Origin of the sequence: Streptomyces sp. NPDC057137 (genome assembly GCF_042670825.1) — a bacterium.
GTDB lineage: Bacteria > Actinomycetota > Actinomycetes > Streptomycetales > Streptomycetaceae > Streptomyces.
The window spans coordinates 1-55,391 of sequence record NZ_JBHUUW010000041.1; the positions used below are offsets into that span (position 1 = coordinate 1).

The window sequence follows — 55,391 nt, forward strand, 5'->3', positions numbered from 1 at the left end:
CCCCCGAGGGGGCACGGGAGGTGCCCCCTCCGTTGTCGTCGGTCGGCATGGCTCCGCCATGCCTCCCTCCTCCGCCTTGCGATCGCACGCACCAATGTGACATCAGCCGCTGCCGCGGCGGGCGCTCCCTGATCCGGCCTGATCCAAAAGACACCCCCTAGTCAGGTCCCACGGACGGCGACGGGGAGCGGCGCGAGGCCGACCCCTTCACGGCGCCCCGCGCGTCGCAGCCGTACGGCCGCCGCTCTCCAGCGCGGCGAACAGCTCCGTCGCGTCCGCCCCGGCCGGCAGACCGCTCACCTGACCGTCACCCACCTCGACCACCCGCCACACCCCGTCGTCCCGCAGCGCCATGTCGGTGGTGACGAAACGGCAGCCGAGCGCGCTCACCGCCGCGCCCACGGCGGCGAGTTCGGGCAACGGCGCCCTGCCCGGTGTGTCGGGGTGGGCCGTGACCAGCACGGGATCGCCGTCCAGCCACCACACCCGCGCCTCGCCGCCGGGGACGAAAGCCTCGTACGTACGCAGCACCACCCCGCCCGTCAGGGACTCCTCCTGGAGCGCGAAGAGACGCCCCACCGTGGCGGCGAGCCGCGCGCGGTCCGTCAGTTCCGGCACGTAACAGGCCTCGTGCCACTCGTGCTTGCGCGACTTGACGTAGTCCTTCACCACGGCCGGGCCGTCGCCCAGCGGGGCGGCGAGCCGCGCCAGCTCGTCGGCCGACGGCGGTTCGCCGGGCGGGCAGGCGCGCCAGACGCTTCGCGGGGTGAGCTGGGCGAACGCCTCGTACCAGCCCGGCAGTTCATGGGCGCGCCGATACGCGTCGGCGCCGGTGAGCAGCGCGCAGCCGCGCTCGCGCAGGCCGCGCTCCAGTGCCGCGTAACGCTCGGCGGGGATCATCCAGCCCCGGTACCAGTACGCCCCCGAGTCCCGCCCCACCCGGGCCAGGGCACCGGCCGTCTCCCCGGCGAGCAGGGCGTCGTGGTCCAGCAGCGCGGTCCGGGTGCCCAGGGAGCGGCCGAGAGCGGCCTCGGCCGCGAACGCCGGGTCCGTCCTGGTGGGCCGCAACGGGTCGGCGCAGAGCAGAAGACCCACCGAGTTCGTCCCGCCCATCGGAGTTCCTGTCACGCGGAGTTGCGCGGATTTGTGCTGGGTTGCATGGAGTCGTACGGAGTCACGCGGATTCGTACGGAGCAGGCGCCCGGCACCGTCGCGCCGGGCGCCCCTGCTCAGAGCTTGGACAGCTCGTCCACCAGATCGTCCAGCCCCAGCGAGCCCTGCGACAGCGCCGCCATGTGCCACGCCTTCGCGTCGAACGCGTCGCCGTGCCGCTCGCGCGCGTTCGCGCGGCCCAGCAGCCACGCCCGCTCGCCCAGCTTGTAGCCGATCGCCTGGCCCGGCATCGACAGATAGCGGGTCAGCTCGCTCTCCACGAAGTCCGCCGGCCTGCCGCTGTGGTTGCCGAAGAACTCCTCCGCCAGCTCGGGCGTCCAGCGCTCACCGGGATGGAACGGCGAGTCCGCCGGGATCTCCAGCTCCAGATGCATACCGATGTCCACGATGACCCGGCAGGCACGCATCATCTGCGCGTCCAGATAGCCGAGCCTGCGCTCCGCGTCCGGCAGGAAGCCCAACTCGTCCATCAGCCGCTCCGCGTACAGCGCCCAGCCCTCGGCGTTCGCGCTGACACCGCCCACGGACGCCTGGTACCGGGAGAGCTGGTCGGCGACGTGGGTCCACTGCGCGATCTGGAGGTGATGGCCGGGAACACCCTCGTGGTACCAGGTCGACACCAGGTCGTACACCGGGAAACGGGTCTCGCCCATCGTCGGCAGCCAGGTGGTGCCGGGACGGGAGAAGTCCTCCGAGGGGCCGGTGTAGTACGGCGCCGCCGCGCCGCCCGGCGGGGCGATGCGGGACTCCACCTTCCGTACCCGGTCGGCGAGTTCGAAGTGCGTGCCGTCCAGTGCCTCGATGGCCTCGTCCATCAGGGCCTGGAGCCACTTGCGTACCTCCTCCACCCCCTCGATGTGCTCCCCGTGCTTGTCGAGATGCGCCAGCGCCTCCCAGGGGGTCGCGCCCGGCAGGATCTTCGCCGCCTCGGTGGTCATCTCGGCGTGCAGCCGGTGGTACTCGGACCAGCCGTAGGTGTACGCCTCGTCGAGATCGAGATCCGTGCCGTTGAAGAAGCGCGACCAGCGGGCGTAGCGCTCGCGGCCCACGGTGTCGGGCGCGTCCTCGACGGCCGGCGCGTACACGTCGCGCATCCAGTCGCGCAGCGCGGTGACGGCGCCGGTGGCGGCGCCCGCCGCCGCGTCCAGCTCCTCACGGAGCGAGTCGGGCCCGGCCGCCGCGAACTCCTCGAACCAGCCGCGGCCGTCGCCCGCCCACTCCGTGAGCTGGCCGATGAACGTCGCGGTCGGCCGCGGCCCGCCGGGCAGCTTCCGCTCCAGACCGAGGGCCAGCGACTCGCGGAACCCGCTCAGCGCGTCCGGTACGGCGCGCAGGCGCTGGGCCACAGCCGCCCAGTCCTCGTCCGTCTCGGTCGGCGTCACGGCGAAGATGTCGCGGACGGCGTGGGCGGGGGAGTGGATGTTGCTGACGGCGCGCAGGTGCTCGTCGGTGTCGTGGACGGCGAGTTCGGCCGTCAGCCGCTCGTGGAGCAGCCTGGCGCAGCGTCGCTCCTGATCGCTGTCGGCACCCGGCAGCTTCGTCGCGACGTCGAGCTTGGCGAGGGTCTCGCGGGCGAGGTCGGCGAGCGCCTTCGCTCCGGCCGGTGAGAAGTCGGGCAGGCGACCGGAACTGGCCGCGACGCCCAGGAAGGTACCGGTGATCGGATCGAGTTCGATGAGTGCGTCGACATAGGCGTCGGCGACCTGGCGGGGCAGCGCGCTGCTGGAAGTGTCTGGCATGGCGACATCCTCGCCGAGTGAGGACCGCGCGTCACCCTCCTTCAGGGCCGGGTCGTCGACGGAATGGCTGATGAAGGGGGCATAAGGGGGCCGCAGTCCCACTGCTGGAAGACCAACCGTGTCTCGACACGGGCCACTTCGGGCCGTGAGGTGAACTCGTCCACCACGAGCCGCTGCAGGTCCGCGGTGTCCGCCACCGCCACATGGACCAGATAGTCGTCGGGCCCGGTCAGATGGAACAGCGCGCGGGACTCGGGCAGGCCCCGGATGCGCTCCACGAACGGCTTGATCAGTTCGCGTCGGTGCGGCCGGACCTGCACGGAGAGCAACGCCTGCAGCCCACGGCCGAGTTTGGCCGGATCGAGGCGGAGCTGGTGTCCTAGAATCACCCCGGATCGCCGCAGTCTGGACACCCGGTCCAGACAGGTCGAGGCGGCCACGCCGACCTCGGCGGCGATGTCCCGGTAGGTGGTCCGCGCGTCGTTCTGCAGCAGGCGCAATATGTGCAGATCGACCGGATCCAGTACGACTGACTCGCTCATCCGGCGAACGTAACACGGAGGATCACCCGTGATTCCCGCCGGATGTTCAGAGTGCGTGCATGGACTCCATCGATGCCGCCGGCACGAACGCACCCGTACCCGCAGCCGCAGCCGAACCCGCATCCGTACCCGTACCCCGCGCGCTCGCGACCGAGGCCGTGCACGCGGGCCGGGAGGATCTGGCACGGCTCGGCGTGCACGCGGCACCGATCGATCTGTCGACGACCTACCCCTCGTACGACACCCGTGCCGAGGCCGCGCGGATCGACGAGTTCGCCGCCACCGGCGCCCGACCCGAAGGACCGCCCGTCTACGCGCGCCTCGACAACCCGACGACGGCCCGCTTCGAGACGGCGCTCGCGCGGCTGGAGGGCACCGCGAGCGCGGTGGCCTTCGCCAGCGGCATGGCGGCGCTGACGGCCGTCCTGCTCGTACGGTCGGGAATGGGGCTGCGCCATGTCGTCGCCGTACGTCCTCTGTACGGATGCAGCGACCACCTCCTGACCGCCGGGCTCCTCGGTACGGAGGTCACCTGGACCGATCCGGCGGGCATCGCCGACGCGATCCGCCCCGACACCGGTCTCGTGATGGTCGAGACCCCCGCGAACCCGACCCTCGCGGAGGTCGACATCGCCGCCGTCGCGTACTCCTGCGGCTCGATACCGCTGCTGGTCGACAACACGTTCGCGACGCCCGTCCTGCAACGGCCCGTCGAGCACGGCGCGCGGCTCGTCCTGCACAGCGCGACGAAGTATCTCGGCGGGCACGGCGACGTCCTCGGCGGAGTCGTGGCCTGCGACGAGGAGTTCGCGCGCAAGCTGCGCCAGGTGCGGTTCGCGACCGGCGGCGTCCTGCACCCGATGGCGGGCTATCTGCTGCTGCGGGGGCTGTCCACGCTGCCGGTACGCGTACGGGCCGCCTCGGCCACCGCCGCCGACCTGGCCCGCAGGCTGGCCACCGACCCGCGCGTCGCCCGGGTGCACTACCCGAGCATCGGCGGGGCGATGGTCTCCTTCGAGGTGCACGGGGACCCGCACGAGGTGATCGCCGGGGTCCGGCTGATCACCCCGGCGGTGAGCCTCGGCAGCGTGGACTCGCTCATCCAGCACCCGGCCTCCATCAGCCACCGCGTCGTGGCCGAGTCGGACCGGCGATCGGCCGGGGTGAGCGACCGGCTGCTGCGGATGTCGGTCGGGCTGGAGGACGTCGAGGACCTGTGGCGGGATCTGACCGAGGCGCTCAGCGCCCGGCCTGGTCGCGCAGCGCGATCTCCGGAGACCCGTACATCGTCCGCTGTTCGTCCGTCCGCCGATCTTCCGTCCGCTGTTCGTCCGTCAGCTGTTCCGTCCCCTTGAGACGGGCGGTGACGACCAGCGTGCCACCCTCTATCTGGTAGTCGAGCGGCAGACCGAGACCACGCATGGCGGCGACCATGCCGGTGTTGGACGCCTGGGTGACGGCGTACACGCTCGTGCAGCCGGCCTCGACGGCGAGGGCGACGAGCCTGCCGAGCAGTTCGGCGCCGATACCGCGCCGCTGCCAGGTGTCCTCGACGATCAGCGCGACCTCGGTCTCGTCGCCGTCCCACAGGAGATGGCCGAGCGCGACGAGGCGCCCCGACGCCGTCTGGACCTTGAGGGTCCGCCCGTGGCGCGGGCTCAGCAGATGGTCGAGATAGCGGTCCGCGTCGCCGACGGGGCCGTGGTAGCGCAGTCCCAGGGTGTGTTCCGAGCAGCGTTCGTGCATCGCCGACGCCGCGTCGACGTCGCTCTGGTCGGCGCGGCGCACGGTGATCTTGCCTTCGGGCAGGGTCAGGACGTCCCGGCTGCGCGGGACGCGCGGGCCGAGGCGCGCGTCGAGTTCGACCAGGGCGCGGGCCCTGGCGAACTCGGTGGGCGTGAACGGCAGATAGTGGCGCTCGACGCTGATCACGCCGCCGTTCGGGTCGCGCATCCGCATCGTGGTGCCCTCCAGGATGCCCTCGACGGGGGCGTTCGCGCCGGTCGGGCCGCCCGTGGGGGAGACCGCGGGCAGTGAGTGGATCGTGCAGCGGCCCAGCAACTGGCGCAGGGCGAGGGGCAGTTCGGCCGCGTCCAGAGCGGTACGGGTGGCCAGGCCGAGGATCCTGGTCGGCGCGTCCACGAGATCGTGCGTGTCGGCGCGCTCGATCCAGATATCACTGCCGCCCGCCAGGGAGATCTCACGGGTGAGCTGCCGCGCGGGCAGCGAGGCGGGCGCGCGCAGCAGGAACTCGTCGACGGTGCCGGTGGCCAGGGGGTGGGTCTGGAGGGTGAGGATGTCCACCCGGCGGCCGGCGAGGACGGTGCACAGCGCGGCCAGTGAGCCGGGGGCGTCGCGCACGGTGGCGCGCATCCGCCACAGGGCGGTGGCGCTGTCGGCGTCGGCATCGACGGGGGAGGGGGCGGGGACGTCCCGGGAATCGTCCGACGGGGCGTCAGCCCGCGTCGCCTCAACAGGTGGTGCGTGGCCGTGGTGCCGTGACCACCATGTGTGGAATCCGGCCGTGATGATCAGGGCGATCGCGGAGGCGACGAGCAGGAACGGTCCGTCCGGCCCGTGCGCCACCATGTTCGCGACAGCGTCGGCGACCGCAACCGCGGTGAACAGGGCGGCCAGTTCGACGAGATCCCGGCGCCAGTGGTGGGGGCGGCGGGCACTCTTCGATGAAGTCACATCGGTCATGACCTCACTGTGACCCAACGGTGTTGCGCGATCACGAACGTACTGTGACTGATGGGTAAAAGATGCTTCAGTTCGCCTATCAACTACTTTTGGTTGATTTATGGCGCGACTTGTCCATTCCACGGGAAGTCTTTGGCTGAGTCCCAGGAGGCGTGACCGACGGTGGTCCGGGACGGGGGCGGTTCACCCGTTCACCACCGGCGAGGTTACCCGCTCCCGGCCGGGCGGGCACCTCGCGGTACCCGCCCTTCCGTTGGGATTCTTCCTACTGGCCCACCCGTCCCGGCTTCAGGACCTTGCTGAACAGCACCTTGTTCCCCTCGGCCCGCAGCCGCACCGTCAACTCGCCGCTCTCCCCGTCGATGGCGACCTCACCGAAGTACTGGGACGACTCCATCGGCGAGACGTTCGCCCGGTCCGGCGCCTGGACGAAGACGCGGTTCGGCCCGAAGGTCGAGTCCAGCGCGTTCGCCTGGAAACCGCCCGCCGCCAGCGGACCCGACACGAACTCCCAGAACGGGGCGAAGTCCTTGAACGCCGCCCGCTCCGGCTCGTAGTGCTGCGCCGACGTGTAGTGCACGTCCGCCGTCAGCCACACCGTGCCGGTGATCCGGCGGTGCTTGATGTACCGCAGCAGGTCGGCGATCTGGAGTTCCCGGCCCAGCGGCGCGCCCGGGTCGCCCTGCGCGATCGCCTCGATGTTCGCCGTGCCGTCCGGCACGACCAGACCGATCGGCATGTCGGCCGCGATCACCTTCCACACCGCGCGCGAGCGTGACAACTCGCGCTTTAGCCAGTCGAGTTGCTCGGCGCCGAGGATGCCCGTCGTGTCGTCCGCCTGCCGGCCGGGGGAGTTGGCGTTCCGGAACGAGCGCATGTCCAGCACGAACACGTCCAGCAGCGGCCCGTACCGCACCACCCGGTGCACCCGCCGGTCCTCGCCGAGCGCCCGGAGCGTCCCCACCGGGAAGTACTCGCCGAACGCCTGGATCGAGCGCGCCGCCAGCACGTCGACGTTCTTCTCCTGATACCGGACGTCGTCCAGGATCTGGCCGGGGTACCAGTTGTTGCGCACCTCGTGGTCGTCCCACTGCACGATCGTCGGCACCTGCCCGTTGAACCGGCGGACTTTGTGGTCGAGCAGGTTGTAGCGGAACTGGCCCCGGTACTCGTCCAGCGTCTCGGCGACCTTCGCCTTCTCCTCCGTGACGATGTTGCGCCAGATCCGCCCGTCCGGCAGCGTGACCGACGGCAGCAGCGGCCCGTCCGCGTAGACGGTGTCGCCGCTGCACAGGAAGAAGTCCGGATCGAGCCGCCGCATGTCGTCGTACGCGCGGTAGCCGCCGATGTCCGGGTTGATGCCCCAGCCCTGGCCCGCGATGTCGCCCGACCACAGGAACCGCACGTCCTGCCGGCGCCGCTCCGGGGCCGTACGGAACGAGCCGTACACCGGCTCGCCCGTACGCCGCGGGTCGTCGGGATCCGCGAGCGTCACCCGGTAGTGCACCTGCTCACCGGCGGGCAGTCCGTGCAGCGGCGTCGTCCCGGTGAAGTCGGTGCCGGGGCCCAGCAGCGGGCCGTGCCATCTGCGCGTACGGCGGAAGGAACTGGTCGCCGAGGTCTCCACCAGCATCCGCGCGGGCCGGTCGGAGCGGATCCACACCAGGCCGGACGACGAGGTGACGTCGCCCGTCTGGACACCCCAGTCGGCGCTCGGCCGGCCGGAGAGCGCCTGGGCGGGCGCGGCGCCCGCGACGGTCCCGGCGACGGCCGCGGCGGTCGCGGGCAGGGCCAGCGCGGCGGAGGCGGCGACGGAGCCGCGCAGTACGGTGCGGCGGTCCGTGGCGGGATTCGGGGAACCGGGGGAACTGTTCGTCATCGAGGTGCCTCCTGCGGCGGGTCCGGTGTGCCTGGTGTGCCGTGCCATACGTAGCGCCCGGCGGCGGCCGGCACACGAACCCGGGGTGAACAACCCGCCCCCACGCCCGGATCAGCCGCGCCCGACCGCCTCCGCCAGCAGCCGCACCCCGCGCGTGATGTCGGACGGCGACTGGTGCGCGTACCCCATGACGAGCCGGACCCGGCCGTCGTCCGGCCGCGCCGTGCCGTGGTACGCCAGCGCGCGCAGCGCCACACCGGCCGCCGCCGCCCGCTCCAGGAACCGCGCCTCGGGACCGTAACGCCCCGGCAGGACCGCGATGATGTGCAGGCCCGCCGCGATACCGCTGACCTCGGTGCCGGGGAAGTGCTCGTCCAGAGCCGCGATCAGCGTGTCCCTGCGCCGCTGGTAGGCCAGTCGGCAGCGGCGCAAGTGGCGGTCGTAGCCGCCCTGTTCGACGAAGTCCGCGAGCAGTGCCTGCTCCAGCACGGGATTGCCGAGGTCCATGGTGCGCTTGCGCTCGGTCAGCTCCTCGGTCAGCTCCTCCGGCGCCAGCAGCCAGCCGATCCGCAGACCCGGTGCCATCGACTTGCTGACCGAGCCCATGTACGCGACACGCTCCGGGTCCAGTCCCTGCAACGCGCCCACCGGGGCCCGGTCGTAGCGGAAGTCCCCGTCGTAGTCGTCCTCCAGGACGAAACCGTCCACCGACCGCGCCCAGTCGAGGAGTTCGGTCCGGCGCGCCGCCGAGTACGCGATACCGGACGGGTACTGATGGGCCGGGGTCGTCACCACGGCGCGTACGCCCGACCGCTCCAGCGCGCCCGGCACCAGACCGTCGGAGTCCAGCGGCAGCAGGACCGAACGCAGCCCGGCCGAGCCGAGCACCGCCTTGTTCTCCGGGCTGCCGGGATCCTCCAGACCCACGGTCCGCACCCCGCGCCCGTGCAGCGCGAACCCGAGCAGTGTCATCGCCTGCGCCACCCCGGAACAGACCAGCAGCCGCTCCGGGTCGGCCGCCACCCCGCGCCGCCGGGTGAGCAGCGCCGCCAGCGCCGTACGCAGCTCCGGCATGCCCCGTGGATCCGGATAGCCGAGCGCCCGGTGCGGCAACCGCGCCAGCACGGTCCGGTGGGTGGCACCCCACGCGGCGCGCGGGAAGAGCGAGAGGTCCGGCGTGCCGGGCACGAAGTCGGCGCGCGCGCCCGGCGGATGGGGCGCCCGGTCACGCGTCCCCCGGGCCGCCGCGCGTACGGCGTCGCCGACCCATGTCCCGGAACCCTGTCCGCTGCGCAGATACCCCTCGGCCGTGAGCTGTTCGTACGCGTCCGTGACCAGGCCCCGCGAGACCCCGAGATCGGCCGCGAGTTCACGGCTCGACGGCAGCCGGGTGCCCGCCGCGAGCCGCCCCGACCGCACCGCCTCACGCAGCGCGGACTGGAGCACCCGCCCACGCCGCCGGGCGGGCGCGGAGGCGAGCTTCACGTCCCACGCGTCGGTCCACGCAGTCCCCGACCCGGCGACCTCGCCAACAGCCGTTTCACCCGAAGTGGTCCTCGATACCGTCATGGGAGTGGACCTTAAACCGGACCACCTCTCTCCGTAGCGTCGCCGTCATGAAAGCCACCTCCCCGGGCGTCTCGGGCCCTGCCGGGATGCTCCTCGCCGCCTTCGCCTGCACCCTCGTCGGCGCCTCCTTCACCGCGAACAGCGTTCTCGGCTACTACCCCTACGCCGGCGGCCAGGCCCTCCGCTACGCCGTCGCCTGCCTGCTCCTCCTCCCGCTCGTCGCCAGGGGCGCCGCCGCGCCCCTGCGCGCCCTCACCGGCAGGCAGTGGGGCAGGCTCGCCGCCGTCGCCGGCGTCGGCATGGTCGGCTTCAACCTCTCCGTCATCGCCGCCGAACGCACCGCCGAGCCCGCCGTCCCCGGTGTGTTCGTCGGCTGCGCGCCGGTCGTCGTCGCCGTCCTCTTCCCCCTGCTGAGCCGGCGCCGTCCCGCGCGCCCCGTCGTGTACGGCGCGCTGCTCGTCGCCGTCGGCGCGTTCACCGTCCAGGGCTGGGGCCGGACGGACGCGGCCGGTCTCGGCTGGTCCGTCGCCGCGCTCGTCGGCGAGGTCGGCTTCGCCGTACTGGCCGTCCCCGTACTGCGCCCGCTCGGACCCAAACTGCTCTCCGCGACCGTGGCCGGCCTCGCCGCGATCGAGTCCACGATCGCCGGACTCGTCCTGGACGGCGCCGACTTCGTCCGCGTACCCACCGGGGAGGAGGCGCTCGCGCTCGGCTGGCAGGCGGCCGTCGTGACCGTGGTCGGCTTCATCTGCTGGTACATGGGCATGCAGCGCATCGGCGCCGAGCGGGCCACGCTCTTTTCCGGCCTCATCCCGGTGGCCGCGGCACTCACCGCGCCCCTCGTGGGCACGGGGGCGTACGGCCCCGCCCAGGCCGCCGGCAGCCTGCTGGTGGGCGCCGGAGTGGCGCTCGGCTCCGGGGCGTTCCGGGCACGGCGAGCGACCCGGCGAGCGACCCGGCGGATCGCGGAGGGCGAGCCGGCCGGCACCCCCTGACATGCCTGTATGTGTCTGTCCCGACACGTCAGGTCCGCACCCCCGGCGCTCCCACCTGCTGATGCCGTCGTTTCACGCCAAACCTGCGAACTCTGCGTGAACGATCTGTGGCAGAGTGCGATTCCGCCGGTCGGTACCCGCAGGATTGGTCTTGACCAACGCGATCGGCCGTCCTACTCTCGGAGAGTTAGTGCAGGAACCTTTAATAAACAAGTGCATGGAAAAGCCGCCGGGGACACGGCGATTGCGGAGGATCACGGTGGGGACCACGCAGCTCGAAACGGTGCCGGAGCCGAAGTACTGGCACCTCAAGACCGTGCTGGGCGAGGCACTCGACTCCGATTTCGCGGTCGGGGAGGTCCTGCCCAACGAACGCGACCTCGCCGCCCGCTTCGGAGTCGCGCGCGCCACGCTCCGCCAGGCGCTCGAACAGCTCGAACTCGAAGGCCGGTTGCAGCGCCGCCGCGGCGTCGGCACGACCGTCGCGCCGCCCCGTGTGGGTGTCGACGTGTCGACCACCCAGCAGGAGTGGCCGGGCGCCGACCCGGACGCGTGGCAGCCCGTCGACTCGGTGATGGCCGTGGCGCCCGCGGCGGTGGCCAAGATGCTCGGCACGGACGCGGCCGATGAGGTCCACACGGTCCGCAGGACCCGGGTGACCCACGGCCAGACCGTGGCGGCCGAGCTTCTGTACGTGCCGTCGGCGTCCGTGCCGGAGCTGCCCGCCATAGACATTCCCTCGGGCCCCGCCCGCGCGCGCAGCGTGCTGCGCGAGCTTCAGCGGCTCGGCATGGAGGGCCAGGACCGCGCCGTCGAGCTGGGCTCGGCCCGCGTGGACGACGCCAAGGAACTGGACCGGCTGCCCGGCGCGCCCGTGCTCGTCGTCACCACGCGCTATCTCGCCGGAGGCCGTACGGCCGCCGTCTCGGTGGCGACCTACCGGGCCGACACCTGCCGGCTCACCTTCGGGGACACCGGTGACGTGCAGATAAGCCACCACGCCGCCGAGCGCAAGGCTTCCTGACCGGTTCCCTGCCCGGCTTCTCGACGGCTCCTGACCGCGCTTCGCGCGATTCGGCGCTTCCTACGATTCGACCCCGGCCCGTCGCCTTGTCTCAGCGGCGGGCCGTCACCGTCCCGTCGACGGCGAACAGTTGCTCCTCGACATGGTCCAGCGCCAGGCGCAGCGCGCCCGTGGCCACCGCCGCCTCGCCCAGCAGCGACAGCGTCACCCTGGGCGGGCGCAGACAGTACCGGGACAGCTCGTCCCGCAGCGGATCGAGTACGCCGTCGAGACCGGCCGCCCAGCCGCCGACGACCACCAGCTCCGGGTCGAGTGCCAGGACCAGCGCGGCCACGTCGTGGACCAGGCGCTGGATGAACCGCTCCATCGCCTGCTTCGCCCCGAAGTCGCCCTGCTTCGCCAGGGCGAACACGCGGGCCACGGCCCGCTCGTCGAGCGGATGCAGGGGCTCGTCGGTCGTCGACAGCAGCTTCTCCGGAGTCACCTCGCGGCCCAGCAGATGCAGCGCCCCGATCTCACCGGCCGCGCCGTGGAAGCCGCGGTGCAGCCGCCCGCCGATCAGCGAGCCGGCCCCCGGGCTGAGTCCCGCCAGCACGAAGACGATGTCGTCCGAATCGGTGGCCGCGCCCTTCCAATGCTCGGCGACGGCCGCCGCGTTGGCGTCGTTCTCCACCAGCACCGGACATCGGAACGAGCGCCGCAGCCGTTCGCCGAGCGCCAGGCCCGTCCAGCCGGGCAGCGCCGTACCGAGCCGTACCGTCCCGTCGGCCTCCACGATGCCGGGGCTGCCGACACCGACGGCCCGCAGCGAACTGCGCGCCACCCCCGCGCGGCGCAGCACGTCGCTGACGACGACCCGTACCCGGTCGAGCCGCTCGTCCGCCGACGCGGTCTCCGTGGCGTCGCGCGAACTGGCGCCGATGATCCGGCCGTCGAGCCCCGACAGCAGCGCGGCGACACGGTGCGGCCCGATCTCGATACCCAGGAGATGCCCGGCCTCGGCCCGGAACCGGAACCTGCGCGCGGGACGGCCCTGCCGGCGGGCCTCACCCTCGCCCGGCGCCGACTCGACGACCAGGCCGTTCTCCATCAGTCCCTCGACGACGCCTTCGACCGTGGGGCGCGACAGACCGGTGATCCGGGTCAGATCGGTGAAGGTGGGGCAGTCGGCACCCCGCAGGGCGTGCAGCACCACGGCGGAGTTGATCCGCCGCAACAAGGAAGGGTCCCCGCCGGTCAGCCGCCCCACGGTCAGTCCTCCCAGCTCGTGCGCGTGTCTGCCGGATGGTACTCGGTGGTCGCCGAGGCGGCTAACGGACGACGACACGGGACCCGGGCCGTGCCGGAAAGCTCCCTTCGACGGCCGGAAGCGACCGGTCGTGGGGGCGCGGTACGGGGAAGTCCCGGGGCGATCTCGGGGGGCGACTGACGGCCTGCCAATTGTCAGTGCCGGGCGCTTTACTGGACTCATGAGCACCGCACGGCACCTCACCACCATCGATCTGCTGTGTGCCCGGCCCTTCCCCGCCGAGCACGCCGGGTCCGAGGTGGGGACGAGCGGGCCGGGGTATCACCTGGCGGGGTTGGCGATCGGCGAGAGCTTCCAGGAGGCCGACGGGTCGCGCCGCGCGGAGGAGGCGGAGCAGTACGAGGCGGAGTGCGACGCCCTCGTATCGGTGCTGGCGGCGCGGTGGGGGGAGCCGCAGCCGGTCAGCCTCTGGAGCACCCGGGTGCGCGCCGCGGAGGGCGAGGAGATACCGGAGCCGTGGCGCGCCCTGTCGGACGGCATCGGCAGTGCGCACCTGTGGCGGACCGGGGGCCGGTGGGTGGTGCTGGGCGTGTACTGGCAGGGCGACGAGCACCCGTTGCGACTGCTGGTGGCGGTGACGGAGATCGACCCGCCGTAGGCCGGCTCCGACAATGTCGGCGGACCGTCGACTCCTGCGACACCACGAGTTCAGCCTCGGCAGCCGTTGTGCGGGGCTCGTAGACGATGATTTGGGCCCCGTCGATTTGTATGGTGAGTTTCTTGGTGAAATCCTCCGCCAGCACCCTCTCCTTCATCCGCTCCGTCCCGTTGCTTTCGACGTGAATTCCTTCGGGTTCCGTGACGACGAGAATGCGTGCGCTGCCGCGCATGCGCGCGCGAATCTGAGGGGAAGGCAGTTCGGTGCCGTACAGGTCGTGCGATGCTGCCGGAGTGAGCGCCTGGGAAAGGTCGAACATCTCTCTGTTCACCGAAGGGTAGGCCAGCGACCACGCGCGCCTCTTCACGGACAGGTAGAGAATTCCGTCGCCAGGACTGTATTCCCTGGACAGGATTTTTGCCAGAGCGGTGACGTTGTCCGATCGGCTTTCGGGTGCCCGCAGCTTAAGAGACTCGGGTATGAGCAGTGCGATTGCCAACACGACGACAATCACCGCGGTTATTCGCAGGTTGCGCCCCAGTTCGGGCACACGATCCAGCGCGGCCCCCAGAAGGAGCGCGAGGCCGACGAGGCCGTAGAGCACGTACCTCTCCACATAGAAAGGCTTGTAGAGAGAGATGAGCATGAGAAGTGCGGTGGGCAGGATGAACAGCGGCAGGGCAATCGCCCGTAGGCTGAAAGGCACTTCAGGAGAGACTTGGCCGGCGCTCCCCGGCGAAACGAAGTGGGCCAGCATCGCCGCGAAGGAAGCCAGTATCGCGAAGCGCAGGTATTCACCACCGGTGACACCGTCGATCCAGGCGACTTGACCGGATTGCGCCATGCCCAGGGCCGCAAGGGGTGCGAATCCCGCCGTAACCAGAAGGGCGGTGTACGCCCAAGGGCGCCGCGCGTGATCTGGCAGGACGAAGGCATGTACCACCAGGGCAAGGGCGGCAAACTGATGCAGAATGCACGCTGCCAGCATGAGAGCGCCATATACGACCCACGGCACCATCGAACTTCTGCGCCTCATCATCACCGGGGTTCGGCAGCTGAGTACCGCACTAGCAAGAAAATATGTGGCCCAGACCACAAGTGCGCAGACCAGTGAGTACGAGCGCCCCTCCTGTGAATATCTTTGAACATCCGGGAGTACGGCGAAGGAAAGACCAGCCAGCATTCCAACTCGCGTCCCCGACAACCGGACCCCGAGCGCCGTGACTCCCGCCGCTGCCAGCGCACCGGCGAGAACAGAGGGAAGACGCAGCACCAGGAGATCGGTCCCGAACAAGCCGAACAGGCCATGCATGAGAAGGTAATAAGCTCCATGCACGGCGTCCACGTTACCCAGCGTCTGCCACAGGTCCGGCAGGCTACGGGAAGCAAATTCGAGAGTCACGGCCTCGTCATGCCACAGGGCCTCATCTCTGCGAATCCCCCATACACCGAGAAGGGCGGACAGCGAAACGGGCAAGAGGAAGGGACTGAGGAATCTCCGACGCGAGAGCAAGGAAACCCTCCGAGGAGCATTCTCCGTATCGTCGACAAGGTCGAACTCAGCACAGGACATCGGCGACAGGGCCTTTCAGCAGCGGCGAAGATACTCCGCCAGCGTGCCCGGACCTCGTTGACCGGCTGCTGACCCAACCTGACCGGCCGATCAGGAAAGCGGGCCGGCGCTGTGCGAGGCTGCACCGCATGCGCATCCTCGTGGTCGAAGACGAGATCGACCTTGCCCACACACTGCACACCGGTCTGACCGCCGAGGGCTACAGCGTCGACCTCGCCCATGACGGCCGACAGGGACTGTGGATGGCCCGGACCGGCGAATACGCCCTTGTCGTACTGGACTTGATGCTGCCCGGACTCAACGGCTACAAGGTCTGCGCCCAACTGCGCCGGGAGAACAACGCGACCCCCATCCTGGTACTCACCGCCAAGGACGGGGACTGGGACCAGGCAGAGGCCCTGGACACGGGGGCAGACGACTACCTGGCCAAACCCTTCTCCTACATGGTGCTCGTCGCACGGCTGCGGGCCCTGGTCAGACGAGCCGCCACGGTCGCACCGCCCGTACTCGCCGTGGGCGACCTCTCGTTGGACGTCGCCGGCCGGGTCTGCCGCCGGGCCGGGGCCCGAGTGGAACTCACACCACGGGAGTTCGCCGTGCTGGAGCTGCTGGCCCGCCGGGCGGGCCAGGCGGTCTCCAAAACGGATCTGCTCTATCACGCGTGGCCCGACGAAGCCCTGGATCCCAACCTGGTGGAGGCGCGCGTCAGCGCACTGCGCAAGAAGGTGGACTCCGCGTTCGGCCGACGGTCACTGCAGACCGTACGGGGTACCGGCTACCGGCTGGTGGACGACCGTGAACGCGACTGACCGGCGGCCGCGTTGGTGGCCGCGTTCGGTACGGGCCCGCACGGCCCTGGCCGCCGCCTCGGCCACCGCCGTCATCCTGGTCGGCATCGGCTGGTGGCTGCACCACGACGTCCAACACCGGAGCAAGCAGATCGCCGAGGACCAGGCCAAGCAGCAACTCTGGTCACTCGCCGACCAGGTGGGGCAGGGCGTCATTCCCAACTCCGGAGGCGTCGTACCCTACGAGGTCGTCGCGACCGGCCGGCGCACCGCTGTCGCTTCCGGCGGCGCCCTGGCCGACGCCTATCCCGGCACCCACCACGTGATGCCCACCCCGCCGAAACCCGGAGAGCCCGGGGAACTGCTGCCCACCACCGTCCGCCTGCCCGTGAACCCCGACTACGACTCCAAGGACATATTCGACATCGCCGGCGGGACCCAGCAGGTTTTCACCTCCGACATCCATGATCTCGACAGCGACAAAGCCGCCGCTCTGGGCGTCACCGCCGACGCCACGCTGCGGGTCTATGTGGTGGTGCTCCCGCACACGACCGAGCAGATCACCGGGACCACCGACCGCCTGCTGCTCCGGGCCGGGCTCGTCAGCCTCGTACTGATCGCCGCCGTCGCCTACTTCGCCGTCCGGAACGCGCTGCGGCCGGTCGAAGCCATCCGCGTCCTCACCGCCTCGGTCACCGCGAGCGACCCCCGCGAACGCGTCACCGTCCCCGCCACAGGACACGAGCTGACCGCCCTGGCCACCACCATCAACACCACCCTCCAACGCCTCGACGACGCCGCCGCCCGGCAACGCCGCTTCGTCGCGGACGCCGCCCACGAACTGCGCAGCCCCCTCACCACACTGCTCGCCAGCCTGGAAATCGCGCTCGCCTACCCTGAACGCACCGACTGGCCCGCCGCGGCCACCACCGCCGCACGGCAGACCCGCCGCCTCCAAGCCCTCGCCGAGGACCTGCTGCTCCTCGCCCGCCTCGACACCCGCGCCCCCACAGCCGCGCCCGAGACCGTCGACCTGACAGCCCTCGCCTCCCGGCTGACCGAGCAATACCCCCTCAACGACCGACCGTTGACCCTCACCTGCGACAGCACCGCCCCCGCACACACACGCGGAAACCCCGACGAACTCGAACGGCTGCTGCGCAACCTCATCGACAACGCCGCCCGCCACGCCGCGCACCGCATCCAGATCACCGTCCGGAACCAGGACGCCTGGGTCGTCCTCACGGTGCACGACGACGGACCGGGCGTGCCCACCGAGGACGCCGAGCGCATATTCGAACGCTTTGTCCGGCTCGACGATGCCCGCTCCCGCGACCACGGCGGCACCGGCCTGGGCCTCGCCATAGCCCGCGACCTGGCGCACCGCCACCAAGGCACCCTCGCCCTCACCCCCCGGACGCTCGGAGCGTGCTTCCGGCTACGCCTCCCGCAAGCCCCAGCCCAGCAGGCCCTTGAGGCAGGCGCACCCAAGGCAGGCACTTGAGGCAGGCCCTCAAGGCCGGGTCCGGTCCGGCATCTCCGCCGCCGTACGCAGCCTGCCGAACTCCTCCGCCATCGTCTGCGCCGTCCAATGCGCGTTCAGACCTCTCAACATTTCAATAACTACCCATTTGTATTAAAATTGATCTTGTGAATAGGATTAATTCAGAAACAAATTCAGCGTTAAGAGTCAGCCCTTATGCTCGCATCTCTGATACAGATGAAGAGCGGGCTCCTGGCATAGATCGTCAGTTCCGGACAGTGCACCCCTTCATTGCGTCACGGGATGCCGTCCTTACGCGCGACTACATCGACAACGACAAGTCGGCTTTTAAGCCGGAAGTCTTTCGTGACGACTTCGAAGCGTGGCTCCGGGACTTCATCGACAACAAGAGCGACGGCCTAGCCGGTTGGGATCTCGACCGCATCTTTCGCCAGAACACAGACCTTGAGCGGGTCATCAAGGCGTACTGCGATGCCTACTTTAAAAAGGGTCGTCCTAAGCCCGTGCTGTGGACACCCTCGATGACCATTGATCTTACCGATCCTGATGGTCAGACCGTCGCACGTATGTTGGTCGCCGTTGCCAACAACTCCAGCGCCAAGACCGTAAAGCGCGTCACTGACTTCTATCGTGACGAAGCGCTAAAGGGAAACATCTACAGCAACTACCCTGCCTTCTATCGCAACAAGGATGGTTCCATCAACGAAGAGAAAGGAGCTATTACACTCAAGGCGATAGAGGACGTGTTCGCAGGCGTACGGCCAACGGCGCTCGCCGATGAATGGCGTACGAAAGGCATCACGACGGCGCGCGGTGGTCGCGTGACTGGGGAAACCGTGCGCCGAATCCTAATCCACCCCGGCATTGCTGGCCTTGCTGTTTACCGCAAAGAGCTGCTGATCGGTGAAGATGGGAAGCCGATCAAGCGCGTCGACGGTGGCCTGATAGACGAGACGACGTGGCGGGCACTTTGCAAGGAGTTGGCAACCAAGCCCGGACAACGACGGAAGCCAACCAAAGCGCTCCTCAGCAAATTTCTCCGCTGCGGTTTGTGTGGCTCACGCATGGTGCGCACTCGCAAGACTGAGACTTTCTTCATGTACAACTGCCAGTCGGTTGATGCTGGCGGCTGCGCCAGGGTGGCAATCTCCGGCCCCAGGCTTGACAAGCAGATTACTGCCTTGGTGCTGGCGTACCTCAGCCAACCGATCGACGCGGTTGAAGAGAAGGTCTTCGAGGGTCAAGCGCGGCTCGATGAGGTGACCGTCAAGATTGCCGAATTGATGACCGCTTACCGCACAGGCGCGATGTCGGGTTCGCTCGTGTTCCCCTCCATCAAAGAGCTAGAGGATGAACAAAAGGTCCTTCAGGTGCAGGCGGCCAAGCACGTCCGAACGAAGCGTAAGGTTACGACCGCTGCGGATGAATGGGACAACATTGGGCTTGAGCGCCAACAAGCAATCATCGGTGAAATCTTTGAAGCCATCGTCATCATGCCTGCCAGCAATCCTAAGAGCGGCGTGTATGAAGCGGAACGGGCCAAGCCAGTGTGGCGTTCACCCGAGCAGTAATCGTGTAACTTTCTTTCGGCGCTCCTCTGTAAGAGGAGGTGCCTTGGCCAGTTCACGTTGAATCCAGTCCTGCATCGTAATGGTGGCGGGGCTGGATTTTTTTGTGCCCACATCATCTTTGACAGCCTCGACCTTTGAGGCTAGGCGCTGGGTTGGTGCTGGTGTGCTTTCTTTCTTGGCTGTCATGGGTATTTCTCTACGTTCAATTATATATCAAAGGCGCAAAATAGCCTCGCTTCCGATCGTCACGCTTCTCCTTGACACCTGTTCGCACCGGTGTTGTGGTTCCGTCAAACTCTATGGAAACCCCTGGCGGGTAATGCGTAAATGGATGTAGGGCCAGGAACAATCCAGCCCGGAACCTACAAAACCAGTGGAGCAGAAATGGCCATCGTGAGCCAAAAGGTCTCTGACCTTTCCGGTAAGCAGGGCGACGACAAGCAGTTCGCTGCTGTGGTTGTCCGGCAACACCCGGACATCGACCAGCCCAAGGCACTCGACGTGCTCGTACCGGAACTCAAGCAGTTCGCGGACATCAGCACGGACCTCGTGATTCTCGAAGTCACGATGCCGAACGGCAACAAGCAAGACGTGTACGTCCCGCTGGAGGAGTTCAACAAGGCCGCGCCGAACATGGCTGAGGTCTTGAAGAACGCTCGTGGCACCCGTGGCCGCGTTCCTGGTACCCGTGTCGGCAACGGCAACGGGTAGCACCCCTACTCCGCCTCCCGCCACCGCTCCCGGCGGTTGAGGCGGAACCCCCGTCCTGGTGATCCGCAAGGGTCATCGGGGCGGGGCTCATCTCCTTAACAAATCACTCGCTCTTGAGCTGCCCACTGGGGCGCAATCCGGCGCCCCAGTGAATCAGTCCCACGAGTGAGAAAGTACGTGGTCGCATGATTACTGGCATCCTCTTTCCTGCCGACGAAGACACCCCGATCGTAAAAGTCGAGGTTGACGCGGAAAATCTGGAAGTCATGCAGGGCATCGTGGAAGGCAAGTTCGAGGCGCATAACCTCGACAGCCCGCCGGCCTCGATCTTCTCGAATGACGGCGCGATGCTTTGGTCGCTGCCCTTCAACGAGCGAGCCACGTTGCTGTTGTGGCAGCACGCCAAGGAACTCCGCGGGCAGGTCTACATCAGTGGGGACGCGCTGCTCACTGGTATGCCGGATAGGCGCGGCTTCACCAAGTCGGTTCCGTCGGAGCTGGTAACGCTCCTTCTGGAAACCGAGACGTACCACGTTGAGTTCTTGCACCGGCCTGACGGACCGTGGTCAAAGAGCCGAACCGTCTTCACGAATTGGCTTGAGGCGTACAACTTCGCCATCATCCATGAACAGACGTTCGCGACGGTCCGGAACGCTCGGGTCGTTAGCGCGTAGCGGCCACAGACGACCGTGAGGACTGCCCGCCACCTGCTAGGTGGCGGGCTTTCTCGTTACCCCCGTAATCGGATGTTGTAAATTCTACTCTTTGCGTAATTCGTTGAATCTGTCATAACTAAGTGCAGGTTAAGGGAATCTTTGGCCTTACTCGTTGATCGAGTACCGATCCAACCTCGCTTAGCAATATGCGAGAAGGGACACCCGAAGTGGGTAACAGGGGCTACAAGCTCATCAATCCGTACGGGAATGTCGAATACCTCGACGACCTGGAGATCGCGAAGATCTACGTCGAGCGGGACGGCTGGCGCTGGCCGGGCGGCAAGGAGCCGCGTTCACCGCGTCGCGGTGGTGCGGGTCGGATCGCTCGCGGTGTCGCAGCGGCCGGGATCGCCGGAACCGTCGCCAGTGCTCCGATCAATCCGGAGCAGTCGAGCACCACAACCCAGCGGAACTACGGCCAGTCACAGCTGAACTCCGAGGGCACCCGTCAGGGGAGCACCAACCGTGGCGCCACCCGAGACAAGGGCCGCCGTACCGGTGGCTCAGGTCAGCAGAGCTAGTACCTGCACCCAGGTTGCCCGCCGACTCTTCGTGAGTCGGCGGGCAACCGCAGCACAACTATCAATGAATGGAAATTATGAAGAAATTATCAAGAATCATCTTTAGTGTCATCTTGACCGCCTGCGGTGTAGGCGTCATGCTGTTTGCCGCCACGTTCTTGCCTCAAGTATCAGACTGGATCACGGGTTGTTTCATTGTCGCGCTGTTCCTTATCGGGGTGACTATGGCCTGGGGCGGCATCGCTATAGCGAGAGGCGCCAATGTGAGGGATATTATTGGCGCGATATTGATTAACTTGCGGTGAGCTTTCGGCGCGGTGAATCGCCCATATCTTCCAAGCGAGAAACTGCGGGAGAGGCTCCAGCCCTACGGCTGGAATTTTTATTGGCAGCCTAAATAGTTGAACTCATCAACCATTAAGCTCGCTATGCCAAAATGCTTCATTGGGGTTTGCGTACCCAACAGTCCTTGGCCTGCTTTACGTCTCATTGCGCCCAACCCCACTCCTACCAGGGGTTGCCGGTTGTTCGCGTAGATGTTGTAGCTTGCACCAAAGTCGTTGAACCACCCCGTTAGATTCCCCATAGTGGAATATGAGAGCGAGCGCTGACGAGCAGAAACGCCGACAGCCGCCGCTCAACTTCCACGACAAGTCGCGTGCGCCCAAAAGCACAAGTCCCCACGGTAGTCACCGTGAGGACTGTTTTGTGGTGCCTGACTACTGGAAGCAAGTAATGCTGAAAGGAGGAGTCTATGAAACATCAAGCTACCAACCCTAAGCCGAGAGGCCATCCGCCCTCGGGTCTGCATTGGTTCGAGGTGCACTTCCCGCACGAGCTGACTGCCGCCGAGGTGGTCAAGACGCTCCAACCACTCGCCACCCGGCCACTGGTCGGCTGGCGCAAGCGAACGCCCACCACCGTCTTTGAACTCCGCGCCAAGATGGGCAGTGTCCGCTACCTGCTCGGTGTCGACCACCGGATCAGCAAGGAGCTGCCCGCGCAGTTACGCGCCCAACTGCCCAGCCTGGTGTTCACCCCGTTAGATCGTCCGGGGCGGCCGTCCCCTCACCTCGTCATGGATGTGTGGCCATCCAGTTCCACTCAGCCGCTTCGTACAGAGGTGGCACCAGCCGTCACCGCCGGGCTCCTGGAGGTCGTGAGCGGCCTCGGCAAAGGTGAGTCGGCCGTTGTCCAGTGGGTCATCGGGCCGGTGCAGCAGCGAAGGACGAGGACGGAACCGTTCAGCGTCGCTCGTGCTTTGGGTCTCGTCGCCGCCGCTCACGAGACCACAGAAGACAAGCGTCGCTGGAAGCAGAAGGCCGCCGAACCGCTGTTCGCGGTACACGGGCGGCTCGGTGCTCGTTCCGCTAATCCCGAACGAGCCCGCGCCGCCACGCGCATGTTGAGCGACGCGCTCCGTCTGACCAACGCCGCTCACGCAGAACTCAGAATATCCCGACCAACCACCCACACCATTCGCCAGCTCGACCACGCCACCACGGCGCGTTGGGCTGGCGTTTTGAATGTCGCCGAACTGGCAACCGTCCTTGGCTGGCCGGTAGATGGCAGCGGTTCACTCGGTGCCGCCCACGGTCGTCAGTACCCGGCACCTCCGTCACTGCTGCTACCGGTGAAGGCGCAGCACCAACCGACAGAGCGCGTGCTCGGGGCCGGCCTGCATCCAGGTCAGACCGACCAATTGGTGAGGCTGCCGACAGAGAGCGCGCTGCACCATACGCACGTCATTGGACCGACAGGGAGTGGTAAGTCAACGCTGCTGGAGCAGTGGACGCTTGCCGACATCCGCGCAGGCCGAAGTGTCTTCGTTCTTGAGCCGCGCGGCGACCTGGTAGAAGCCATCCTGGCCGGCGTGCCTGCGGAGCGACGTAAGGACGTCGTGGTCATCGAACCGGGTTCGGCCGACGAGGTCGTCGGCTTCAACCCGCTGGCCGGCCCGGTCGGTGGTGCGGAGCAACGAGCCGACCACCTGCTACACCTATTCCACGAGCTGTACGGGGGCAGCATCGGGCCGCGAAGCAGTGACGTGCTTCTGCACGCCTTCGTCGCACTGGCACGCAGCGATCACGGAACACTGGCCGACCTGCCTGTCCTGCTGACCAACGCGGCGTTCCGGCGTCGCACGCTCGCAGCGGTGAGCGATCCGCTCGTCCTGGCGCCGTTCTTCGGTTGGTACGACAGCCTCTCGGAAGCGGAGCGGCAACAGGTGGTCGCGCCAGTCCTCAACAAGACCCGCGCCTTCCTGACGCGGACGCCAATCAGAAGACTGCTCGGTCAAGCCCACCCGCGGTTCGACCTTGACGAGCTGTTCCAACGACCGCGCATCGTGCTGGTGAACCTGAACACTGGCGTCATCGGGACGGAGACGGCACAGCTCGTCGGCGCGCTGCTGGTGACACAGCTCTACCAGGCGATGCAGCGACGCGCCTTGATGCCTGCGACCAAGCGGCAGCCGGCCATGGTCGTCATCGACGAGGTGCAAAACTACCTACGGCTGCCAGTGGACCTCGGCGACATGTTTGCCCAGGCGCGCGGCCTTGGCGTCGGGCTCACGGTGGCGCACCAGCACCTCGCACAGCTCACCGCCAAGATGCGCGCCGGATTCACGGCGAACGCCCGTAACCGTGTCGCCTTCCGTCCCAGCACCGAGGACGCCGCACCGCTTGCGGCGGTGCTTGGCGGCGGCTTGGTGGCCGCTGATCTAACCCGGCTGGGCGCACACGAGGCGTATGCCGAAGTCCTGGTCAACCAGAGCCCGAGCGACCCCTTCATAGTCCGTACGCGTCGCGGTGACGGCTCGGCTGTCAGTGATCCGGCCGACCTTCGACGCGAGAGCGCGGGGCGGTACGGGGTCGACGGCCAGGGCCTCGACAAGCAACTCCTCCAGCGCTGGCAAGGCCAACCCTCGACACCCAACACACCCATAGGGCAGGTGCCACGGAGGCAGCCATGATGATGGTTCGTTTCCCTGGTTCGCCTCGACCTTCTTGTCGTGTTGTTCGCGGTCGTCGGTACTTCCCTGTTGTTGGGCTACCGGCACCAAAGAAACTCTCATCGAGAGAAGGTCTCCGATGAGGCCGTCTCCATCTACCGGCGCGCGGGTGGCTCGTCTGCGTCAGCGTCTCAGTGAGCGTGACCTTGCCGTGCTCGGCGCACTGCAACGCGTCCGACTGCTGAGTCTGCGACAGATACAACGGCTGTTCTTTGCGGATGGGTCACCCGGTGCCAGGACGCGCCGCGCACAGTTCCTGATGAAGCGCCTTCACCGGCATGGTGTCGTCGTGCGGCTGTCCCGCACCATCGGCGGCATCCGCGCTGGGTCGTCGGGGTTCGTTTACGGGCTGAGCGGTCTTGGACAAGCCGTCGTCGACACGGGCGGCCCGGTCGGCGGCAAGCGTCGCCGGGTCTGGGAGACGAAGCCGTACTTCCAAGACCACATGCTCGGAGTGTCAGAACTCTACGTTCAACTGGTCGAGCAGCACTGGGGTGGTCGCGGCGACCTCCTGGCCTTCGACGCCGAGCCGAACGCGTGGCGTCACCACACCGGCCCCGGCGGCGAGCTGGTCGTCGTCAAGCCCGACGCGTACATCCGGATCGGCACGGCCGCCCTTGAACGTAGCGTCTTCGTGGAAGTCGACCTGAGCACGGAGACGCTGCCGACCATCCAGCGCAAGTCACAGCGGTACATCGAGTATTGGCGCTCCGGTGTCGAGCAGCAGTGGCGCGGCGTCTTCCCCAAGGTGGTGTGGCTCGTGAAAGACGACCACCGACGCGACCGCATCCAGTCCGTGATCCGAAAGCTTGCCCACGACGCACACGAGCTGTTTGAAGTCGGGCTTCTCCACACGGGCGGGCCGCTCATAAGCGACGCACCCCAGGGAAGCGCCGCATGATGCAGAAACCACAATGCCGAAGTCCACCGAACCCATTAACAAACACAGCCAAGTAAGTTACAACTAAAGGAGGTACTTAATATGAGAGAAGAAAATACTCCAACCAACGACGCCCGCAGCCTGGCCGACTCGATTCAGCTTCTCACGACCCGTGAGGCCCGTATGAAGCTGCGGATCAGCCAGTGGAAGCTGTACGACCTATTTCGGTCGCGACGACTTGACTCGGTGCGTATCGGGCGGCGACGCTTTGTTCCGGCCGAAGCACTCCGCGCCTACATTCAGCGGATTTCGCGGGAGTCATTTGCCTGATGGCTCGCCGTAACGCCAACGGCGAGGGCACGATCTACCGTCGCAAGGATGGGAGATATGAGGGTGCTGTTTACGTCCTTACGACCAGCGGGACACAGAAGCGGGTGCGCGTCTATGGCGCCACCCGCGCCGAGGTTCACGGCAAGCTGACTGAGGCAAAAGCGAAGGATCAACAGGGCATCCCTGCCGCAGATAAGGCGTGGAAACTTGGAGACTACTTAGACTACTGGCTTGCAGAGGTAATCAAGCCGAACCGACGTCCAACGACATACGAGCTGTACGAAATTAATGTCCGCCTCTACATCAAGCCCGCACTCGGCACGGTGCCGTTGACTCGGCTTACCGTTCCGCTGGTTCAACGCTTCTTGAACCAGCGGTTAGCCGACGGTCTGTCCGTACGTAAAGTGCAGATGCTGCGGGAAACGTTAAGCCCGGCACTTACGCGAGCAATGCGTGAAGAGATCGTATCCCGTAATGTGGCGATGCTCGTAGAGCTGCCCGGTAAACAGGAAACAGATATTGTTCCGTGGACGCCCCAAGAAATCATCCGCTTCGTCACGGCTGCCGAGAGCCACAAATGGTTTCCAGCGTTCTTGCTCGTAGCGCTCTACGGACTGCGTCGCGGAGAAGCAATCGGTTTGAGATGGCAGGATATCGACTTCGCCAACAAGGTTATCCACGTCCGTCAGCAAGTCTTCCGCGCCAATGGCGAAGTGCAACAGGGGCCTGTAAAAACCCATGCAGGGCGACGGGATTTACCGCTGCTAGATGCCATCTCTGCACGACTCATCAAGCACCAGGAAGAGTACGGCCACCTGTCACAAGATACGGGCCTCGTATTCACCACCTCGACAGGGCGAATGATCGAGCCCTACAACTTCACTCGCGCCTTTCAGACCATCCTGTTGCGTCACGGTATCCGACGCATCAAACTGCACCACGTCCGGCACACGGCGGCAACGATCCTCAAGAACCTCGGTATTCCAGCTCGTGATGTACAGCTCATCCTCGGTCATAGCGACATTGCCATTACACAGCAGATCTATCAGCACGACACCATGGACTCACGCCGTGAGGCTTTGAAACTGATGGAGGGTGTCGTCGTAGAGACGCAGCAAACGGATAAGAGCGAAAGCCTTGAGGCGGTGGTGGCTGTGGTTGACGGCAACGGTAGCCGTCAAGTTAGCCGTCAAACCCAAAAAATGGCCGCCTTGAGCGACCAGTTCTCTGAAGAACCAAAAAAGTCACCGAGGTTACGCGGTGACTTTTCGTGGCTGGGATGGAGGGATTCGAACCCCCGAATGCTGGTACCAGAACTAGGCGCGAAGCATCAGGACAGTCTCTACAGCAGTCGCGTGACGGAGGTGAGACACGCTATGGGTGTGCAGGCGCGCGCGTGGGTACTTGGTGTCGTTGCCGTCGCTTTAGCCGTCAAAAAAATCGGAGGCAACGAACCGACTCTCGCGGCTCAGGTTGAGCTCACCACCCCAGTGCCGGCCGTGCGACATAGAACATCGGAACCCACTACGCACGGCGCTAGTGATTGCTCCCTTCCGTCCCATTATGAGAGGTAATGTCTCACTCGTTTAGATGCTTGTAAAAATCATTCACTAAGCGCATAATGCGAGTAAATGCGAACGGGGAGAAAACGTGACCGCACTAGAAGAAAAGCTGGCCCGCTACAAGGCGCGGTCGAGCAGCACAGAACAGGAAAAGCAAGAGCGAGCAGAGCGTATGGTTCGTACTGCTGTTAGCGCATGGAGCGGCTTCGATGACGTCTCATTGGGTTTCCTACCCAAAGGCTCCTATAAGAACAACACCAACGTGCGGGCTGACAGTGATGTCGATATCGCAGTCGTCCACGGCGGATTCCACAAATTCAACGACGGTGCCTTGCACGATGGTGACAAAGTCATTCGCCGCCCTGTCACTTGCAAGCGATACGACAATGCCAGTTTGCGGACCGAGCTCGAAAAGGCAATGCGCTCTGCCTACGGCACTGACTGTGACACCTCGGGCTCGACAGCCATTGAGATTGCCGAGAACGGTGGCCGCGTGAAGGCAGATGTCGTACCGTCCTTTCAACACCGCAGATATTACTACGATGCGCAAGGAAAGGTGCGCTACTTCGAAGGCACCACCACACGTCGTACGGATGGCGAGTGGGTTATCAATTACCCCGACCAACAGTATTCGAATGGCGTTGCTAAGAACAACCGCACTGGCAAGCGCTATAAACAGATGGTGCGCATTCTAAAGCGTGTTGAGAACGATCTCGTTGCCGCAGGTCAAATCGGGGCACTGCCGAGCTACTTCATGGAGTGTCTCGTGTACTGCGCTCCTGATACACTATTTAATCACCAGGGCAGCACCCCACTTACCGAGGACTTCTCGGCAGTAGTCAGGCACATTTGGAACAAGACCAAGCCTAATGGACAAGCTAAGGGATGGTACGAACCGAACGGCATCAAACCGCTGTTCGCCGACGGCCAGAAATGGTCAATGGAGCAAGCGCACCAACTTACCCTGAAGACCTGGCAGCATCTGGGGTTGGGTAGCTGATGAACTCTAAAGTTCGAGTCGGTATCGGTATTGCTGCCCTTGTAGGACTGATGCTGGCTTTGCTCGCCGGCCAAGGGATATCTGAGATCCCTTTCCGCGTGTTCTCTATCGCTGGCCTTGTCGCCACACTGGTGTTCGCACTATGGGAACGGTTTATCTGGAAGTGGAGGACAGTCCGTTACTTCACAGGGGTTCCCAACGTCGCTGGAACATGGCGCGGTGAGCTGATTTCCTCTTATATCAAGCCTGACGGAACACAGGTTCCCCCTATCCAAATAGCCTTATACATTTCTCAGACCGCCTCCAGAGTGACCGCCACCCTCTTTACAGGCGAGTCCAAGTCGTTTAGTGAGCACGCTAAACTCATTCATGATCAAGATGGCCGTTGGCGCCTAAGCTGGCAGTACGTAAATACGCCTCGTCCTGGCGTTCGCGACCGGAGTGAGCGCCACTGCGGCGCGGCTGAGGTCTTTATCGGTTCACAACCTGGTGAGGGGCTAGAGGGTTCTTACTTTACCGACCGTCGTACGGATGGCGAGTTGCATCTTACTGAATGGTCGTCGGCTCGCTATGGAAGTGCGGCAACAGCGCTCGCCGCGGGCGGGTTTCGTGATGCTCAGCCGTATGTACGGGGAAACTAGGGCGAGGGCAAGGGGCTATGGCAAAGCGCTATATTGATCAGTTCATGTGGGGTTATCAAGATTTTTTCCGAAGTGCTCTGGAAACTGAGGTTGATTCGGTTTTCAAGTCAGTCGGTTTCCACGGTAACCCTAAGACAACACTGGTCGGCTTCCAAGTTTCCGGCCAACGCGCATTCAGCATCTGCATCGAGCAAGGTGAGACTCGCTATAAGCCGTCAGACCTTGAAAGCGTGCAGCAGCTGGCAGATCAGAAGTACGCGGCGAACTCTGACAGTAACTCTTTTCACAGTGACCCTCGAATGAACGAGAGCTTCCATGCATCCCTAAAGAATCGGATGCGAGCTGAAGCTCTTGAAGAAACTTTATCCAAGCTCTCGGGTGAAGAGGAACGAGTCTTCTTTGCTGGTAATGCGGTCCGCGTTGACGATTATGCGGTACACATCATCATCAGCGTTGATCGGCAGGCTGTTGCTGGCGTACCGAGAATTTCGACGGTCAAACGGGACCGATTCAGAATTCACCCCTCCTTGTTTCATGCTGTCACTTCGACGACGCTAGGGCTAGCGGAACAGTCACTATATTTCCCCGATGCAGGAACTAGTCTTCGAGTTCTTCATTCCAGCCCAGGGGAGGTAGTACGTTCTGCTACAGAGTCCATGATGCACGCTCTGCTATATTGTGCGGGCTATTGGTTCGGCAACGACTCCCACTTGTTGATGAACAGTCTTTCTGCGTTGCCGTATGAAGGGCGTGAAGGCTCCGGGCGGCTTGTACTTGCAAAGTCGGATGACCCAGCAATCGACGTCATGGTAAGTCTCAGCCGGCCGATCTCCGCTCGGAATATGCTGGCTGTCCGGAAAATTCTGGAAGCTAGCGGGCCAACAGCTGATGTTCTATTCGACGGCGAGAAAGTCTACGGCCTAGGAAATATCAACTCTGCGTACGACGCAACCACCGAGTCCGTCTTCGTCGTCACTTTTGCGTCTCGTGGCGTATGGGAGCTTTCACACGCCGGTGTTGTCCTACTTGCTGTCCGCGATGGAATCCCCAGTTTGCCAACATACGTATTGGATGAATTTTACTTCGTCGACCTGATAGAGCGGCTGTTTCCGCAAGGGGACACTGATCTTTTGCTTGAGGCAGCCCGTGCAGCTGGCGACCACAGACACGGAGCAATGTTGGTAATCTCTGCCGATGCGGCGGGAGAGGCACAACGGCTTTCTCCGCAATGTTGGTCCGTGAGCCCTGCGCCTTTAGCACCAGAGTTGATTACACAGCTCACAGATATGGACGGCGCTGTTCTTTTGGACCCGAGCGGTCAGTGTCATGCTATTGGGGTAATCCTCGATGGTGAAGCTCGTGGAGAAGGAGATCCAGCCCGTGGAAGCCGCCTTAACAACGCCGTGAGGTATCTAGGGAGCGATTCGCCACCTGCAATCGTTGTGGTGTACAGCGCGGATGGTGGTATTGATATCCTCCCTCATATGCCCTCGCGGGTGCGTAAAGAGGACGTCGAGAAAGCTGTGACTAACTTCCTTGAACTGGCAACTCGCCGACCGCCAGATTTCGAAAGCACCTATCGCGCCTGGGATGCAGTTAAATCGTTTGTGTTCTACCTATCGCAAGCGCAATGCGATTCATTGAACAAAGCGCGAAATGATCTGGAAGAGTGGCGAATGGAGAACAATGGTATGCAGGTCGGTGAAAGTCAACTGGAGCCTAGCGCCGCAATGAACGATACGTATTGGTTTTAATCGAAGGGCTGCACGGAGTTGTATCGAATCTTGCCCAGCTGGATCAGCGCGTACCCCGCTCGATCCGGCCGACTCAGCCGCAGCAGGCATGACGCCGTGAGGTAATAGCTGTCGTGGATCAGAACTCGTTCCGGAAGCTCGTGGAAGGCCAGCTCCTTCGGCTTGAGGGCAACGCCTTCCAGGACTGCATGGATCGGCTCGGCCTCGTGCTGTACCCCGGCGACTACCAGCCCGTGCGGGCGGCAGGGCCAAAGGGGGACACCAAGAATGACGGCTACTGCCCGAAGGCTCGGGTGTTCTTCGCAGCGCATGCCACGCGCGGCGAGCGAATCGACAAGACCAAGGCCAAGATCCGCGGTGACTTGGAGGGCTGCCTCCAGGAGCACCGTGACGTGAGGGTGTGGCGCTTCCTCACCAATGACACCGTGCCTGGCGAGGTCGACCAGTTAATCGACAACGAGCTGCGTCCCTTGCACCCGAGCGTCACCATCGAAGTGTGGGGGATCAAGACGCTTGCCGATGTGATCAGCAAGCTCAAGCAGGAGCAGATCGACAGGATCACCGACGTCATCACGGTTGACGAGCCAGAGTTTGAAGTCGTGGTGCTCGACCACATGAAGACGGGGCGAGACCTCTGGCCGATCCTGTCCGGCTGCATGGGCTGGCTGCCGCATGAGGAACCAGACGACTGCACCGACGACGAGCAAGACCTCATTGACAGCGCCGTTCAAGCCTTTCAGGACTGGAGCGACATCTCAGGAGACATCGAGTCCTCTCGCTCCTCGGTACGGGATGCGCAGAGAAGCATCACCGCCATCCTGGAGGACCTTTCGGAGAAGAAGCTCGCCGTTTACGCCGCAACGACAGACGACTACCCGCTTACCGGAGGCCCATCGCCATCGTTGGGTACTGTCGCCATCTTCAGGATCACTCGGGTGGTTGAAGGGCAGGACACACCGACCAGCAGCCGACCGGTGCGCGCCCCCTAGCGCTCAGGAACAGCACGCCAACCCGGTTGCGGTCTGGCCGCCAGGTCATCATCGTTCAATGCGTTAGGGCGCGGCCCTGGCGCGTCGTTACCAGGGAGCCCCGGCTCGCCGGCTTGGCGCTGTCGCTCTCGACCCACGCCAGCCCCGGCTTGGGATCACCAGGAACCAGCACGCGGCGCTTGCGCCTTGGAGCCCGCCACCATCGGTGTACCGCGGGGAGGCCGAAGAGCCAGCCGACTCAACCCGAGGCCGGCGGCAGCCCTTGATCCCTCCAATCAAAAACACCCCGTGCCACGGTTGGCTGCGGGGTGTCTGTGCGTCTGAGTGCCACTGGTGGTCGTCCGTGAGATGGCGCTACGCGTCAGCCTCCCGGATGTGCATGGTCTCGGTTCGCATACCGAAGTTCTGGACCAGCAGGAACAAGCGGACGGCACCGTCTTCCATGACGGGGCGGCTCTCCAGCCATACGACGCTGCCGGGTTCCTCCGGCTTGCACTCGATGATCAGGCGCGGGACAAGCTTGGCGCTCTCGTACTCGCCTAAGTCGATGCGCTGCATGTCGAGCCGTGGCGGAACGTCGACGGACAGCGAAAGGCTGTTGCCTTCTTCGTTTTGGTGTGTCTTTAACGCCTGCGTGGGCATGGTTCTAGGTTCCTCATGGTTGTTAGTCGGTATTTCCCCCAACTGCCCATGGGCTACAGACTACCTAGGCGAAAGAAAGTAACCACAATTTAGCGTCACTCCCCAATCTGCGGGGGGGGGGGGGGGGGTAACTCCTCGGTGCTTCTTTTAACCCCGCACTCTACGTTACGTGACGAAAGACAGGTAACGAATTCCCTTACGGGGGATTATCGCACACGAGCTGAATCCATGAAAGAAATTACACACCTCGTGGGTAGGTGCGTGGTAGAAGCGCCCGACCCAATCGGTAGCCGGCCAGAGGCTTAAACTCCTCCACACATTCTCAGTTAACGCGCCGTCAGCCCTGGCGCGAAAGGGCCGAGAGACCAGGGCCAGAAAGCCGACCTCACCGCATAATTCGACCTGATCCATCTGGCAACTATCGCAAGGCCCGCCCATTTCAAGCGGCGCATTTTCAGTTACCTCTTCTGTACTTCTACAAACTCGGCATAAGTGCTCAGCAGGCGATGCCACTGCCAAAGATCGTGCGTATCACTGTCGAGGCCAGCGAGATGCGATGCCATCTCGTCAAGTATGGGATCGTCTTCGGCGTACGGGTGCGTTAAAAGAACGTGCAGAAGCGCACGGCACAGCTCGTCGGCTACGCCTTGCTGTACCTGCTCATCAGTCAGGAGAGGAAAGCGGGGATACAAACGTACGACCCAAGCCGTCATTTCGGCCGGGGTCGCATTTGGCGCTATTGGTTGAAGTGTGTCACTCATACACTCTCAGTGTATTCCTAACGCGTTATTATTTCCACCATTCCGGCTCGGGGTCGCCAGAGAGACGGCTGTAGAGGACAGTACCATCTACATCGCGCGCATAGAGGAGCTTGCCCGTAGCGGTATCGGTAGCGATGTGAATTTTCTTTTTGTCGTCCTTCTCGCCGACAACCCCTTCGAAGTAGTTCGATTGGACTTCTCCCAGCCTGTTCTCGCTAAGCGTCACTTTCCACCAGCGGGGCGGCTGCATTTGCGTGAGGGCCAAGCGACCTACCTGACGTGCTCGTCGCTCTCGTTCTTCTCTCTCTGCTTTAGCCGCCAAAATCGCTGCTCGGTTGTGGCGGTACGAGGTTGAAGCGCCGTGTTTCATCGACCCGGCAGCTTGATCTCTCAGCGCATTCTTGACGTCGTTCCAGATCTTGCCCATCGTCCCCGCCCCTAGATCTTCGCGTATGCCGCGTAGCTGACAGTTAGTCAGCATAGTGGCATAGGGAGCAAATGGATACGACTGTGACAGACCTGTCTGTGTCGTCTCAGTCTTGCAGCTTGATCCTTCTCGATGTGTTCTGCCGTCCAACGTGGATGTATGTCCGTTCCACGGAGAAGCGAGAGCCAAAGTAAGGGCGGCCTTCAAGAACGGTGCCGGCACTTCGGTTGGACGAGAGGGGCCGAACTCTTAGCAACGCGGCACCAACGAGCGCCCGTCTGCCCCGTAGATGGCCACGACCTCAACCGCAGCCGGCCCCGGCCGTGAGTCGGCGGCAACCAGCCCGCACGTCCTGGCGGTTGGATGTTCGTGCCCATGCGCGTACCGCGGGGGTGGCGAAGAAGCAGCCCACCTACCCCGAGGCCGGCGGCGGCCGTGGGTGCCGCCCATCAAGAACACCCCGCCAGTGGCGGGGTGTTGTGGTTCCAGGGGAGGAGCAGCGCCAGGAGGTCGCCGCGTCACTGCCCGGCGACAGCGGCGAGGGACACGCACAGTCCAAGCACGACAGCGCTCGCCACGAGAGCATCCTCGCCAACCGACCGGGGCAGTGTCGGCCGCCCGTGATGGCGACGCACTACCGTCACGCGTCCGTGAGGCGTACGCGACATCCGCCTACATCTCACGGGGTGGGCTCCAAGTGGTCAAGGACGATAGCCCAGGTGGCCTCGCGGCTTCTCCAATCCGTTAACCAGAACTCACCGCAGTTATCACAGTAATAGCCCTTTATGTCGTCGGCATCCGCCATGCCCTCGTCGCAGTAGTCGCCTGTGTTCATCGAGCCGTCGGCGTTCACTCCCCAATAGCTAGAAACGTTTATGGCCATCTGTAAGTCCTCGCGCGTGCATGGCCGTTTCTCTGCGACAATCATGCTGTTGCCCTCGGTGCACGCCTCGGTAAAAGCTGTTCCAGTGACCCAATCGTTCTAATGAACATCCACGCGTTGTAATCCGTCATCGGGTCGGACTCGTCGTTCTCCGGCTTGAAGGCAATCACAGACACGTCGGCATCGCTAGCCAACGGCGACGGGGAGCCGTAGTCCACGGCTTCAATGTCGTACTGGCCTATCTTGCCAACCAACCGCACTACATGACGGTTGTCCTCGCGCGGGCGTGTGTCTACCTGGCAGGCGCCACCAACACTCTCGATTTTGTTTGCTATGTTTTGGATTCTCATTTCGTCATTCTCCTGCGCCGCAGAAAACCAGTCCAAGAAGGCTGAGCTTCCGGCGCTACTTATATTGCTATTGATTCCTTGCGTTCCGTTACTTCTTCTTGAAAAACACCTCCTTGCCCGAAGCGACAGGAGGTGCTATAAATAGCAATGGTTTTGGCTACTAATTCTAGCCGAAACCCGTGGGAGTCCTGTCGCAAGCAGGGCTCTTACTTTATGTCTTTATTATGCGCCTTTCACCCCTGTTATTCAATACTTTTAACCCCCGTTATCGTCGTACTATTAACAACGTCTAAAGTCGCATCAATTCCGGTATCAGTTCCCCAATCAAATACACCCTCAGCATCGCCTGTTGCTCCTCTGGGAGCTGCTGGAAAATGCGACCGAGTTCGTTCTTCCGTACCTGCTGCCGCACCACAAAGACCACGTACGGGAAGTAGTCGGCCGTGCTCACCTCGACCGCCCGCCAGTACCCGGCGACCTTGTCCCGGATGCGCGCTGGCTGCTCGGTGCTCAGGTCGATCTCCAGGAAGTACGCGCTACTGCGTCCCTGCTGCGGGAAGTCCAGCGCCACGTACAGATCAGCGCGGACACTCGGCGGGACGCGTCGTTCCACCTCCCAGGCCGTGACCGCGAGGACGCCCGCCTTCTCGGCTCGCCGCAGTTCCACGTAGGTGTCAGCCATCATCAAGGCGTGGTTGTTCACGTTGGGCGAGAGGCGGCCTTCGACGTCCAGGAGGAGCCGCCCGGCGCGGCCGAGCTGGTAGACGAACGCCCCCGCCCCGCCCTTGTCACCAGGAGCCCGCCGACCAACCCGCGACAGATACCCGAGCCGCACCAACCGGCCGAGAACCTTGTCCGGTACGGAGTGCGACACGTCAGCGAACAGCAGCTCTACAAGGTGAGTCGACGCCACCTGAGAAAAGGTCTGGGTGAGCGTGAGCACGTCGTAATCGCGCTGGGTCAGTTCCAACGTCCGTCCTACGTCCGGATAGGCCACGGTGTTTTCGCTGGTCAGGATGGCTACAGGTACAGGGGTAGACCTACGGTCGGCCTACCCCTGGCCTCCGGGGTTCGCCTACGCGGGGTACTTCATCATGAAGGACTGCACCCCGTCGATGAACTGCCGTACCTCGTCCTTGTCGTAGTCGGCGTAGTTCCCGTGCGCGGCCTTGTTGCGCAGGCCCATCCAGTAGGTGACCTTCTTCTGTTGCAGCCCGTCGTACGCGCCGGCCTTCGTGAGGTCGGCGTTCATGGTGTCGGCCTTCTTCGGCCTGCCCGCCACTGCGGTGGTCACGCCGTTCTTTACGCACAGCGCGCGCACGTGGACTTCGAGGGACGTCCCGGTGATGACCGCTGCCGCGTCCTTGTAGCCCTTAGCGAGCAGTCCCTCCGCCATCTCCAAGTAGTCGCGGTAGGTATCGGCGTGCACCAGCTCGACGACCGATTCAACCCACCCGACAGCCAGGTCATCCCGCAGTCCTAGGGCGACGGTGCGCACTTCTCTGAGCCGAAAGGGCTGTGCCTTGCTTCGTGCACTGGCAAGCTGTTTCATGTATATAGAGTTCGGTCGCGTGGCTCGCTCGATCGCGGCTTCAAGCCGGTTGCTGAGAACGATAGGGTCGTCTCCTGCGCCAGCCAGAAGAGACCAATCTCTATTCTGTGCGTAGTTTTCAGACGCTTTGATCAGGAAGTTGAGCTGATCGACTACTTTATCAACGTTAGCCATCTCGGTCCTTTCGTCTTCGTGCTACGCCGGATATTTGATCATGAAGGCACGCACGCCCTCGATGAACAAGCCAACCTGATGTTTGTCGTAGTCGGTGTAGTTGCCGTGGGCCGCCTTGTTGCGCAGATCCATCCAGGCCGTGATCTGCTTCTGCTGTAAACCGTCGTAGACACCAGCCTTCTTGAGGTCGGCGTTCATGGCATCCGCCTTCTTCGGTGCACCGTTGGACAGTTCGGTGTCGACGCCATGCTTGGCGCAAAGGGCGCGCACGTGAACTTCGAGAGACGTACCAGTAATGATGGCGGCGGGATCTTTGTAGCCTGCGCTTATGAGCGTGTCGGCCATCTCCAAGTAATCGCCATGCATGTCAGCGTGAACAATCTCAACAACCGAGTCTATCCAGCCGTCTTTGAGGTCGTCCCGGAGTGCCACCGCTATATCGTAGATACCGTCAAGAAGGCCGCGACCATAGATATTCGAGACGCGCTTCTTGTAGACCGAACCCGGTGGAGCAATCCGATCAATGGCCGATTCGAGTCGGCCGCACACTACTTTCCCACGTCGCAACCAGACTAGTTCTTCACGCCAGTTGTTATGTTGGGTCACCTCCTCGGCTCGAAGAATCAGCTCATCCAACTGAGCCACCATCTTCTCGATGTCCGTCAACGACCTACCTCCGTCTGCGAGTTGCCAAGATCCGAACAGATCAACCTACAACAGGACGGACCAGGCGAGCCACTTGGTTTCGGGATCTTCTATTCGAGCGCTTCCATTTGGGTCCGCCAGGCTTCGGCGACACGCGCCGACGTGTCGAGCTGGTGCTTCATCGAGGCGGACCACTGGCGGGTTCCGCTCTCGATCATCCCTTCAAGCAGCGGGTCGTCATGGTGACGCCGACCAAGCCGTTCCGCGACGGCTTCAACGTCGTGGAGGACGTCCCCGAGGTACTCAATACTCCGCTGGAGGTACGCCAGTTCCGACAAGAGGTTCTGCGCGCTACGCATCGCTTGAGCCCATCGGGCCACCGAAGCGCGGTCGCCTCGTAGAAGCTGCCGGGGCCGGCCGACCGCCACGACGCCGCTTGATCTCCTCGTCCACCTCGACCGCGGGGCGGGCGTAGGTAGCGCGCGACAACCGCCGTGCCTCACTGGCCTGGCCGGTCGGATCAACCGGCGGCAGCGTCACCCCTGTAACCGGCGTACTGACGCCCTCGCTGGTGGAAAGGCGCACCAGGACTTCGTACTGCCTCAAGTTGACGAAGTCCTCCTCTTTCACGCTGCGGCCAAACTGCCGGATGAACGAGCGGGCTTCGTCGGCGCTGGTCTGGAACACCACCGTCGAACGCGCATTGTTCTGGGTGGCGTCCTGGAGTTCACGCGTGAGCTGCCCGAGGAACTGATGCGCCACCGTCATGGCGAGGCCGCGTGAACGTGCTTGGGCGAACATGTCGGCCGGTGCGAACGGCAGGTTGACGAAGTCCTGAAACTCGTCCAGGTACAGCATGGTTGGTCGGGCCGGATCAGTCGCCCCGGCCTGTACCGCGCTCCACACGGAATTCAGCAGCAGGCTGCCGAGGAGTCGAGCCGTGTCCTTGCCCTCGGTGGCGCGGGAAAGATTGACGAGCAGTATCTTGCCGCTCCGCAGGATGTCGGCCAGATCCACCGTGCTGTGTGACTGCCCGATGATGTTCCGGATCGAGCGCCGGTTGTTGAGCTGCCAAATGCGGTCCATCACGGGCTGGAAGTGCATGGCCCGGCTGCGGTCGTCAATCCCAGCCCACCACATCGCCAGTTCCTCGATGTGCTCGACGCCGCGAATCAAGCGGCGCGAGAATTCCACCTGATCCGCTCGTGGCACGGCCAGTGCGCCGAGATCAGCGAACGTCATTGGAGCCGAGGTTCCGGCGCTCATCATGAGGGTGAGGATCAGGTGGTAGAACCCCTGCCGGACGCGGACGCCTCGGGCATCCTGCGGATACAGATGGTCGAAGAGTCTTTGGATGTCGGCGGCCACCACAAAGGGCGAGCCCTGCAAGATGTTGAAGCCCACCGGGTGATCGGCGTCGCCCACGTCGAGGACGACGACATCGTGGAGCCGACGTTCAGGAACTCGGTCGAGCGCCGCCTTGAAGAGGTCGCCCTTGCTCTCGATGAGCACCACTCCGCGACCGGCGTTCATGTCCTGATATATGAGATTTGTAAGCAGTGTCGTCTTTCCCGTACCTGTCGGCCCGACGACTTGCGCGTGCCAGGTCGACTCTTGCGGGGACAGCGCCAACAACCGCGTGCTACCGGGAAAGTTGGAACGTGCGACAACCCGGCCCGTCCGTGAGATGGCGCCAGTCGGGGCGAGCTGGCGTGTCCGGCCGCGTGGCAGCCCCGCGATATGCGGTGCCCCGATGGGCCACGCCAACAAGCCGACCAGTTCCGGCACCGCGAACCGTCCCGGAAACAAGGTGGGAACGGCGGCCTGGTGAACGCGCCCGATTACCCGCTTCGCCGGGGTGAGCCGCCGCGTGAACCGGTTCCGCCCACTCCCCGCCCCCGTGAGACTGGAGCGCATCTGTGCAAGGAGCTGGTTGGCGCGTGCTTCGCTTCCGGCTTTCACGGCCAGGCGCAGTACACCGAGAAAGTTGGGTTCGCTGAGCTTCGCCCGCTCGTCCGTGATCCGGTCGCGGTCAACCCTCGGCGTCAGCCGTCGTCCCGGTAGTTGGAACTCGCCTGCCTGCTGGGGTGGTCGTTCTCGCACGGCCGGTGACAGCACCCATTGCAGGATGACGGCTTCACCACTCCCGAGCGCCTGCATGTTGGTCAGCAGACTGGCGGCGAGAGCGTCGGCGTTCTGGATGCCGAGCCCGCGCCGCGGATCGGACGATCCAAGCTCCACCGCGGTCGTCCACTGGTGGACGGGTTCATCCGTCGGGGCCGGCTGCACGGTAGAACCGGGAATGAGCGAGCGCAGCTGTCCGGTCACGTAATCGGCCAGCCCTTCCGGGACGCGGAGCCGGTGAACGATGCCCGCTTCACTCGCCTCGACCTCGGCGACGATGGCCGCCACACCAAGCAGTCGCCTCGGCCCGCTGGTAAGCGTGCCACCCAGCGCGTGCAGCCACGCGGTCACGTGCTTGTCGTTCAAGTCGGCCGGGAACGTCAAGAGGAACGGTTTCAAGCGCTTCATCTCTTTCACCACCGCGTCATGCGGTAGTAGATGAAGCCCATGACGAGCACGACGGCCAGCGCGCTGACGATGTACGGCACCAACGGCGCGATGGCGATCCACAGCGCGTTGATCGTGAGGGCGGCGAGCAGAAGCAACAACAGGAAGTTGCGGGCCTTCTTCACAGCAAGACCTTTCTCAAAGAAGACGCTGACCCTCGGTCGGGGCCGGCGGTGGGATGAGGGGCGACGATCAACCACACAGCCCCCGCTCGTCTGGTCGCACGGTGTTGGTGTGGCGTTGGCCAACGAGTGGCTGCCTTCACCTACGAGCGACGAGTCGAGCGGGGGCCGGTGTTCGTATAGGGGCCGTGAGTTACCGACGACGCCGGGCGCGTTCTTCCTTGTCGAGGTCATCAAGCACCTCGCGGAAGAGGTCGGCGTCGCTGGTGCGACCGCGCACGATGGTTTCTATCTCGCGCTTGCGCTGCGCCTGCTTGGTTCGTTCGCTTGACGAATCAAGTCGAGAAAGCACCCAAATCGCCAGAATGATCAGGATGACGGCGGTTACACCGCCCCCGGCCCCCTGGCTGCCATCACTGACCGCTTGGTACATGGAGAACAGCTCTCCTTACTTGTTTCGGTGATCGCGGGCGATGTCGCGCATCTGCCGCATCGTGTCGTGCTTGCGGTCGCGCATGGTGATGTACGTGTCCATCGCCTCGCGCTGAATGGACTGCTGTCGCTCCTTGGCTTCCTCCCGGCGGACCCACGCTTTGTCCCAGAGGACAAAAACTCCGCCGAGGAGGCAGCCACCAAGAAGGCTGAAGATGAGATCCATACTCACGCTGATCAGATCCCCAGCCCATTACCGAAGTTCCGAACGTCACGGCCGGACTGGCGCGCAAACTCCTGTACTACCTTGTGGAGTTCGACAGCGAGGTACGGATTACCGGCCGCCAATTGCTCGGCCAAGCCCACCACGTCGCTGATGTCGTACATGACGTTCTGGGTCAGACGCAGGCGCAGCGCCTCAGTGAACTCCTGCTTCTGCGCCTCGTACAGCAGGTTCGTCCGGTCACGCTCGGCGCGGGCCTGGAGCGCTCGCTGGTCCTTGGACGGACGCGCCAACCAGCCGCCGCGGCCGTCCTGTTGTCCACCTCCGCCAAGCGTCAGATCACTGCCCATAGTGTTGTCCTCCATCTCGCTGTTAGTGCTGGATCGGTTGATCCCCACATCAACAGTTGGCCGGCGAGAGGGGTCTGGTCACTGCAACGGGACTGCAACGACCCAGCTTGCAGCGCCGTTGCAGTAGATCCAGCGGGGCATACTGCGAGACAGAGACAACGGCCGTGAAGGAGTGGAACGTGGGCTTCTACGAGCTGGCGGTGACTGCCGTTGGTGATCTACGTAAGCGGCAGGGATTGACGCCTGACGCACTTGCCAAGCAGCCGATGTTGTTGGAACTCCTCGGTACGGAGGATGAGTACGAAGGTGTCGAGCGGCTGACCAATCTCGCCAACCATCTTGGCGACGACCAGGACGCCAAGATCCTCCGAGCGTCGCTCGCCGTCGGTGTGGATCGCTTAAAGAACACGACGGCTAGACGCAACGCGGCAAGACTGGACGGGACATTTTATGGCAGCGAGCGCAGCATCTTCGACGCCGAAAAGCGTGCCATTGAACGCCTCGTAAAACTACTACTCAAAGAAGCTGGCCAGACTGAGGCCATCAACCAAACACCTGCCGCAGTAGAGGAGGGGGAAGCCTCAGAAGACGAGGAATCTTCGACGCCACCTGCTAAGCCCCAGCCAAGCAGGCGGCACTGGCTTACTCCGATTGCCGTCGTAGTTGTTAGTGTTTCCATTCTCTTGATCCAAATATGGCCATCGGGCTCAAGCAAGAATGGTGATCAGAAACGACCCCCCATCGCATCGCCCGTTACGATCCCCGTATCGGAACTCGATCACACTTCGACGGGGTGGGGGCCTGAGCGCAAGATGTACTCCGTCAATAAACCGGCGCCATACGCGGCATTTAATTCACTCGCTGACGCCTACAGCTTTGGCGATGAACGCGAGTTTCTTTTGTGTCACGACAAAGATGAGAAGGAGGTTAAAGAGCGGCGCTGGGATAATCGCATCGCGGCCGAAGACGGACACTATTACGACTGCTCTGCCTGGTTCTCGAATGCGGTAGCGCCGAACTTGGACAAAGGCAATTCTGCGGCGCAACTTCACGACGCGCGTGCGGAGATTCTAGTTCCTCCAAAAATGCCCCTCTACAACCCCGGCTTGGTTGCGCAGTTCACCGCCGAAAATGCGCCAACGGTATGGGCTACGTGCATCTTCCTGGCAGAGAAGCCGCTAAACATTTACTACATACCGGAATCGAGTTTCCTTACGACTTGGGGCACGAGGAAAAAATATGGCGGCAAAGGGTTGCAAATGTCCGACGGGTTGAATAGTGAGCCCTCGGGTGGAATCGCTGAGACCGGCGGTGCGCTGATTGGCGACAACAAGCAAGACGGTATTGTGAGGCAAGCTAGCGGATGGGTGCAGTTCACAATTCTTGTTGAGTTCGCTGACAAGGTTGGTTAGGGCGCGATTCGCTATGCCCCTCAATATCTAGGGTGTCGTGAGTTGAAATCGCTTATCCTTGCATTAATTGGCGAATCCTTCATAATTAATGGCGACGAAATAGATTCTATCCTTCGTCAAGATGTCGTCATTCATGAAGGGAACACTCGTGAGCAACGAATTTGACCTTTTCGGTCAGTCGCCCGCCAACGCCACCCATTTCATGCAGTTGGTGCAGAGCGGCGCGCCGACCGCGACGATCGTGGACCTGGCACTGCCCGGCCGTGACGTTGCCACCAGCACTACCGACCCGCGCGAGACCGTCGAGCGATACCGCTCGGAGGGTCACGCCGAACTCGCCGACACACTCGGCACGTTCCTCAGCGAGGCGGGATTGACCACCAACAACGGCTGACGCCTAAACGCGTCAGTCATCACCACCCCGCTCCGCAACGTCGAACACCCCGCTGTCCGTTGTGGACGCGGGGTGTTCTTCGTTTCGTTTCTCCAAGCTATCTCGGTTTGTGCTTGGATTTGTTCGCACTGATTTCGTCCAACACCTCACGGAACAGGTCGGTGTCTTCCGGTCGACTCTTGACTATCTCCGCTATCTCATCTTTTCGCTTGGCTCGTCGTGCTGCTGCTTCCCGCTTGTCGTATCGGGAAAGCAGCCAGAGCATGAGCACTATCAGGAGGATGGTGGACACGCTCACAGGTTGTGCAGCCCTTCCAAGATGCGCTGCATCAGCGCGGTGTCGACTGTTTGTTTCGCGGCACCTTCCGGGACGCGCACATGCGCGGGCACCCGGTGCGGGAGTGGCGGCACATCAACCGTCAGCGTGGGCGGCGTAGACAGTTCCAACTCAGCCCACACGACCTTGCCCCCGGCCGGCGGTCGGGAGGTTCCCCACCTTTTCGTCAGGGCTTCGACGAGCAGAAGACCGCGCCCATCTTCGGCGTCCGCGGTGGGGTGCTTGGTGCCAGGCACTTCCCCGCTCCTGTCCCACACCTCGACGTACAGATACATGTCCACGACGCGGAGCTGCACGCCGAGGATGTGTTCCGCCTTGACGTCCGTCCACGTGGGTGTGGTCGTCTTCGGCCCAGTTGCCGTAACGGCATTGGTGACCAGCTCGGAGACGACGAGCAGCGTGTCGTCCATAACGTGCGTCGCATCCCACCACCGGAGCGTGTGTGTCGCGAAGGCTCGCGCACAGCTCGCGGCCGAGGGGACAGCGGCGAGCGTCAGGCGATCCCACGCGCGGAGCAGCGTCATGGTGCTACTTCCGACCGGCTGCGTGCTGGTGGCGAGGGAGTTCATCCAGCGCATGCACGGTGGTCGAGAAGCCGAACTCCAACCGGTCGAGGAGCGCCCGTTGAAGCGGGCCGTTCTTGCTCAGATGTTCCAAGGACGGGATGAACACGTCGCGCGCACCAGTCGAGCGGATCGACTCGACCAGCTCGTTGAAGGCGTTGATCGAACCGCTCGCGAACTCGTGATAGATGGCGGTGAGTTGGAGGCCCTGCGCGGCGGCGGAACGCTTCATGTCCTGTTCCAGCGCCACAGCCTTACGGTCGTCGGCGTCAGACAGGACGCGCAGGTAGCCGTAAGCCAGTGGACGAGCGGGGTTCGTTTTGATGGCGTGAACGTCAAACTCACGGCTACCCGCCACCCCTTGAAGGTGGCCCAGCGTGGGAACCACAACAACGTGACGCGTCTCTGTCCGCGCAAGTTCCTCGACCATGGCAGCGAACCCCGAGCGTGAGCCGCTTCCGACATCCCGATAGACGGTCGCCAAGCTGAAACCCTCGCGTTCGGCGTAGCTCTTGAGTGCGCACTCCTGGCGCGACGTCTCGTCGTCCGGTTGCCCCGACTCGATATGCATGTAGCCAAAAATCAGCGGATTCATCACGCTTCGCTCTCCCTCGCCATGCCTGCGATCACATGGCGTGTTCGCGGCGGTCCTATGGGTTACTGAGTGAAGCACTGGATGAGTCGAATATGCAACACTCCAGATTGGAAATCTGGGAGTCACGTTCTCGAACGCATATCTCCCATTCCACATTGGACAGATTCGGGATTCCATTTCGGATGTAAGATTGGTTCCAGATCGGAGGTACACCAAGTGGTGGAAGTGGCAAGCGGCTCGACCGTGCCTCGCCGTCAACTGGGGCGACACCTACGTGAGCTGCGCAATCGGGCGCGGCTGACCGTGCGGGCGGCATCAACAGCCCTGGAGTGGTCGGATCAAAAGATCTGGCGCATCGAGACGGGCCAAACGTCCATGCGCAGCCTGGACGTTGAGACCATGTGTCGTGTGTACGGCGCGGATGCCGAGTTGACCAAGGGCCTGATGGGTCTGGCCAAGGAGACGAAGAACCGGGGTTGGTGGCACTCCTACGGTGACGTGATCCCGGAAGGCTTCGACCTGTTCATCGGGCTGGAGGGTGCAGCGGCCAGCCTGCGGCAGTACATCAAGGATCTGGTACCTGGCTTGGTGCAGACAGACGACTACGCCCGTGCATTGATTCAGGCGGACAACCCCGACGTTGATCCCGACGAGATCGAACGGCGAGTGCATGTCCGACTGGCACGTCAAGAGCTGCTGACCAGGGTGACTGCCCCACCTACCCTGGAGCTAGCGCTTGGTGAAGCGGTGCTCCGTCAACCGGTCGGCGGCGGTGAAGTAATGGCTCGCCAGTTGCACCGCTTGGCCGAGACGATGGAGCAGCCGAACGTGTCACTGCGGGTTGTGCCGTTCGCGGCGGGCTTGCATCACGGACTCATGTCCGGCCCGTTCACCATCCTCGACTTTCCTGTCAACGGTGACGGCCAGCCGATGGAGCCGACCACCGTCTACATGGAGGGCTTCACCGGTGATCTGTACCTCGACAAGCCGCAAGAGATCGAGCGGTACGACCAGGCGTTCAAGTCGATCTGGGACACGGCCCTGGACGCCAAGGACACTCAGAACATGCTTCACCAAGCGGCAAAGGAGTTTGCGCGATGATGAGTTCAGACCTCACGGGCGCGGTGTGGCGTAAGTCCAGCCGCTCCCAGAACAACGGCCAGTGCGTGGAGGTCGCGTTCCTCAACGATGGCCGCGTCGCCATGCGAGACAGCAAGGACAAGGGAAACGGCCCCGCTCTCGTCTTCACCCCTGGCGAGTGGGCGGCCTTCGAGAGCGGCATGGTGGACGGCGAGTTCAACCGGCCGTAATCATGCGGCCGGCGGTTCGCCCATCAAGAGCGCTCGACCTGATGCCAAGGTCGGGCGCTTTTTGGTGTCGATCTTGCAACGTAGAAACACCGAACCATGCCCTGGCGGCCTGCCCCCGTTGCGTGGCTGGCCGCCCGACAGGGGCTCTGAGCTGCTGAGACACCCCTCTGAGAAGATCGATTGGGGTCGTCCGCCCCTGACGGCAGGCCGCGAAGTGGATCATGGGCGATGGGTAGTTGTAACCGCATTGAGACCACTCGGGTTGGGCAGTGCCCAGATCCGGGTCGGGCCGATCGTCCTCGACTGCGGGCCGATCGCCGCCTTCCGGTCGTCGAAGGCCGTGCGGTACGCGGTGATGCCCACGACCGCCAGCCAGCGGGGCCGTAGCCGCTCCACCCGCGCCACCAGGAGCCGGCCGCCCTCGCGGAACTCCTCGGCGCTCAGCTCGTCGGCCCGCGCCGTCGCCCGTGCCACGACGTTGGTGATGCCGAGGCCGTAGTCGAGCAACTCGTCCTGCTCCGACGGCGCCAACTGCCGCGGGGTGAAGCCCGAGAGCCGCAGTACCGGCCAGAAGCGGTTGCCCGGCCGGGCGAAGTGGTGGCCCGTCGCCGCCGACATCAGGCCGGGGTTGATCCCGCAGAACAGCACGCCCAGACCCGCCGCGGCCACGTCGGGAATGACGCGGTCGCGGGCGGCGGCCAACTCCTCCGGCTTCACCTCGCCGACCTCAGAGGATCGACCCGGGCGTGTATCCGGCAGCCTCCGGGTGCCGCTTCACGATCTCCTCGATCCGGGAGACCACCGCCGCGACCTGATCGCCCGCCGCACCGGTGAACGACAGCTTGTCGGCCATCAGCGCGTCCAACTGCCCCCGGTCCAGCGGCATCCGCTCGTCGCCCGCGAGCTTGTCCAGCAACTCGTTGCGCTCCGCGCCCCGTTCACGCATCGCGAGCGCCGAGGCGACGGCGTGCTCCTTGATGACCTCGTGCGCGGCCTCCCGGCCGACCCCCGCGCGTACGGCGGCCATCAGGACCTTCGTCGTCGCCAGGAACGGCAGGTAGCGGTCCAGCTCGCGGGCGACGACCGCCGGGAACGCGCCGAACTCGTCGAGCACCGTCAGGAACGTCTCCAGCAGCCCGTCGAACGCGAAGAACGCGTCCGGCAGCGCCACCCGGCGCACCACGGAGCACGACACGTCGCCCTCGTTCCACTGGTCGCCCGCCAGCTCGCCCGTCATCGACGCGTAGCCGCGCAGGATCACCATCAGTCCGTTGACGCGCTCGCAGGAGCGGGTGTTCATCTTGTGCGGCATCGCGGACGAGCCGACCTGGCCGGGCTTGAAGCCCTCGGTGACCAGTTCGTGCCCGGCCATCAGCCGGATCGTCTTCGCCACCGACGAGGGTCCGGCGGCCAGTTGCACCAGCGCGGTCACCACGTCGTAGTCCAGCGAACGCGGATACACCTGGCCGACCGAGACGAAGGCGTGGCCGAAGCCCAGATGCCCCGCGATCCGGCCCTCCAGGTCCGCGAGCTTCGCCGTGTCGCCGCCGAGCAGGTCGAGCATGTCCTGCGCCGTGCCGACCGGGCCCTTGATGCCGCGCAGCGGATAGCGGGCGAGCAGGTCCTCCAGACGGCCGTACGCGACCAGCAGCTCGTCCGCGGCCGTCGCGAAGCGCTTGCCGAGGGTGGTCGCCTGCGCGGCGACGTTGTGCGAGCGGCCCGCCATGACCAGCTCCGCGTACTCCCCGGAGAGCTTCCCCAGGCGCGCCAGCACCGCCACCGTACGGTCGCGCATCAGCTCCAGCGAGAGCCGGACCTGCAACTGCTCGACGTTCTCCGTCAGATCCCGCGACGTCATGCCCTTGTGGACCTGCTCATGACCGGCGAGCGCGTTGAACTCCTCGATCCGCGCCTTCACGTCGTGGCGGGTGACCTTCTCGCGCTCGGCGATCGACGCCAGGTCGACCTGGTCGAGCACCCGCTCGTAGTCGGCGAGCGCGGACTCGGGCACCTCGATGCCGAGATCCCGCTGGGCCCGCAGCACGGCGAGCCACAGCTGCCGCTCCAGCCTCACCTTCTGCTCGGGGGACCAGAGCACGGCCAGCTCCGCCGAGGCATAGCGGCCGGCGAGGACATTGGGGATACGGGGCTTCACAGACGCAGCAGTCACATGGCCGGATTCTACTTGGCGGTTCCCGCAGGTCCGCGCCGCGTCCTTCTTCGTACGTTGCTACGAGGCACGTGCGCGCACGCGGCCCTACTTCTGCTCGTGCCGCACGCCCGCGTCACCCGGCAGCGGCTCGTACGGCAGCAGCTCCGGTCGCTTCGGCGCCCTGCCGTCCCCCGACGAGCGGCCCGTCAGCCGCCGGCCGATCCACGGGCCCAGATACTGGCGCGCGAACCGTGCGTCCCCCGTGCGGCGCATCAGCCAGCCCACGGGCAGATCGGGTGCCAGCTCCGCGCGCCAGTCGTCCGCCGGTTCCCCGCCCAGCGCCTGCCACACCGCCTCGGCGACCCGGCGGTGGCCGTCGGCTGTCAGATGCAGCCGGTCCACGTCCCACATGCGCTGCTCGCCGAGGACACTCGCCCCGTACAGATCGACCACCAGCGCGCCGTGCCGCGCGCCCAGCTCGTCGATGAAGTCGAACAGCTTCTCCCAGCGGGGCCGGAACCGTTCCATCACCGGACCCCGGCGGGCGGGGCTGCGCATCAGCACCAGCTGCCCGCAGGTGGGCGCCAGGCGCTCCACCGCCTCCTCCAGTTGCCCGAGGACCAGCCCCGCGTCGTACGTGGGCCGCAGGGTGTCGTTCAGCCCGCCGACCAGTGTCACGACGTCCGCCCGCATCGCGGCGGCGGCGTCCACCTGCTCGTCGAGGATCTGGCCGATGAGCTTGCCGCGTACGGCGAGATTCGCGTACCGGAAACCGGGCGTACGGTCGGCGAGACGGGCGGCGAGCAGATCGGCCCACCCCCGGTACGACCCGTCCGGCTGGAGGTCGGACATCCCCTCGGTGAACGAGTCCCCGAGCGCGACCAGACTGGTGTATGTGGCGTTCTTCTCCATGGCGTCAGCGATCGTATCGCGCGCCGGTGCCGCTCCCGGACCGGCCTCAGGCCCCCTGCGCATGCCTCCCGACCAGTTCCCGCAGGACGTCCTCCATCGTCACCAGACCTTCCAGCTTGCCGTCCTCGTCCAGCACGGCGGCCAGATGCGTACGGCTGCGGCGCATCGCCGTCAGGACGTCGTCCATCGGGGTGTCCGCCCGGACCTGGGCGATCGCCCGCATCCCGGCCACCTCGAACGCCTCGTCGCGCGGCATCGCGTCCAGCGCGTCCTTCACATGCAGATAGCCGAGGATCCGCCGGGACTCGTCCACCACCGGGAAACGGGAGAACCCGGACTCCGCCGCGAGCGCCTCCAGCTCCACGGGTGTGATCCCCACCCGCGCCGTCACGACCCGCTCCAGCGGCATGACCACGTCCCGCACCGGCCTGCGCCCCAGCTCCAGCGCGTCGTGCAGCCGCTCGGCGGAGCGGTCGTCGAGCAGCCCCGCGTCACCGGCGTCCGTGACCATCCGGGCCAGCTCGGCGTCCGTGAACGTCGCCGACACCTCGTCCTTGGTCTCCACGCGCAGCAGCTTCAGCAGCACATTGGCGAACGCGTTGACCGTGAAGATCACCGGTCGCAGCGCGCGGGCCAGGCCCACCAGCGCCGGGCCGAGGATCAGCGCCGTACGCACCGGTTCGGCCAGCGCGATGTTCTTGGGCACCATCTCGCCGAGCAGCATGTGCAGATACGTCGCCACGGCCAGCGCGATGACGAACGAGATCGGGTGTACGACCCCGTGGGGCACGCCCACCGCGTCGAAGACGGGCTCCAGCAGATGCGCGATGGCCGGTTCGGCGACGATGCCCAGCACCAGCGTGCACAGCGTGATGCCGAGCTGGGCGGCGGCGAGCATCGCCGACACGTGCTGCAGGCCCCACAGGACGCTGCGCGCGCGCCGGTCGCCCTCCTCGGCGGCGGGCTCGATCTGGCTGCGGCGCACCGAGATGAGGGCGAACTCCGCCCCGACGAAGAAGGCGTTCACGACCAGGGTCAGCAGCCCGACGAGCAGTTGGATCGCGATCATCGTCCCGTCCCCCTGCCGCCGTCGTTGCCGTTCTCGTCGCCGTCGGGTGTCGGGAGCGGCGCGTGCAGCAGTACGCGGGCGGCGCGCCGCCCCGACGCGTCGACCACGTCGACGCGCCAGCCGCCGAGTTCCACCCGGTCGCCCTCGACGGGAATCCGCCCGAGTTCCGTGGCGACGAGCCCGGCCAGCGTCTCGTACGGCCCTTCGGGCGCCCGCAGCCCGATGTCCCACAGCTGGTCGAAGCGCGTGGCGCCGTCGGCGGACCACAGGTCGCGGCCGTCGGCGTCCTCCCCGGCGCGGGCCAGGTCCGACGTCTCGTGCGGGTCGTGCTCGTCGCGCACCTCGCCGACGACCTCCTCCACGATGTCCTCCAGCGTCACCACACCGGCGGTGCCGCCGTACTCGTCGATCACGACGGCCATGGTGCGGTTGCCGGAGAGCCGGTCCAGCAGGCGGTCCACGGTCAGCGACTCCGGTACGAGCAGGGGTTCACGCATCACCTCGGACACCCTCGTACGGACGCGGCGCTCGTCAGGGACCGTGAGCACGTCCTTGATGTGGGCGACGCCCACGACGGTGTCGAGGTTCTCGCGGTAGACGGGGAAGCGGGAGAGACCGGTGGCGCGCGTGGCGTTGGCGACGTCCTCGGCCGTGGCCAGCACGTCGAGCGCGGTGACCTGCACGCGCGGTGTCATCACGTTCTCCGTCGTCAGCTCGGCGAGATTGAGGGTGCGCACGAACAGCTCGGCGGTGTCCGCCTCCAGCGCGCCCGCCTTGGCGGAGTGCCGGGCGAGGGCGACCAGCTCCTGCGGGCTGCGGGCGGAGGCCAGCTCCTCGGCGGGTTCCAGGCCCAGGCGCCGTACGAGACGGTTCGCCGTGTTGTTGAGATGGCTGATGAACGGCCGGAAGGCCCCGGTGAAGATTCGCTGCGGCGTGGCGACCACCTTGGCGACCGCGAGCGGCGAGGAGATGGCCCAGTTCTTGGGGACGAGTTCGCCGACGACCATCAGGACGACCGTCGACAGGGCCGTACCGATGACCAGGGCCAGCGACGACGCCACGGACGGTGAGAAGCCGATCGACTCGACGGGGCCGCGGATCAGCTTCGCCACGGACGGCTCGGCGAGCATGCCGACGACCAGATTGGTCACCGTGATGCCCAACTGGGCGCCCGAGAGCTGGAAGGTGAGGCTGCGTACGGCCTTCATGGCGCTCGCCGCACCACGCTCGCCGCCTTCGACCGCCCGTTCGAGGTCGCTGCGCTCGACCGTCGTCAGCGAGAATTCGGCGGCGACGAAGGCCCCGCAGGCCAGCGCGAGCAGCACCGCCAAGAGGAGCAGGAGCACTTCGGTCATCGGGTCACCTCCGTCCCATGGTCGGTCAGGGGGCGGCGGGCGGCGCGATATCCGCGGCTGTCGGTGGGCGCGTCGGTCGGCGCGTCGGCGGGGGCGTCGGTGGTGAGAATGCGGGGAGGCTCGCCCATGGGCGGACGCTCACACCTCTCGGTCGTCGGCGGACGGGGTCACGCCCGGGGTCCGAGCGCGGGCGAGCGGCCCATGCTAGTGCCGTGAACGGACGGGACGACGGGCACGGGCCGCCGTGGTGAGCGGGCGAACCAGTTCCGGGCGGTGGCCGCCGCCAGTCCCCACGTGCTGTCGCACGCCACCGCGATGACATGGAGGACCAGGCCCAGCCGCGGCGTCCGCGGCGTGACGCGCGGGAGCGTCACCGGTGAACGAGCCGTGCGGCGAACCGCGTTGGCGTATCGCCTTGATCCCCGGATGGACCAGGTACGCGGCGCCCACCGGCTTCAGCGTCGTGAAGACGACGGCCGAGCGCTCGACGACGGCCCCGACCCCGAGCGCCACGCCCACGACGAGCACACAGGCCCCCAGCGTGGTCCCCACGACCGTCGTCAGCGCGGCGCGCCGCCCCTGCCGTACGTACGGACGCGTGCGCACCTCCACCAGGTTTCCGCCGCGCGCCTCAGCTGCCGCGCAGTTCCTCGATCACCGGGCCGAACGCCTCCATGTACGGGTCGAGGACCGTGAGGTACGTGAAGCCGTACCGCTCGCGCTGGTCGCGAAGCTGGTCCGCGATCTGCCGCACCGTGCCGGCCGCCACCAGTGGCACCTTCAGCAACTCGTCCTCCGTCATCCCCGGCAGATACGCCATCAGAGGCCGCACCGCCGCCGCGCGGTCCGTCGTCACGGCCACGACCTGGAGCAGCACGTTCAGCTCGGCCGGGGTCGCACGCCCGGTGGCGAAACCCCGGTAGGCGGCGACGCGTTCGTCCAGTTCCTCGGGCGAGAGCGCGGCCAGACCGCCCTCGTGCTCCTTGGCGCCGGTGAAGGCGACGATGTCCGCGCGCTCGGCGGCCAGTCGCAGCACGCGGTCGCCGTTGCCGCCGATCAGCAGGGGCGGCCGGGGCCGCTGCTCGGGGCGGGGCTGGTGGTTCTCGTCGCCCAGCAGGTCGTCCAACACCTCGACCGTACGGACGAGATGGTCGACACGTTCGCGGGGCGGCGGGAACGCGAGCCCGGCCCGGTCGTGCTCCTCCTTGACGTAACCCGCACCCAGCCCGACCTCCAGCCGGCCCTCCGTGAGGGCGTCCGTCGTGGCGATCTCGCGGGCGAGCAGCGTCGGGTTCCAGAAGCCGCAGTTGAGTACGAACGTGCCCAGCCGGGGCCGCTCCGTGGCCTCGGCCGCCGCCGCCAGGGCGGGGAAGGGGGCGACCATGCCGAGATGGTCGGGCACCAGGATGACGTCGTACCCCAGCTCCTCGGCCCGCTCGCAGCGCTTGCTCCAGTCGGCGCCCGACGCGGGCGTCACCATGTTCACTCCGAAACGGAACGGCCTGGTCATGAGGTCTCCTCGTCCGCGTGTGACTCCGTGCGACCCGGGGTGTGACTGTGTGGCATCGAGCGGTAACAGGGACGTACTCCCGTGACGCTAATGGCGGAATGGGTCGTTCCGTCGGGAAATCGGCACACTTGCCGACGCTAGCGTCAACGCGCTAGCTTGTTGGGGTGGCGAAGACTCAGCTGAACGTACGCGTGGACGAGACCACCGCGGAGGCCGCCCGGCGGCAGGCGGGCCGGCGCGGGATGAGCGTGAACCGCTACATCGAGGAGCTCGTCAAGCAGGACGTGGGCGAGGTCGGGAAGACCTTCGTCGAGTCCGCCGCCGATTTCATGAAGCAGTACGAGTCCGTGTTCACGGAGGAGTTCGGCGCGGACGCCGCGACCACGACCACCGTCACCACCACCGACCACAGCACGGGGCGCGAGGGCACGCGCTGAAGCCCGCTCCCGATCCCGCTCCCGCTCCCGGTCCGGCTCCTGGTCCGGCCGAGCCCTCCGACTGCGTCGTGTGCGCTGGGACCGTCGCCCCCGACGGCCACTGCTGGGACTGCGGCGCAGCGCAGCCCGCCTACCGGTCCCACCTGGAGACCACCCTCGGTACCGTCGCCGCCGGCGTCAGCGACCGCGGCAGGCGGCGCGGCCTCAACGCGGACGCGATGGCCCTCACCGGAACCGGCGACTGGACGATCGGCGTCGTGTGCGACGGCGTGTCCATGTCGCCCCGCGCGGAGCGGGCCGCACAGGTCGCGACCGTCGTCGCCGCGGCCCGCCTTGAGGAGGTCCTGCGGGAAGGGGCACTGCCGGAGACCGCCCTGGAGGACGCCGCCGCCCGCGCGGGCCACGCCGTCAGCGCCCTGGCCGCCTCCGTGAGCGAGGCGCCGGCCTGTACGTACGTCGCCGGCGTCGCCGGGCCCGAGGGCGTCTGGTGCGCCTGGATCGGTGACAGCCGCGCGTACTGGCTGCCCGACGAGGGCACGTGCATCGCGCTGACCGAGGACGACTCCGGCCAACACGACGCCCTGACCGCGTGGTTGGGTGCCGACGCGGGCGAACCGGCCGCGCGGACACGGAGTTACCGGCCACCGGGGCCCGGCCGGCTGCTGCTCTGCACGGACGGACTCACGCGCTACCTGTCCGACCTCGACGCGCTGCGCGCCGTACTCGCTCGCAACCGCCACTCAACACCCTTCGGACACAACCTCCTTGAGGATGCGCGGACGCTGATCGGGTACGCCATGGACGCGGGCGGGCAGGACAACATCACCGCACTTCTCATCCACGCCGACCGGCCACGTCGGGGATACTGATCATCGGGACCCCCCCACGCCCCACTCCCCGAGCCGACCTCCTACCGAGACAGCTGCCCTCCATGGAAAACGCCGATTCCCCCGACCCGCAGTCACGCGCCGACCCGACGCTGCGGATCGATCTCTCCTGGCTGCTGATGGTCGCCGAGCACCAGATGCCCGGCGATCCCCAAGTCACCGACTGGGGCGCGCTGGTGGCCGCCGTCAGCCGGCACGAGGCGGAGATATTCGGCACCCCGGTCTACACCGACCCGTACAGCCGCGCGGCGGCCCTCCTCCAGAGCCTTCTCCATGTGCCCGCGCTGGAGCGGTCCAACGCGATGTACGCCTCGGCCGTCGCGTACGGCTATCTCGTCGCGAGCGGTCTGAAGGTCGTCACCTCGCCCGAACAGGTCAGGGACCTGGCGAAGCTGGTCAAGGACGGCAGGGCGGACGTACGCCTCATCGCCGAGGAACTGCGCGGCTGGAGTCTCTGACGGCGCCCGCCGTCACGGCCCGTCGGCACCCGACGGAAGCAGTCGGGCCGAACCCGTCAGACCAGGTCCGCCCTCGGCCGGTACGCCACGCCCAGCACACACGGCGAGGTCGGAGTCCGCGGCCCGGGATCCGGCACCCGCAGCGAGCGGTACGCGCCGAACTCGAAGCCCGCCTCGCGGATCGCGGCCAGGGTGTCCCGCGCCGTGTGGCAGCCGCCCATGAGCCTCGGCCACACCGTCCGGTCCAGCACCCGCTGCACCCTCGCCAGACCGCGCTCCGCCGCCAGCCCGTGCTCGAAGAAGCGCAACTCGCCGCCGGGGCGCAGGACACGGCGGATCTCGGCGAGCGCCTTCGGTACGTCTCGTACGGTGCACAGCACCAGGGAGGCGACAGCCGCGTCGAAACCCTGGTCCTCGACGGGCAGCGCCTCCGCCGTGCCGGGCAGTACGTCCACCGAGACCTTCGCGCGCATCGCCGCCTCCACCGCCAGTTGCCGCAGGCTCCGCTCCGGCTCCACGGCGACGACCTCGGAGACCGCCGCCGGGTAGTGCGCGAAGTTCAGCCCGTTGCCCGCGCCGATCTCCACGACCCGGCCCGACAGACCCGTCAGCAGCTCCGCGCGGTGGGCCGCGATGCCGGCGTGGGCATCGGCGGCGACGCTCGCCCGCGCGTAGTAGCGCGCGAAGACGGGGTGGTGGACGGAGTCCTTGGGGGCCTTGCGGTTGCGTAGGTGCATAGGGCGGATCTCCTCCGGCTTACAGGGCGTCACCATGATTCTTCCCTGTACGGCCGCGCTGAGCGGCCCACGGAACGGAACTCGTTACCGTTCGGCCGACGGGCCGGCCGACATGTCAGGTGACGCGGCGGGCCGCGCCGTACCCGCCGCGAACCGCGCCGCGTCCCAGCCCCCGCCCAGCGCCGGACCCAGCCAGTCGCCCGCACCCGCACGGAACCGCGCCGGGGCCAGCGCGCCCGCGCCCTCCGGTACGGCCCCGAGCAGCGGCGCACCCGCCACATCCGGCAGGTCGGCCAGATTGCAGCGCGCCGCCAGATCCGGCACGGCGGGCCAGCTGCCGATCACCACCCCCAGCGCCGCGAGCCCGCGCGTACGCAGCGCCTCGGCCGTCAGCGCTGTCGCGTTCAGCGTGCCGAGCCCGGCGGGCGCCACCACCAGTACCGGGGCGTCGAGCAGCCGCGCGGCATCCGCGAGCGTCCCGCCCTCGTGGTCGAAACGCACCAGCAGACCGCCCGCACCCTCGACCAGCACCAGGTCGTGCTCGGTCGCCAGTTTCGCGGCCGTCTCCGCGATCTCCTCGGGCCGTACCGGCGGCGCGCCGGCGCGCGCGGCCGCAGTCGCGGGCGCCAACGGCTCGGGAAAACGGGCCAGTTCGACCGTCGTGACGCCGCCCGCCAGACGGATCACCTCGTCCACGTCGCCCGACTCGCCGGGCGCGACACCGGTCTGCGCGGGCTTCAGCACCGCGACCGTACGGCCCCGGGCCAGTGCCACCGCGGCGACGGCCGCCGTGACGACCGTCTTGCCGATCTCCGTCCCCGTCCCGGAGACGATCAGTACCGCCATCTCAGGCCTCCCGCGCCGCCGCCGCCACCGCGCGGCAGATCCTGGCCAGGTCGTCGTCGTCCGTCACGTACGGCGGCATCGTGTAGACGAGGTCGCGGAACGGCCGCAGCCATACGCCTTCGCGCACCGCCGCCCGTGTCGCCGCCGCCATGTCGACCTCGTGGTCCAGCTGTACGACGCCGATCGCGCCGAGGACGCGCA

61 protein-coding genes and 2 pseudogenes (1 of these 63 running past the window's edge) are annotated in these 55,391 nt (G+C 65.6%); 26 read left to right on the plus strand and 37 right to left on the minus strand.

Annotated elements, in window-relative coordinates:
• Positions 1–207: 207 nt before the first annotated feature.
• From ACFT9I_RS26990 to ACFT9I_RS27000, 3 genes are all read right to left on the minus strand, one after another.
• Positions 208–1,113: an ATP-grasp domain-containing protein gene (locus ACFT9I_RS26990; RefSeq protein ID WP_382568349.1), complete on the minus strand. Its 906-nt coding sequence runs from the start codon at positions 1,111–1,113 to the stop codon at positions 208–210.
• Between the two features lie 116 nt (positions 1,114–1,229).
• Entirely contained in the window at positions 1,230–2,912 is a 1,683-nt protein-coding gene (locus ACFT9I_RS26995; protein WP_382568351.1) for a DUF885 domain-containing protein, read from the minus strand.
• Positions 2,913–2,953: 41 nt separating this feature from the next.
• The gene (locus tag ACFT9I_RS27000) at positions 2,954–3,454 is read right to left on the minus strand and encodes an Lrp/AsnC family transcriptional regulator (RefSeq protein WP_382568352.1); all 501 of its coding nucleotides are present in this window, start codon (positions 3,452–3,454) and stop codon (positions 2,954–2,956) included.
• A gap of 59 nt (positions 3,455–3,513) precedes the next feature.
• Between ACFT9I_RS27000 and ACFT9I_RS27005 the strand changes: the two genes are divergently transcribed.
• Positions 3,514–4,809 (plus strand): trans-sulfuration enzyme family protein, encoded by a 1,296-nt coding sequence (locus tag ACFT9I_RS27005; protein WP_382568354.1) that lies wholly within the window; start codon positions 3,514–3,516, stop codon positions 4,807–4,809.
• Here the strand turns inward: ACFT9I_RS27005 and ACFT9I_RS27010 are convergent.
• The 3 genes from ACFT9I_RS27010 to ACFT9I_RS27020 form a co-directional block, all read right to left on the minus strand.
• The gene (locus ACFT9I_RS27010) at positions 4,694–6,157 is read right to left on the minus strand and encodes a GNAT family N-acetyltransferase (RefSeq protein ID WP_382568356.1); all 1,464 of its coding nucleotides are present in this window, start codon (positions 6,155–6,157) and stop codon (positions 4,694–4,696) included. The genes ACFT9I_RS27005 and ACFT9I_RS27010 overlap by 116 nt on opposite strands.
• Positions 6,158–6,422: 265 nt before the next feature.
• Positions 6,423–8,036 (minus strand): alkaline phosphatase D family protein, encoded by a 1,614-nt coding sequence (locus ACFT9I_RS27015; RefSeq protein ID WP_382568357.1) that lies wholly within the window; start codon positions 8,034–8,036, stop codon positions 6,423–6,425.
• Positions 8,037–8,147: 111 nt separating this feature from the next.
• On the minus strand, positions 8,148–9,605 hold the full coding sequence (locus ACFT9I_RS27020) for a PLP-dependent aminotransferase family protein (protein ID WP_382568359.1): 1,458 nt from the start codon (positions 9,603–9,605) through the stop codon (positions 8,148–8,150).
• A 47-nt stretch (positions 9,606–9,652) separates the two neighbouring features.
• On the opposite strand from ACFT9I_RS27020, the gene ACFT9I_RS27025 reads away from it, so the two are divergent.
• Positions 9,653–10,600 (plus strand): DMT family transporter, encoded by a 948-nt coding sequence (locus ACFT9I_RS27025; RefSeq protein WP_382568361.1) that lies wholly within the window; start codon positions 9,653–9,655, stop codon positions 10,598–10,600.
• Positions 10,601–10,859: 259 nt separating this feature from the next.
• A complete protein-coding gene (locus ACFT9I_RS27030; RefSeq protein ID WP_382568363.1) occupies positions 10,860–11,624 on the plus strand; it encodes a GntR family transcriptional regulator in 765 nt (254 codons plus the stop codon).
• 91 nt (positions 11,625–11,715) lie between these two features.
• Here the strand turns inward: ACFT9I_RS27030 and ACFT9I_RS27035 are convergent, their stop codons facing one another.
• Positions 11,716–12,873 (minus strand): ROK family transcriptional regulator, encoded by a 1,158-nt coding sequence (locus ACFT9I_RS27035; RefSeq protein ID WP_382568365.1) that lies wholly within the window; start codon positions 12,871–12,873, stop codon positions 11,716–11,718.
• A 220-nt stretch (positions 12,874–13,093) separates the two neighbouring features.
• Between ACFT9I_RS27035 and ACFT9I_RS27040 the strand changes: the two genes are divergently transcribed.
• From ACFT9I_RS27040 to ACFT9I_RS27050, 3 genes are all read left to right on the plus strand, one after another.
• On the plus strand, positions 13,094–13,531 hold the full coding sequence (locus ACFT9I_RS27040; protein WP_382568367.1) for a hypothetical protein: 438 nt from the start codon (positions 13,094–13,096) through the stop codon (positions 13,529–13,531).
• Between the two features lie 1,701 nt (positions 13,532–15,232).
• Positions 15,233–15,913 carry a response regulator transcription factor gene (locus ACFT9I_RS27045; RefSeq protein WP_382568369.1) on the plus strand — a complete coding sequence of 227 codons (681 nt, stop codon included), beginning with the start codon at positions 15,233–15,235 and terminating at the stop codon, positions 15,911–15,913.
• Complete coding sequence (locus ACFT9I_RS27050) at positions 15,900–17,396, plus strand: sensor histidine kinase (RefSeq protein ID WP_382568371.1); 1,497 nt, start codon at positions 15,900–15,902, stop codon at positions 17,394–17,396. The genes ACFT9I_RS27045 and ACFT9I_RS27050 overlap by 14 nt, the downstream gene beginning before the upstream one ends.
• Positions 17,397–17,405: 9 nt before the next feature.
• Here ACFT9I_RS27050 and ACFT9I_RS27055 read toward each other — a convergent pair.
• Positions 17,406–17,498, minus strand: a pseudogene (locus ACFT9I_RS27055) (mismatch-specific DNA-glycosylase); the annotation flags it as partial.
• A gap of 44 nt (positions 17,499–17,542) precedes the next feature.
• On the opposite strand from ACFT9I_RS27055, the gene ACFT9I_RS27060 reads away from it, so the two are divergent.
• The gene (locus tag ACFT9I_RS27060) at positions 17,543–18,967 is read left to right on the plus strand and encodes a recombinase family protein (protein WP_382568373.1); all 1,425 of its coding nucleotides are present in this window, start codon (positions 17,543–17,545) and stop codon (positions 18,965–18,967) included.
• Here ACFT9I_RS27060 and ACFT9I_RS27065 read toward each other — a convergent pair.
• Positions 18,953–19,153 (minus strand): hypothetical protein, encoded by a 201-nt coding sequence (locus tag ACFT9I_RS27065; protein WP_382568374.1) that lies wholly within the window; start codon positions 19,151–19,153, stop codon positions 18,953–18,955. The two genes, ACFT9I_RS27060 and ACFT9I_RS27065, sit on opposite strands and share 15 nt — an antisense overlap.
• A gap of 198 nt (positions 19,154–19,351) precedes the next feature.
• Here ACFT9I_RS27065 and ACFT9I_RS27070 point away from each other — a divergent pair, with 198 nt between their 5' ends.
• The 12 genes from ACFT9I_RS27070 to ACFT9I_RS27125 all read left to right on the plus strand — a co-directional run bounded on the left by ACFT9I_RS27070 (position 19,352) and on the right by ACFT9I_RS27125 (position 31,084).
• Positions 19,352–19,678 (plus strand): hypothetical protein, encoded by a 327-nt coding sequence (locus ACFT9I_RS27070; protein WP_382568376.1) that lies wholly within the window; start codon positions 19,352–19,354, stop codon positions 19,676–19,678.
• Positions 19,679–19,863: 185 nt separating this feature from the next.
• Positions 19,864–20,352, plus strand: a complete 489-nt coding sequence (locus ACFT9I_RS27075) for a DUF3846 domain-containing protein (RefSeq protein WP_382568378.1) — start codon at positions 19,864–19,866, stop codon at positions 20,350–20,352.
• 209 nt (positions 20,353–20,561) lie between these two features.
• Positions 20,562–20,915, plus strand: a complete 354-nt coding sequence (locus ACFT9I_RS27080; RefSeq protein WP_382568379.1) for a hypothetical protein — start codon at positions 20,562–20,564, stop codon at positions 20,913–20,915.
• 68 nt (positions 20,916–20,983) lie between these two features.
• Positions 20,984–21,220: a hypothetical protein gene (locus ACFT9I_RS27085; RefSeq protein WP_382568381.1), complete on the plus strand. Its 237-nt coding sequence runs from the start codon at positions 20,984–20,986 to the stop codon at positions 21,218–21,220.
• A gap of 449 nt (positions 21,221–21,669) precedes the next feature.
• The gene (locus tag ACFT9I_RS27090; RefSeq protein ID WP_382568382.1) at positions 21,670–23,889 is read left to right on the plus strand and encodes a type IV secretory system conjugative DNA transfer family protein; all 2,220 of its coding nucleotides are present in this window, start codon (positions 21,670–21,672) and stop codon (positions 23,887–23,889) included.
• 190 nt (positions 23,890–24,079) lie between these two features.
• Positions 24,080–24,829, plus strand: a complete 750-nt coding sequence (locus tag ACFT9I_RS27095) for a replication-relaxation family protein (protein WP_382568384.1) — start codon at positions 24,080–24,082, stop codon at positions 24,827–24,829.
• 81 nt (positions 24,830–24,910) lie between these two features.
• Complete coding sequence (locus tag ACFT9I_RS27100; protein ID WP_382568385.1) at positions 24,911–25,138, plus strand: helix-turn-helix domain-containing protein; 228 nt, start codon at positions 24,911–24,913, stop codon at positions 25,136–25,138.
• Complete coding sequence (locus ACFT9I_RS27105; protein ID WP_382568387.1) at positions 25,138–26,712, plus strand: tyrosine-type recombinase/integrase; 1,575 nt, start codon at positions 25,138–25,140, stop codon at positions 26,710–26,712. The genes ACFT9I_RS27100 and ACFT9I_RS27105 overlap by 1 nt, the downstream gene beginning before the upstream one ends.
• Before the next feature lie 76 nt (positions 26,713–26,788).
• On the plus strand, positions 26,789–27,700 hold the full coding sequence (locus ACFT9I_RS27110) for a nucleotidyltransferase (protein WP_382568389.1): 912 nt from the start codon (positions 26,789–26,791) through the stop codon (positions 27,698–27,700).
• 50 nt (positions 27,701–27,750) lie between these two features.
• Entirely contained in the window at positions 27,751–28,341 is a 591-nt protein-coding gene (locus tag ACFT9I_RS27115) for a hypothetical protein (RefSeq protein ID WP_382568486.1), read from the plus strand.
• Between the two features lie 17 nt (positions 28,342–28,358).
• The gene (locus ACFT9I_RS27120) at positions 28,359–30,095 is read left to right on the plus strand and encodes a diadenylate cyclase (protein WP_382568391.1); all 1,737 of its coding nucleotides are present in this window, start codon (positions 28,359–28,361) and stop codon (positions 30,093–30,095) included.
• Positions 30,096–30,208: 113 nt separating this feature from the next.
• The gene (locus tag ACFT9I_RS27125; RefSeq protein WP_382568393.1) at positions 30,209–31,084 is read left to right on the plus strand and encodes a hypothetical protein; all 876 of its coding nucleotides are present in this window, start codon (positions 30,209–30,211) and stop codon (positions 31,082–31,084) included.
• A 354-nt stretch (positions 31,085–31,438) separates the two neighbouring features.
• Here the strand turns inward: ACFT9I_RS27125 and ACFT9I_RS27130 are convergent, their stop codons facing one another.
• The 14 genes from ACFT9I_RS27130 to ACFT9I_RS27195 all read right to left on the minus strand — a co-directional run bounded on the left by ACFT9I_RS27130 (position 31,439) and on the right by ACFT9I_RS27195 (position 40,231).
• Positions 31,439–31,726 carry a hypothetical protein gene (locus tag ACFT9I_RS27130; RefSeq protein ID WP_382568394.1) on the minus strand — a complete coding sequence of 96 codons (288 nt, stop codon included), beginning with the start codon at positions 31,724–31,726 and terminating at the stop codon, positions 31,439–31,441.
• A gap of 458 nt (positions 31,727–32,184) precedes the next feature.
• Positions 32,185–32,487, minus strand: a complete 303-nt coding sequence (locus tag ACFT9I_RS27135; RefSeq protein WP_382568396.1) for a hypothetical protein — start codon at positions 32,485–32,487, stop codon at positions 32,185–32,187.
• Between the two features lie 28 nt (positions 32,488–32,515).
• A complete protein-coding gene (locus tag ACFT9I_RS27140; RefSeq protein ID WP_382568398.1) occupies positions 32,516–32,914 on the minus strand; it encodes a hypothetical protein in 399 nt (132 codons plus the stop codon).
• A gap of 679 nt (positions 32,915–33,593) precedes the next feature.
• The gene (locus tag ACFT9I_RS27145) at positions 33,594–33,842 is read right to left on the minus strand and encodes a hypothetical protein (protein ID WP_382568399.1); all 249 of its coding nucleotides are present in this window, start codon (positions 33,840–33,842) and stop codon (positions 33,594–33,596) included.
• Positions 33,839–34,147, minus strand: coding sequence for a hypothetical protein (locus ACFT9I_RS27150; RefSeq protein WP_382568401.1), 309 nt, complete (start codon positions 34,145–34,147; stop codon positions 33,839–33,841). Before ACFT9I_RS27150 ends, ACFT9I_RS27145 begins: the two co-directional genes overlap by 4 nt.
• Positions 34,148–34,436: 289 nt before the next feature.
• Entirely contained in the window at positions 34,437–35,117 is a 681-nt protein-coding gene (locus ACFT9I_RS27155; RefSeq protein WP_382568402.1) for a replication-relaxation family protein, read from the minus strand.
• A gap of 105 nt (positions 35,118–35,222) precedes the next feature.
• A complete protein-coding gene (locus ACFT9I_RS27160) occupies positions 35,223–35,645 on the minus strand; it encodes a hypothetical protein (protein ID WP_382568404.1) in 423 nt (140 codons plus the stop codon).
• Between the two features lie 249 nt (positions 35,646–35,894).
• Positions 35,895–36,539 (minus strand): hypothetical protein, encoded by a 645-nt coding sequence (locus tag ACFT9I_RS27165; protein ID WP_382568406.1) that lies wholly within the window; start codon positions 36,537–36,539, stop codon positions 35,895–35,897.
• Between the two features lie 89 nt (positions 36,540–36,628).
• Positions 36,629–36,877 carry a hypothetical protein gene (locus ACFT9I_RS27170; RefSeq protein ID WP_382568407.1) on the minus strand — a complete coding sequence of 83 codons (249 nt, stop codon included), beginning with the start codon at positions 36,875–36,877 and terminating at the stop codon, positions 36,629–36,631.
• Positions 36,870–39,059: a type IV secretory system conjugative DNA transfer family protein gene (locus ACFT9I_RS27175; protein ID WP_382568409.1), complete on the minus strand. Its 2,190-nt coding sequence runs from the start codon at positions 39,057–39,059 to the stop codon at positions 36,870–36,872. The genes ACFT9I_RS27170 and ACFT9I_RS27175 overlap by 8 nt, the downstream gene beginning before the upstream one ends.
• Positions 39,056–39,214: a hypothetical protein gene (locus ACFT9I_RS27180; RefSeq protein ID WP_382568411.1), complete on the minus strand. Its 159-nt coding sequence runs from the start codon at positions 39,212–39,214 to the stop codon at positions 39,056–39,058. Before ACFT9I_RS27180 ends, ACFT9I_RS27175 begins: the two co-directional genes overlap by 4 nt.
• A 190-nt stretch (positions 39,215–39,404) precedes the next feature.
• Positions 39,405–39,644 carry a hypothetical protein gene (locus ACFT9I_RS27185; protein WP_382568413.1) on the minus strand — a complete coding sequence of 80 codons (240 nt, stop codon included), beginning with the start codon at positions 39,642–39,644 and terminating at the stop codon, positions 39,405–39,407.
• Positions 39,645–39,659: 15 nt separating this feature from the next.
• On the minus strand, positions 39,660–39,869 hold the full coding sequence (locus ACFT9I_RS27190; RefSeq protein WP_382568415.1) for a hypothetical protein: 210 nt from the start codon (positions 39,867–39,869) through the stop codon (positions 39,660–39,662).
• Positions 39,870–39,880: 11 nt separating this feature from the next.
• Positions 39,881–40,231 carry a hypothetical protein gene (locus tag ACFT9I_RS27195; protein WP_382568417.1) on the minus strand — a complete coding sequence of 117 codons (351 nt, stop codon included), beginning with the start codon at positions 40,229–40,231 and terminating at the stop codon, positions 39,881–39,883.
• Between the two features lie 164 nt (positions 40,232–40,395).
• Between ACFT9I_RS27195 and ACFT9I_RS27200 the strand changes: the two genes are divergently transcribed.
• Both ACFT9I_RS27200 and ACFT9I_RS27205 read left to right on the plus strand, forming a co-directional pair.
• Positions 40,396–41,628, plus strand: a complete 1,233-nt coding sequence (locus ACFT9I_RS27200; RefSeq protein WP_382568419.1) for a hypothetical protein — start codon at positions 40,396–40,398, stop codon at positions 41,626–41,628.
• 148 nt (positions 41,629–41,776) lie between these two features.
• On the plus strand, positions 41,777–42,022 hold the full coding sequence (locus ACFT9I_RS27205) for a hypothetical protein (protein WP_382568421.1): 246 nt from the start codon (positions 41,777–41,779) through the stop codon (positions 42,020–42,022).
• 97 nt (positions 42,023–42,119) lie between these two features.
• On the opposite strand, the gene ACFT9I_RS27210 is transcribed toward ACFT9I_RS27205, so the two are convergent.
• Genes ACFT9I_RS27210 through ACFT9I_RS27220 form a run of 3 tightly spaced genes read right to left on the minus strand, consistent with a single transcriptional unit; the run spans position 42,120 to position 43,520 of the window.
• Positions 42,120–42,314, minus strand: a complete 195-nt coding sequence (locus ACFT9I_RS27210; RefSeq protein ID WP_382568423.1) for a hypothetical protein — start codon at positions 42,312–42,314, stop codon at positions 42,120–42,122.
• 2 nt (positions 42,315–42,316) lie between these two features.
• Entirely contained in the window at positions 42,317–42,883 is a 567-nt protein-coding gene (locus tag ACFT9I_RS27215; protein ID WP_382568425.1) for an ATP-binding protein, read from the minus strand.
• 4 nt (positions 42,884–42,887) lie between these two features.
• Positions 42,888–43,520 carry a recombinase family protein gene (locus ACFT9I_RS27220; RefSeq protein WP_382568426.1) on the minus strand — a complete coding sequence of 211 codons (633 nt, stop codon included), beginning with the start codon at positions 43,518–43,520 and terminating at the stop codon, positions 42,888–42,890.
• 213 nt (positions 43,521–43,733) lie between these two features.
• Between ACFT9I_RS27220 and ACFT9I_RS27225 the strand changes: the two genes are divergently transcribed.
• Entirely contained in the window at positions 43,734–44,618 is an 885-nt protein-coding gene (locus ACFT9I_RS27225; protein ID WP_382568428.1) for a helix-turn-helix domain-containing protein, read from the plus strand.
• On the plus strand, positions 44,615–44,827 hold the full coding sequence (locus ACFT9I_RS27230) for a DUF397 domain-containing protein (protein WP_382568430.1): 213 nt from the start codon (positions 44,615–44,617) through the stop codon (positions 44,825–44,827). The genes ACFT9I_RS27225 and ACFT9I_RS27230 overlap by 4 nt, the downstream gene beginning before the upstream one ends.
• 219 nt (positions 44,828–45,046) lie before the next feature.
• On the opposite strand, the gene mug is transcribed toward ACFT9I_RS27230, so the two are convergent.
• From mug to ACFT9I_RS27270, 8 genes and pseudogenes are all read right to left on the minus strand, one after another.
• On the minus strand, positions 45,047–45,544 hold the full coding sequence (mug, locus tag ACFT9I_RS27235; RefSeq protein WP_382568432.1) for a G/U mismatch-specific DNA glycosylase: 498 nt from the start codon (positions 45,542–45,544) through the stop codon (positions 45,047–45,049).
• A 10-nt stretch (positions 45,545–45,554) separates the two neighbouring features.
• Positions 45,555–46,997, minus strand: a complete 1,443-nt coding sequence (gene purB / locus ACFT9I_RS27240; RefSeq protein ID WP_382568434.1) for an adenylosuccinate lyase — start codon at positions 46,995–46,997, stop codon at positions 45,555–45,557.
• Positions 46,998–47,084: 87 nt separating this feature from the next.
• Entirely contained in the window at positions 47,085–47,891 is an 807-nt protein-coding gene (locus tag ACFT9I_RS27245; protein WP_382568436.1) for an SGNH/GDSL hydrolase family protein, read from the minus strand.
• Positions 47,892–47,937: 46 nt separating this feature from the next.
• On the minus strand, positions 47,938–48,960 hold the full coding sequence (locus ACFT9I_RS27250; protein ID WP_382568438.1) for a hemolysin family protein: 1,023 nt from the start codon (positions 48,958–48,960) through the stop codon (positions 47,938–47,940).
• Positions 48,957–50,315 carry a hemolysin family protein gene (locus tag ACFT9I_RS27255; protein WP_382568440.1) on the minus strand — a complete coding sequence of 453 codons (1,359 nt, stop codon included), beginning with the start codon at positions 50,313–50,315 and terminating at the stop codon, positions 48,957–48,959. Before ACFT9I_RS27255 ends, ACFT9I_RS27250 begins: the two co-directional genes overlap by 4 nt.
• Positions 50,312–50,443 carry a hypothetical protein gene (locus ACFT9I_RS27260; protein WP_382568442.1) on the minus strand — a complete coding sequence of 44 codons (132 nt, stop codon included), beginning with the start codon at positions 50,441–50,443 and terminating at the stop codon, positions 50,312–50,314. The genes ACFT9I_RS27255 and ACFT9I_RS27260 overlap by 4 nt, the downstream gene beginning before the upstream one ends.
• A gap of 39 nt (positions 50,444–50,482) precedes the next feature.
• A pseudogene (locus ACFT9I_RS27265) lies at positions 50,483–50,897 on the minus strand (LysE family transporter); the annotation flags it as partial.
• Between the two features lie 49 nt (positions 50,898–50,946).
• Complete coding sequence (locus ACFT9I_RS27270) at positions 50,947–51,825, minus strand: TIGR03621 family F420-dependent LLM class oxidoreductase (RefSeq protein WP_382568444.1); 879 nt, start codon at positions 51,823–51,825, stop codon at positions 50,947–50,949.
• A gap of 164 nt (positions 51,826–51,989) precedes the next feature.
• On the opposite strand from ACFT9I_RS27270, the gene ACFT9I_RS27275 reads away from it, so the two are divergent.
• The 3 genes from ACFT9I_RS27275 to ACFT9I_RS27285 all read left to right on the plus strand — a co-directional run bounded on the left by ACFT9I_RS27275 (position 51,990) and on the right by ACFT9I_RS27285 (position 53,607).
• Complete coding sequence (locus ACFT9I_RS27275; RefSeq protein ID WP_382568445.1) at positions 51,990–52,262, plus strand: antitoxin; 273 nt, start codon at positions 51,990–51,992, stop codon at positions 52,260–52,262.
• Between the two features lie 68 nt (positions 52,263–52,330).
• Positions 52,331–53,131 carry a PP2C family protein-serine/threonine phosphatase gene (locus ACFT9I_RS27280; RefSeq protein ID WP_382568447.1) on the plus strand — a complete coding sequence of 267 codons (801 nt, stop codon included), beginning with the start codon at positions 52,331–52,333 and terminating at the stop codon, positions 53,129–53,131.
• Between the two features lie 62 nt (positions 53,132–53,193).
• Positions 53,194–53,607 carry a fic family toxin-antitoxin system, toxin component gene (locus ACFT9I_RS27285; protein ID WP_382568449.1) on the plus strand — a complete coding sequence of 138 codons (414 nt, stop codon included), beginning with the start codon at positions 53,194–53,196 and terminating at the stop codon, positions 53,605–53,607.
• A gap of 56 nt (positions 53,608–53,663) precedes the next feature.
• On the opposite strand, the gene ACFT9I_RS27290 is transcribed toward ACFT9I_RS27285, so the two are convergent.
• The 3 genes from ACFT9I_RS27290 to ACFT9I_RS27300 form a co-directional block, all read right to left on the minus strand.
• On the minus strand, positions 53,664–54,344 hold the full coding sequence (locus tag ACFT9I_RS27290; RefSeq protein ID WP_382568451.1) for a class I SAM-dependent methyltransferase: 681 nt from the start codon (positions 54,342–54,344) through the stop codon (positions 53,664–53,666).
• Positions 54,345–54,428: 84 nt separating this feature from the next.
• The gene (bioD, locus tag ACFT9I_RS27295) at positions 54,429–55,190 is read right to left on the minus strand and encodes a dethiobiotin synthase (RefSeq protein WP_382568453.1); all 762 of its coding nucleotides are present in this window, start codon (positions 55,188–55,190) and stop codon (positions 54,429–54,431) included.
• 1 nt (position 55,191) lies between these two features.
• A protein-coding gene (locus tag ACFT9I_RS27300; protein WP_382568455.1) for an adenosylmethionine--8-amino-7-oxononanoate transaminase crosses the window boundary here: on the minus strand, positions 55,192–55,391 show its 3' end. Its footprint extends 1,126 nt past the window's final position; the window shows 200 of its 1,326 coding nt (coding positions 1,127–1,326); its start codon lies beyond the right edge, outside the window; it ends in the stop codon at positions 55,192–55,194.

Excerpts from the sequence above, each read along its gene's own strand:
- ACFT9I_RS26990 (WP_382568349.1), bottom strand. The coding sequence starts at position 1,113 with ATGGGCGGGACGAACTCGGTGGGTCTTCTGCTCTGCGCCGACCCGTTG.
- ACFT9I_RS26995 (WP_382568351.1), bottom strand. The coding sequence starts at position 2,912 with ATGCCAGACACTTCCAGCAGCGCGCTGCCCCGCCAGGTCGCCGACGCC.
- ACFT9I_RS27000 (WP_382568352.1), bottom strand. The coding sequence starts at position 3,454 with ATGAGCGAGTCAGTCGTACTGGATCCGGTCGATCTGCACATATTGCGC.
- ACFT9I_RS27005 (WP_382568354.1), top strand. The coding sequence starts at position 3,514 with ATGGACTCCATCGATGCCGCCGGCACGAACGCACCCGTACCCGCAGCC.
- ACFT9I_RS27010 (WP_382568356.1), bottom strand. The coding sequence starts at position 6,157 with ATGACCGATGTGACTTCATCGAAGAGTGCCCGCCGCCCCCACCACTGG.
- ACFT9I_RS27015 (WP_382568357.1), bottom strand. The coding sequence starts at position 8,036 with ATGACGAACAGTTCCCCCGGTTCCCCGAATCCCGCCACGGACCGCCGC.
- ACFT9I_RS27020 (WP_382568359.1), bottom strand. The coding sequence starts at position 9,605 with ATGACGGTATCGAGGACCACTTCGGGTGAAACGGCTGTTGGCGAGGTC.
- ACFT9I_RS27025 (WP_382568361.1), top strand. The coding sequence starts at position 9,653 with ATGAAAGCCACCTCCCCGGGCGTCTCGGGCCCTGCCGGGATGCTCCTC.
- ACFT9I_RS27040 (WP_382568367.1), top strand. The coding sequence starts at position 13,094 with ATGAGCACCGCACGGCACCTCACCACCATCGATCTGCTGTGTGCCCGG.
- ACFT9I_RS27045 (WP_382568369.1), top strand. The coding sequence starts at position 15,233 with ATGCGCATCCTCGTGGTCGAAGACGAGATCGACCTTGCCCACACACTG.
- ACFT9I_RS27065 (WP_382568374.1), bottom strand. The coding sequence starts at position 19,153 with ATGACAGCCAAGAAAGAAAGCACACCAGCACCAACCCAGCGCCTAGCC.
- ACFT9I_RS27070 (WP_382568376.1), top strand. The coding sequence starts at position 19,352 with ATGGCCATCGTGAGCCAAAAGGTCTCTGACCTTTCCGGTAAGCAGGGC.
- ACFT9I_RS27075 (WP_382568378.1), top strand. The coding sequence starts at position 19,864 with ATGATTACTGGCATCCTCTTTCCTGCCGACGAAGACACCCCGATCGTA.
- ACFT9I_RS27085 (WP_382568381.1), top strand. The coding sequence starts at position 20,984 with ATGGAAATTATGAAGAAATTATCAAGAATCATCTTTAGTGTCATCTTG.
- ACFT9I_RS27090 (WP_382568382.1), top strand. The coding sequence starts at position 21,670 with ATGAAACATCAAGCTACCAACCCTAAGCCGAGAGGCCATCCGCCCTCG.
- ACFT9I_RS27100 (WP_382568385.1), top strand. The coding sequence starts at position 24,911 with ATGAGAGAAGAAAATACTCCAACCAACGACGCCCGCAGCCTGGCCGAC.
- ACFT9I_RS27105 (WP_382568387.1), top strand. The coding sequence starts at position 25,138 with ATGGCTCGCCGTAACGCCAACGGCGAGGGCACGATCTACCGTCGCAAG.
- ACFT9I_RS27115 (WP_382568486.1), top strand. The coding sequence starts at position 27,751 with ATGCTGGCTTTGCTCGCCGGCCAAGGGATATCTGAGATCCCTTTCCGC.
- ACFT9I_RS27120 (WP_382568391.1), top strand. The coding sequence starts at position 28,359 with ATGGCAAAGCGCTATATTGATCAGTTCATGTGGGGTTATCAAGATTTT.
- ACFT9I_RS27130 (WP_382568394.1), bottom strand. The coding sequence starts at position 31,726 with ATGCCCACGCAGGCGTTAAAGACACACCAAAACGAAGAAGGCAACAGC.
- ACFT9I_RS27135 (WP_382568396.1), bottom strand. The coding sequence starts at position 32,487 with ATGAGTGACACACTTCAACCAATAGCGCCAAATGCGACCCCGGCCGAA.
- ACFT9I_RS27140 (WP_382568398.1), bottom strand. The coding sequence starts at position 32,914 with ATGGGCAAGATCTGGAACGACGTCAAGAATGCGCTGAGAGATCAAGCT.
- ACFT9I_RS27145 (WP_382568399.1), bottom strand. The coding sequence starts at position 33,842 with ATGATTGTCGCAGAGAAACGGCCATGCACGCGCGAGGACTTACAGATG.
- ACFT9I_RS27150 (WP_382568401.1), bottom strand. The coding sequence starts at position 34,147 with ATGAGAATCCAAAACATAGCAAACAAAATCGAGAGTGTTGGTGGCGCC.
- ACFT9I_RS27170 (WP_382568407.1), bottom strand. The coding sequence starts at position 36,877 with ATGCGTAGCGCGCAGAACCTCTTGTCGGAACTGGCGTACCTCCAGCGG.
- ACFT9I_RS27185 (WP_382568413.1), bottom strand. The coding sequence starts at position 39,644 with ATGTACCAAGCGGTCAGTGATGGCAGCCAGGGGGCCGGGGGCGGTGTA.
- ACFT9I_RS27190 (WP_382568415.1), bottom strand. The coding sequence starts at position 39,869 with ATGGATCTCATCTTCAGCCTTCTTGGTGGCTGCCTCCTCGGCGGAGTT.
- ACFT9I_RS27195 (WP_382568417.1), bottom strand. The coding sequence starts at position 40,231 with ATGGAGGACAACACTATGGGCAGTGATCTGACGCTTGGCGGAGGTGGA.
- ACFT9I_RS27215 (WP_382568425.1), bottom strand. The coding sequence starts at position 42,883 with ATGACGCTGCTCCGCGCGTGGGATCGCCTGACGCTCGCCGCTGTCCCC.
- ACFT9I_RS27230 (WP_382568430.1), top strand. The coding sequence starts at position 44,615 with ATGATGAGTTCAGACCTCACGGGCGCGGTGTGGCGTAAGTCCAGCCGC.
- ACFT9I_RS27245 (WP_382568436.1), bottom strand. The coding sequence starts at position 47,891 with ATGGAGAAGAACGCCACATACACCAGTCTGGTCGCGCTCGGGGACTCG.
- ACFT9I_RS27250 (WP_382568438.1), bottom strand. The coding sequence starts at position 48,960 with ATGATCGCGATCCAACTGCTCGTCGGGCTGCTGACCCTGGTCGTGAAC.
- ACFT9I_RS27255 (WP_382568440.1), bottom strand. The coding sequence starts at position 50,315 with ATGACCGAAGTGCTCCTGCTCCTCTTGGCGGTGCTGCTCGCGCTGGCC.
- ACFT9I_RS27260 (WP_382568442.1), bottom strand. The coding sequence starts at position 50,443 with ATGGGCGAGCCTCCCCGCATTCTCACCACCGACGCCCCCGCCGACGCG.
- ACFT9I_RS27270 (WP_382568444.1), bottom strand. The coding sequence starts at position 51,825 with ATGACCAGGCCGTTCCGTTTCGGAGTGAACATGGTGACGCCCGCGTCG.
- ACFT9I_RS27285 (WP_382568449.1), top strand. The coding sequence starts at position 53,194 with ATGGAAAACGCCGATTCCCCCGACCCGCAGTCACGCGCCGACCCGACG.
- ACFT9I_RS27290 (WP_382568451.1), bottom strand. The coding sequence starts at position 54,344 with ATGCACCTACGCAACCGCAAGGCCCCCAAGGACTCCGTCCACCACCCC.
- bioD (WP_382568453.1), bottom strand. The coding sequence starts at position 55,190 with ATGGCGGTACTGATCGTCTCCGGGACGGGGACGGAGATCGGCAAGACG.